55 protein-coding genes, 2 tRNA genes and 2 pseudogenes (1 of these 59 cut by a window edge) are annotated in these 47,029 nt (G+C 62.8%); 37 read left to right on the plus strand and 22 right to left on the minus strand.

What is annotated here, in order from left to right:
• A protein-coding gene (locus FJW08_RS23890) for a DNA polymerase III subunit chi (protein ID WP_140812548.1) crosses the window boundary here: on the plus strand, nucleotides 1-224 show its 3' end. 226 nt of this gene lie to the left of the window's left edge; only the last 224 of its 450 coding nucleotides appear in the window; the start codon falls outside the window, past its left edge; the stop codon is at nucleotides 222-224.
• 102 nt (nucleotides 225-326) lie between these two features.
• Here the strand turns inward: FJW08_RS23890 and FJW08_RS23895 are convergent, their stop codons facing one another.
• Nucleotides 327-797, minus strand: a complete 471-nt coding sequence (locus tag FJW08_RS23895; protein WP_140812549.1) for a carboxymuconolactone decarboxylase family protein — start codon at nucleotides 795-797, stop codon at nucleotides 327-329.
• Nucleotides 798-933: 136 nt separating this feature from the next.
• Between FJW08_RS23895 and FJW08_RS23900 the strand changes: the two genes are divergently transcribed.
• From FJW08_RS23900 to FJW08_RS23915, 4 genes are all read left to right on the plus strand, one after another.
• Nucleotides 934-1,575: a TetR/AcrR family transcriptional regulator gene (locus FJW08_RS23900; RefSeq protein ID WP_246682526.1), complete on the plus strand. Its 642-nt coding sequence runs from the start codon at nucleotides 934-936 to the stop codon at nucleotides 1,573-1,575.
• 18 nt (nucleotides 1,576-1,593) lie between these two features.
• Nucleotides 1,594-2,205, plus strand: coding sequence for a hypothetical protein (locus FJW08_RS23905; protein WP_140812550.1), 612 nt, complete (start codon nucleotides 1,594-1,596; stop codon nucleotides 2,203-2,205).
• Entirely contained in the window at nucleotides 2,202-3,068 is an 867-nt protein-coding gene (locus FJW08_RS23910; protein ID WP_140812551.1) for a 23S rRNA (adenine(2030)-N(6))-methyltransferase RlmJ, read from the plus strand. Before FJW08_RS23905 ends, FJW08_RS23910 begins: the two co-directional genes overlap by 4 nt.
• 184 nt (nucleotides 3,069-3,252) lie before the next feature.
• A complete protein-coding gene (locus FJW08_RS23915; protein WP_140812552.1) occupies nucleotides 3,253-3,705 on the plus strand; it encodes a hypothetical protein in 453 nt (150 codons plus the stop codon).
• Nucleotides 3,706-3,799: 94 nt separating this feature from the next.
• Here the strand turns inward: FJW08_RS23915 and FJW08_RS23920 are convergent, their stop codons facing one another.
• On the minus strand, nucleotides 3,800-4,111 hold the full coding sequence (locus FJW08_RS23920) for a transcriptional regulator (protein ID WP_140812553.1): 312 nt from the start codon (nucleotides 4,109-4,111) through the stop codon (nucleotides 3,800-3,802).
• Nucleotides 4,112-4,746: 635 nt separating this feature from the next.
• On the opposite strand from FJW08_RS23920, the gene FJW08_RS23925 reads away from it, so the two are divergent.
• Complete coding sequence (locus tag FJW08_RS23925) at nucleotides 4,747-5,145, plus strand: hypothetical protein (protein WP_181183030.1); 399 nt, start codon at nucleotides 4,747-4,749, stop codon at nucleotides 5,143-5,145.
• Nucleotides 5,146-5,581: 436 nt separating this feature from the next.
• On the plus strand, nucleotides 5,582-6,178 hold the full coding sequence (locus FJW08_RS23930; RefSeq protein WP_140812555.1) for a glutathione S-transferase family protein: 597 nt from the start codon (nucleotides 5,582-5,584) through the stop codon (nucleotides 6,176-6,178).
• Nucleotides 6,179-6,266: 88 nt separating this feature from the next.
• Here the strand turns inward: FJW08_RS23930 and FJW08_RS23935 are convergent, their stop codons facing one another.
• Complete coding sequence (locus FJW08_RS23935; RefSeq protein WP_140762004.1) at nucleotides 6,267-6,923, minus strand: outer membrane protein; 657 nt, start codon at nucleotides 6,921-6,923, stop codon at nucleotides 6,267-6,269.
• A gap of 413 nt (nucleotides 6,924-7,336) precedes the next feature.
• Between FJW08_RS23935 and FJW08_RS23940 the strand changes: the two genes are divergently transcribed.
• The 6 genes from FJW08_RS23940 to FJW08_RS23965 all read left to right on the plus strand — a co-directional run bounded on the left by FJW08_RS23940 (nucleotide 7,337) and on the right by FJW08_RS23965 (nucleotide 12,460).
• Nucleotides 7,337-8,101 carry an SDR family oxidoreductase gene (locus FJW08_RS23940; protein WP_140762001.1) on the plus strand — a complete coding sequence of 255 codons (765 nt, stop codon included), beginning with the start codon at nucleotides 7,337-7,339 and terminating at the stop codon, nucleotides 8,099-8,101.
• The gene (uvrC, locus tag FJW08_RS23945; protein ID WP_140812556.1) at nucleotides 8,098-10,176 is read left to right on the plus strand and encodes an excinuclease ABC subunit UvrC; all 2,079 of its coding nucleotides are present in this window, start codon (nucleotides 8,098-8,100) and stop codon (nucleotides 10,174-10,176) included. The genes FJW08_RS23940 and uvrC overlap by 4 nt, the downstream gene beginning before the upstream one ends.
• A gap of 97 nt (nucleotides 10,177-10,273) precedes the next feature.
• Entirely contained in the window at nucleotides 10,274-10,870 is a 597-nt protein-coding gene (pgsA, locus tag FJW08_RS23950) for a CDP-diacylglycerol--glycerol-3-phosphate 3-phosphatidyltransferase (RefSeq protein WP_140761997.1), read from the plus strand.
• Between the two features lies 1 nt (nucleotide 10,871).
• Complete coding sequence (gene moaD / locus FJW08_RS23955; RefSeq protein ID WP_027144520.1) at nucleotides 10,872-11,129, plus strand: molybdopterin converting factor subunit 1; 258 nt, start codon at nucleotides 10,872-10,874, stop codon at nucleotides 11,127-11,129.
• 5 nt (nucleotides 11,130-11,134) lie between these two features.
• Entirely contained in the window at nucleotides 11,135-11,617 is a 483-nt protein-coding gene (locus FJW08_RS23960) for a molybdenum cofactor biosynthesis protein MoaE (protein ID WP_140812557.1), read from the plus strand.
• Between the two features lie 78 nt (nucleotides 11,618-11,695).
• Nucleotides 11,696-12,460, plus strand: coding sequence for a YbaY family lipoprotein (locus FJW08_RS23965; protein ID WP_140812558.1), 765 nt, complete (start codon nucleotides 11,696-11,698; stop codon nucleotides 12,458-12,460).
• Nucleotides 12,461-12,505: 45 nt separating this feature from the next.
• On the opposite strand, the gene FJW08_RS23970 is transcribed toward FJW08_RS23965, so the two are convergent.
• Nucleotides 12,506-13,132 (minus strand): class I SAM-dependent methyltransferase, encoded by a 627-nt coding sequence (locus tag FJW08_RS23970; RefSeq protein WP_140812559.1) that lies wholly within the window; start codon nucleotides 13,130-13,132, stop codon nucleotides 12,506-12,508.
• A 175-nt stretch (nucleotides 13,133-13,307) separates the two neighbouring features.
• Entirely contained in the window at nucleotides 13,308-13,730 is a 423-nt protein-coding gene (gene ndk / locus FJW08_RS23975) for a nucleoside-diphosphate kinase (protein ID WP_140761984.1), read from the minus strand.
• 293 nt (nucleotides 13,731-14,023) lie between these two features.
• Between ndk and FJW08_RS23980 the strand changes: the two genes are divergently transcribed.
• Nucleotides 14,024-14,296, plus strand: a complete 273-nt coding sequence (locus FJW08_RS23980; RefSeq protein ID WP_140812560.1) for a DUF2934 domain-containing protein — start codon at nucleotides 14,024-14,026, stop codon at nucleotides 14,294-14,296.
• An 81-nt stretch (nucleotides 14,297-14,377) separates the two neighbouring features.
• Here FJW08_RS23980 and FJW08_RS23985 read toward each other — a convergent pair.
• A pseudogene (locus FJW08_RS23985) lies at nucleotides 14,378-15,063 on the minus strand (glutathione S-transferase family protein).
• 66 nt (nucleotides 15,064-15,129) lie between these two features.
• Between FJW08_RS23985 and FJW08_RS23990 the strand changes: the two are divergent.
• Nucleotides 15,130-15,642 carry a DinB family protein gene (locus FJW08_RS23990; RefSeq protein ID WP_140812561.1) on the plus strand — a complete coding sequence of 171 codons (513 nt, stop codon included), beginning with the start codon at nucleotides 15,130-15,132 and terminating at the stop codon, nucleotides 15,640-15,642.
• A 46-nt stretch (nucleotides 15,643-15,688) separates the two neighbouring features.
• On the opposite strand, the gene FJW08_RS23995 is transcribed toward FJW08_RS23990, so the two are convergent.
• Nucleotides 15,689-16,252: a GNAT family protein gene (locus FJW08_RS23995; protein WP_246682528.1), complete on the minus strand. Its 564-nt coding sequence runs from the start codon at nucleotides 16,250-16,252 to the stop codon at nucleotides 15,689-15,691.
• A 93-nt stretch (nucleotides 16,253-16,345) separates the two neighbouring features.
• Nucleotides 16,346-17,305: a LysR substrate-binding domain-containing protein gene (locus FJW08_RS24000; protein WP_140761969.1), complete on the minus strand. Its 960-nt coding sequence runs from the start codon at nucleotides 17,303-17,305 to the stop codon at nucleotides 16,346-16,348.
• Between the two features lie 111 nt (nucleotides 17,306-17,416).
• On the opposite strand from FJW08_RS24000, the gene FJW08_RS32505 reads away from it, so the two are divergent.
• The 5 genes from FJW08_RS32505 to FJW08_RS24030 all read left to right on the plus strand — a co-directional run bounded on the left by FJW08_RS32505 (nucleotide 17,417) and on the right by FJW08_RS24030 (nucleotide 22,046).
• The gene (locus tag FJW08_RS32505; protein ID WP_181178726.1) at nucleotides 17,417-18,250 is read left to right on the plus strand and encodes a hypothetical protein; all 834 of its coding nucleotides are present in this window, start codon (nucleotides 17,417-17,419) and stop codon (nucleotides 18,248-18,250) included.
• 45 nt (nucleotides 18,251-18,295) lie between these two features.
• A complete protein-coding gene (locus FJW08_RS24015; protein ID WP_140812563.1) occupies nucleotides 18,296-19,222 on the plus strand; it encodes a DMT family transporter in 927 nt (308 codons plus the stop codon).
• Complete coding sequence (locus FJW08_RS24020) at nucleotides 19,215-19,418, plus strand: hypothetical protein (RefSeq protein WP_140761962.1); 204 nt, start codon at nucleotides 19,215-19,217, stop codon at nucleotides 19,416-19,418. The genes FJW08_RS24015 and FJW08_RS24020 overlap by 8 nt, the downstream gene beginning before the upstream one ends.
• Before the next feature lie 161 nt (nucleotides 19,419-19,579).
• Nucleotides 19,580-20,032, plus strand: coding sequence for a MucR family transcriptional regulator (locus tag FJW08_RS24025; RefSeq protein WP_140812586.1), 453 nt, complete (start codon nucleotides 19,580-19,582; stop codon nucleotides 20,030-20,032).
• 136 nt (nucleotides 20,033-20,168) lie between these two features.
• Entirely contained in the window at nucleotides 20,169-22,046 is a 1,878-nt protein-coding gene (locus tag FJW08_RS24030) for an ABC-F family ATP-binding cassette domain-containing protein (RefSeq protein WP_140812564.1), read from the plus strand.
• Between the two features lie 45 nt (nucleotides 22,047-22,091).
• On the opposite strand, the gene FJW08_RS24035 is transcribed toward FJW08_RS24030, so the two are convergent.
• Nucleotides 22,092-22,379 (minus strand): addiction module antidote protein, encoded by a 288-nt coding sequence (locus FJW08_RS24035; protein WP_140812565.1) that lies wholly within the window; start codon nucleotides 22,377-22,379, stop codon nucleotides 22,092-22,094.
• A gap of 396 nt (nucleotides 22,380-22,775) precedes the next feature.
• On the opposite strand from FJW08_RS24035, the gene FJW08_RS24045 reads away from it, so the two are divergent.
• A complete protein-coding gene (locus FJW08_RS24045; protein WP_140812566.1) occupies nucleotides 22,776-24,896 on the plus strand; it encodes a molybdopterin oxidoreductase family protein in 2,121 nt (706 codons plus the stop codon).
• Between the two features lie 65 nt (nucleotides 24,897-24,961).
• On the opposite strand, the gene FJW08_RS24050 is transcribed toward FJW08_RS24045, so the two are convergent.
• Together FJW08_RS24050 and FJW08_RS24055 are read right to left on the minus strand one after the other, a co-directional pair.
• A complete protein-coding gene (locus FJW08_RS24050; RefSeq protein WP_140812587.1) occupies nucleotides 24,962-26,104 on the minus strand; it encodes an NAD(P)/FAD-dependent oxidoreductase in 1,143 nt (380 codons plus the stop codon).
• A 62-nt stretch (nucleotides 26,105-26,166) separates the two neighbouring features.
• Nucleotides 26,167-26,646, minus strand: a complete 480-nt coding sequence (locus FJW08_RS24055; protein ID WP_140812567.1) for an Lrp/AsnC family transcriptional regulator — start codon at nucleotides 26,644-26,646, stop codon at nucleotides 26,167-26,169.
• 108 nt (nucleotides 26,647-26,754) lie between these two features.
• Between FJW08_RS24055 and FJW08_RS24060 the strand changes: the two genes are divergently transcribed.
• The 3 genes and pseudogenes from FJW08_RS24060 (at nucleotide 26,755) to FJW08_RS24070 (ending at nucleotide 29,430) form a co-directional block, all read left to right on the plus strand.
• A complete protein-coding gene (locus FJW08_RS24060) occupies nucleotides 26,755-27,963 on the plus strand; it encodes a diaminopropionate ammonia-lyase (protein ID WP_140812568.1) in 1,209 nt (402 codons plus the stop codon).
• Nucleotides 27,964-28,103: 140 nt separating this feature from the next.
• Nucleotides 28,104-28,277, plus strand: a pseudogene (locus FJW08_RS33065) (Zn-dependent hydrolase); the annotation flags it as partial.
• On the plus strand, nucleotides 28,270-29,430 hold the full coding sequence (locus tag FJW08_RS24070) for a M20 aminoacylase family protein (RefSeq protein ID WP_140812570.1): 1,161 nt from the start codon (nucleotides 28,270-28,272) through the stop codon (nucleotides 29,428-29,430). The pseudogene FJW08_RS33065 and the gene FJW08_RS24070, both read left to right, overlap by 8 nt.
• Nucleotides 29,431-29,615: 185 nt before the next feature.
• Here the strand turns inward: FJW08_RS24070 and FJW08_RS32510 are convergent, their stop codons facing one another.
• Nucleotides 29,616-29,966 (minus strand): hypothetical protein, encoded by a 351-nt coding sequence (locus FJW08_RS32510; RefSeq protein ID WP_181183032.1) that lies wholly within the window; start codon nucleotides 29,964-29,966, stop codon nucleotides 29,616-29,618.
• Between the two features lie 111 nt (nucleotides 29,967-30,077).
• Here FJW08_RS32510 and FJW08_RS32515 point away from each other — a divergent pair, with 111 nt between their 5' ends.
• From FJW08_RS32515 to FJW08_RS24100, 6 genes are all read left to right on the plus strand, one after another.
• Nucleotides 30,078-30,251: a hypothetical protein gene (locus FJW08_RS32515; RefSeq protein ID WP_181183033.1), complete on the plus strand. Its 174-nt coding sequence runs from the start codon at nucleotides 30,078-30,080 to the stop codon at nucleotides 30,249-30,251.
• A gap of 72 nt (nucleotides 30,252-30,323) precedes the next feature.
• Nucleotides 30,324-32,417: an ATP-dependent helicase gene (locus FJW08_RS24080; RefSeq protein ID WP_140812571.1), complete on the plus strand. Its 2,094-nt coding sequence runs from the start codon at nucleotides 30,324-30,326 to the stop codon at nucleotides 32,415-32,417.
• 9 nt (nucleotides 32,418-32,426) lie between these two features.
• Nucleotides 32,427-33,209: a 4-hydroxy-tetrahydrodipicolinate reductase gene (gene dapB / locus FJW08_RS24085; RefSeq protein ID WP_140812572.1), complete on the plus strand. Its 783-nt coding sequence runs from the start codon at nucleotides 32,427-32,429 to the stop codon at nucleotides 33,207-33,209.
• Nucleotides 33,210-33,369: 160 nt separating this feature from the next.
• On the plus strand, nucleotides 33,370-34,395 hold the full coding sequence (locus tag FJW08_RS24090; protein ID WP_140761935.1) for an ABC transporter substrate-binding protein: 1,026 nt from the start codon (nucleotides 33,370-33,372) through the stop codon (nucleotides 34,393-34,395).
• A gap of 109 nt (nucleotides 34,396-34,504) precedes the next feature.
• On the plus strand, nucleotides 34,505-35,314 hold the full coding sequence (locus FJW08_RS24095; RefSeq protein ID WP_140812573.1) for an ABC transporter ATP-binding protein: 810 nt from the start codon (nucleotides 34,505-34,507) through the stop codon (nucleotides 35,312-35,314).
• 11 nt (nucleotides 35,315-35,325) lie between these two features.
• Nucleotides 35,326-36,204: an ABC transporter permease gene (locus FJW08_RS24100; protein WP_140812574.1), complete on the plus strand. Its 879-nt coding sequence runs from the start codon at nucleotides 35,326-35,328 to the stop codon at nucleotides 36,202-36,204.
• 23 nt (nucleotides 36,205-36,227) lie between these two features.
• Here the strand turns inward: FJW08_RS24100 and FJW08_RS24105 are convergent, their stop codons facing one another.
• Both FJW08_RS24105 and FJW08_RS24110 read right to left on the minus strand, forming a co-directional pair.
• Entirely contained in the window at nucleotides 36,228-37,586 is a 1,359-nt protein-coding gene (locus tag FJW08_RS24105) for a sensor histidine kinase (protein WP_140812575.1), read from the minus strand.
• Between the two features lie 12 nt (nucleotides 37,587-37,598).
• A complete protein-coding gene (locus FJW08_RS24110; protein ID WP_140761924.1) occupies nucleotides 37,599-38,276 on the minus strand; it encodes a response regulator in 678 nt (225 codons plus the stop codon).
• 485 nt (nucleotides 38,277-38,761) lie between these two features.
• On the opposite strand from FJW08_RS24110, the gene FJW08_RS24115 reads away from it, so the two are divergent.
• On the plus strand, nucleotides 38,762-38,989 hold the full coding sequence (locus tag FJW08_RS24115) for a DUF680 domain-containing protein (RefSeq protein ID WP_140761921.1): 228 nt from the start codon (nucleotides 38,762-38,764) through the stop codon (nucleotides 38,987-38,989).
• A 211-nt stretch (nucleotides 38,990-39,200) separates the two neighbouring features.
• Nucleotides 39,201-39,443: a DUF680 domain-containing protein gene (locus FJW08_RS24120; protein ID WP_140812576.1), complete on the plus strand. Its 243-nt coding sequence runs from the start codon at nucleotides 39,201-39,203 to the stop codon at nucleotides 39,441-39,443.
• A 45-nt stretch (nucleotides 39,444-39,488) separates the two neighbouring features.
• Here FJW08_RS24120 and FJW08_RS24125 read toward each other — a convergent pair whose 3' ends face one another.
• Genes FJW08_RS24125 through purM form a run of 6 tightly spaced genes read right to left on the minus strand, consistent with a single transcriptional unit; the run spans nucleotide 39,489 to nucleotide 42,796 of the window.
• On the minus strand, nucleotides 39,489-39,998 hold the full coding sequence (locus tag FJW08_RS24125; protein ID WP_140812589.1) for a histidine phosphatase family protein: 510 nt from the start codon (nucleotides 39,996-39,998) through the stop codon (nucleotides 39,489-39,491).
• Nucleotides 39,999-40,007: 9 nt separating this feature from the next.
• A complete protein-coding gene (locus FJW08_RS24130; protein ID WP_140812577.1) occupies nucleotides 40,008-40,340 on the minus strand; it encodes a hypothetical protein in 333 nt (110 codons plus the stop codon).
• An 11-nt stretch (nucleotides 40,341-40,351) separates the two neighbouring features.
• On the minus strand, nucleotides 40,352-40,636 hold the full coding sequence (locus FJW08_RS24135) for a type II toxin-antitoxin system RelE/ParE family toxin (protein ID WP_140812578.1): 285 nt from the start codon (nucleotides 40,634-40,636) through the stop codon (nucleotides 40,352-40,354).
• Between the two features lie 12 nt (nucleotides 40,637-40,648).
• Nucleotides 40,649-40,924, minus strand: coding sequence for a type II toxin-antitoxin system ParD family antitoxin (locus FJW08_RS24140; RefSeq protein WP_140812579.1), 276 nt, complete (start codon nucleotides 40,922-40,924; stop codon nucleotides 40,649-40,651).
• A gap of 52 nt (nucleotides 40,925-40,976) precedes the next feature.
• Nucleotides 40,977-41,690 carry a phosphoribosylglycinamide formyltransferase gene (gene purN / locus FJW08_RS24145; RefSeq protein ID WP_140812580.1) on the minus strand — a complete coding sequence of 238 codons (714 nt, stop codon included), beginning with the start codon at nucleotides 41,688-41,690 and terminating at the stop codon, nucleotides 40,977-40,979.
• Entirely contained in the window at nucleotides 41,687-42,796 is a 1,110-nt protein-coding gene (gene purM / locus FJW08_RS24150) for a phosphoribosylformylglycinamidine cyclo-ligase (protein ID WP_140812581.1), read from the minus strand. Before purM ends, purN begins: the two co-directional genes overlap by 4 nt.
• Nucleotides 42,797-43,005: 209 nt before the next feature.
• Here purM and FJW08_RS24155 point away from each other — a divergent pair, with 209 nt between their 5' ends.
• The 3 genes from FJW08_RS24155 (at nucleotide 43,006) to hdaA (ending at nucleotide 45,521) form a co-directional block, all read left to right on the plus strand.
• Nucleotides 43,006-43,560: a CDP-alcohol phosphatidyltransferase family protein gene (locus FJW08_RS24155; protein ID WP_140812582.1), complete on the plus strand. Its 555-nt coding sequence runs from the start codon at nucleotides 43,006-43,008 to the stop codon at nucleotides 43,558-43,560.
• 79 nt (nucleotides 43,561-43,639) lie between these two features.
• On the plus strand, nucleotides 43,640-44,815 hold the full coding sequence (locus FJW08_RS24160; protein ID WP_140812591.1) for an AI-2E family transporter: 1,176 nt from the start codon (nucleotides 43,640-43,642) through the stop codon (nucleotides 44,813-44,815).
• A 1-nt stretch (nucleotide 44,816) separates the two neighbouring features.
• Nucleotides 44,817-45,521 carry a DnaA regulatory inactivator HdaA gene (gene hdaA, locus FJW08_RS24165; RefSeq protein WP_140812590.1) on the plus strand — a complete coding sequence of 235 codons (705 nt, stop codon included), beginning with the start codon at nucleotides 44,817-44,819 and terminating at the stop codon, nucleotides 45,519-45,521.
• A 233-nt stretch (nucleotides 45,522-45,754) separates the two neighbouring features.
• Here the strand turns inward: hdaA and FJW08_RS24170 are convergent, their stop codons facing one another.
• Together FJW08_RS24170 and FJW08_RS24175 are read right to left on the minus strand one after the other, a co-directional pair.
• A complete protein-coding gene (locus tag FJW08_RS24170) occupies nucleotides 45,755-46,015 on the minus strand; it encodes a hypothetical protein (RefSeq protein ID WP_227791882.1) in 261 nt (86 codons plus the stop codon).
• Between the two features lie 143 nt (nucleotides 46,016-46,158).
• Nucleotides 46,159-46,235 (minus strand) — tRNA-Pro (locus FJW08_RS24175).
• Between the two features lie 124 nt (nucleotides 46,236-46,359).
• Here FJW08_RS24175 and FJW08_RS24180 point away from each other — a divergent pair.
• The gene (locus FJW08_RS24180) at nucleotides 46,360-46,665 is read left to right on the plus strand and encodes an ETC complex I subunit (protein WP_015318428.1); all 306 of its coding nucleotides are present in this window, start codon (nucleotides 46,360-46,362) and stop codon (nucleotides 46,663-46,665) included.
• 47 nt (nucleotides 46,666-46,712) lie between these two features.
• Nucleotides 46,713-46,789: transfer RNA gene (locus FJW08_RS24185), tRNA-Arg, on the plus strand.
• Nucleotides 46,790-47,029: the final 240 nt, after the last annotated feature.

A 47,029-nucleotide genomic window follows, 5' to 3' on the forward strand; every position in this document is an offset into this window, starting at 1 on the left:
CCACCGGCGACGGCAATCCCAACGGAGCCAAGATCAGGTTCCTGGTGGACGGTGCGGCGGCACCCGACCTTGGCGGCTACGAGCGTGCGGTGTTCCTGTTCGATGGTCATGACGCGGCCCAGGTCGAGATGGCCCGGGCGCATTGGAAGACGATGAAGGAGGCGGGCCACGCCGTGACCTACTGGCAGCAGACCGCGGACCGCCGCTGGGAGCGCAAGGCGTGAGAGCTGCACCCAAGGTCGAGGTGCAGACCAGAGATGGCCCGACCGAGTCATCTCTGTAATGCCATTGACGCCTACTGCCCGCCCATTTCCTTCTTGCCGGGCTTATTGCCCGCCCATTTCCTTCTTGAATGTATCGAAATCGACCTGCATGCCGTTGAAGACAGTGCTCCAGTGGCGCGTAAGCGCCGCCATCGCCACGGCTTCCTGGATCTCCTCGTCGGTTGCGCCGGCGCGCTTGGCGTCCTGCGTGTCCGACCAGATGCAGTAGGTGCAAGGGATCTGTGCCGCCACGGCCAGGGAGATCAGCGACTTGACCTTGGGCGGCAGCGCCGTCTTGTCGCTGAGTTCGATGGCCTTGACCTCGGCCCAGGCACCGGGCAGACCGGCTTTGGGAAACTGTTTCACAAAGCTTGGTACGCCGCCCATGGTGGACTGTATGTCCTTGAGGGTTGCGTCATAGTCGTCGGCATGGGCCGCCGCGGTTCCGAGCGACAGCACGCAGGCCGCGGCGGCGAACAGGAACGCACGTTGGGATGAAGACTGCACGGATTTGACGATGCGATGATACGACATGGTTTTCTCCTCTGGTCTTTGTTAGCCTTACGATGTAAGGTGACGGCGAAAATGAACCTTACACTGTAAGTTGTCAAGCGGCGCAATGGATCAATCAATCAAGAAAAAGGGAGCGCGCGGACGTCTGTCGCGCGAAATGATCGAGGATGCGGCTTTCGAGGTGATCGAGAGGGAGGGACTTTCCGGCTTTTCGATGCGCAAGCTGGCGGCAGCACTCGGCTGCGAGGCGATGAGCATCTACCATCACTTCCCCTCGCAGGCGCATCTCTTTGAGGCGCTGGTCGACAGGCTGATTGGTCCGTTGAAGATGCCGAATCCGGATCTGCCATGGCGCCAGAGGATGCGCATGGCGGTATTGGATTATCGGCGTATCGGTCGCGAGCATCCGGCCTTCGCGAGCTATTTTCTCAGCTACCGCATGAATTCGCCCATTTGCCTTGGCTATATCAACAACATCGTGGGCTTGTTCAATGACGGCGGCTTCGATCAGGAAATGGCCGCAAGGCTGTTCCGTGCGGTCGGGTACTATCTGGCGGGGGCGGTGCTCGACGAGACCGCCGGTTACTCAAAGGGTCCGTCGGCGGTCACAACGGTCGGCAGTGAGCAGCTTGAGCGCGATTTCCCCAACATCGCCACCGCGGGGCGCTACTTCGGCACCGCTGAATTCGACAAAACCTTCGATCTTGGCCTGGAGATGCTCCTGGACGAGATGGAGCGGATCCGCACTGCTACCCTGGACAGGTCCGCGCAGGGCGGCAGCCATAGCGAGCAGAAGTAGAAATAGCCAAGGGTTTCGATGCGCTTTCTCTCTATCCTGCTTCTGATCGCCGGCGCCGCCATCGGCATTTTCTATCCGTGGGCGATGACCAATTTTTCCGGCAGGGCGGTCGGCACATACCGCGTTTATGAGGGCGGCCAATTCCGACCGGTGACGGTTCAACTTGCCCCGGGCGATGCGCCGGTGCGGGTGCTGGTGGACCTGACCGCGAGGGCCGAGCGCATCGTTTCGCAGCAGCGTACGGTGCTGACGCTGACCGCGGCCACCAACGGCCGCACGGTGCTTGCCTCGACGCTGCAGTTCAACCATGTGGACAATCCACGCCAGGCCAGCCCGCAACTGCCCGACAAGATCTTTCGCGACGAAGCCGGCCTGATTGCCACCGTCAGCCCAGGCGCTTACGTCTTCACCGTCGGCCCGGGCGATGCCGACGACATACCGATGCGGGCGGTCGACCTTGTCTTGCGCTCCGGCGTCGGCGAAATCGACGGCCGCGCGCGGCCGATAGGCTTCTCGCTGATGGCGGTCGGCTTGATCGGATTCCTGCTGTCCTTGCGTTCTGGTGGCGGGCGACCGGAAAATCCGAACTCGCAGCCGCCGCCGCCACGATGGGGCAGGGGTCCCACTTGAACTATCGCCACGCCTATCATGCCGGAAATTTTGCCGATGTCGTCAAGCATGTCGTGCTGACGCGCCTGCTCGACTATCTCAAACAGAAGGACAAGGCGTTTCGTGTCGTGGACACCCATGCCGGCATTGGCCGATACGACCTGTCGTCACTCGAAGCGCAAAAGACCGGTGAGTGGCAGGGCGGCATCGGCAGGCTGATCGATGCCTCGTTCGACGCGAAGGCGGCGGCGCTGCTGGCGCCCTATCTGGCGGCGGTGCGCTCGCTCAATCCCGAGGGCGGTGTCAAGAAGTATCCGGGGTCGCCGCTGCTCACGCGCAATCTCCTGCGCAAGCAGGACCGGTTGTCGGCGATCGAACTGCACCCGAAAGACGCCGCGAAGCTGAAGACGGAGTTCGCCGGCGATTTCCAGACAAGGGTGATGGAACTTGACGGCTGGCTTGCGCTCGGGGCGCACCTGCCGCCCAAGGAAAAGCGCGGCCTGGTGCTCATCGACCCACCCTTCGAGGAAGAGGGTGAGTTCGGCCGCCTCGTCGAGGGGTTGGCGAAAGCGCACAGGCGCTGGCCCAGCGGCATCTACGCGCTGTGGTATCCGATCAAGAACCGCAAGGCGATCATCGCCTTCAGGAAAGCGCTGAAGCAATCCGGCATCCCGAAAATCCTCGACATAGAATTCGAGATCAGGCCGGCCTCTTCGGAACCCAGCCTCGATGGCACCGGCATGGTGGTGGTCAATCCGCCCTTCATGCTGGAAGGCGAACTGCGAACCCTATTGCCGGCACTGCACAAATTGCTCGCCGTGGAAAAGCCGGCGCATTGGTCGATGGAATGGCTGGCCGGCGAGCGGGCCCCGCCGCAGGTCTAGCCGCCTTCGACCGCCTGCTCCGTACGACCGCACGATCCGCCCGCAGGGAACTTCGCCGTTGTCTGCGGGTTGCTGCTTACAGCAACTGCCCGGCGCCGGCTTCTGGAAACCATTGTTTCGGCAACCGCTTGACCGCCGCCGAGCGAATCCGCACAGTGCGCGCAATCGACCTTGAGAGGCTGCCATGACTCGCTTCGCCAAATCCGCACTTGCTGCCCTGATTTCGCTCTGCACGCCCCTTGCCGCGCCTCTCGGTATCGCCCAGGCGGTCCATGCGGCCGACCTCGCCGTCTATTCCGAGAACGATGGCAGCGTCTGTGGCGAGACATGGGTGCTGAGCAAGATCACGCATCGGTTCTCCTACCAGGTGCATCACGTGCCGCATCTGCCCGATGTCGCCATCACCGATTTTCGCGACATTCGCCAGCACCGCTATGAGCAGGCGAGCGAGGAATGGCCGATCGGCCGTCACTATTGCCGGGCAACCGTCAGCCTGTCGGATGGCCGGGACCGGTCGATCTTCTATCTGATCGAGGAAGGCCAGGGTTTTGCCTCGATCGGCGACAATGTCGAGTTCTGCGTCTCGGGCTTCGATCGCTGGATGGTCTACAACGGCCGTTGCCGCGTCCTGCGCTGAACGCGTCTTTCCCGACCTTTTTTCGCGCCTGCTGCCCGAAGCGGTTGCAGGCGCTTTGGCGCCGGCGTTGCCTGGTGTTCGTCCAATTGCAGGGCTATTTTCCGCGCCGCGTTGCCTCTGCCTGATCGATGATCTTGCGAAGAAAGGCAATGTGGCCGCGAAAGGCCCGGCGCCCGGCCGTCGTGGCTCTGACCCGTGTCTGCGGCCGACGCCCGACAAAAAGCTTTTCAATGTCGACATAGCCAGCTCTGGCTAGCGTATCGAGATGTCCCCCGAGATTGCCGTCGGTGGCTTCGATCATGGCCTTCAACTGGGTGAACTCCAAGGCCTTGCGCCTTTCCAGCGTGTTCAGGACGGCCATGATCCTGAGCCGCGTACTCTGGTGGATAATGTCGTTGGCGCTCATCAATAGGCTCCAATGCGGCAAGCTCGCTGTCGCCGTGTGACTCGGCAATCTCTGCCACCTTGGCGTCACTGCCTTTATATGGCCGAAATCCAAGGCACGATCACTGACAGACAGAATACTCTGCTCTACAGAGTATTCTGTCAATCAGAAAGCTGGTGCTCGAGACATGCTTGACAAGGTGATCTTCAGATCGGGCGTCGCATCGCGCTCGTGATCCGCACGGACCGCTCGCTTGCAAAAGATGATCGTCTCGATGAGGCGGCGAGTCATGATATTCACGGCCGAATATCATGCGTGAAGTTGCCCGCTAACCTTGGGAGCTTGATAGCGAGTTCGCATCGGGAATGCCGGTGTCAAATTGCTGGCGACGTCGGAAGATCAATAGTGGATTTTTCCGATGATGAGTGTGATTGTGTGTCGATCGCAACCAAAATTTAAGTTGAGAAAATCATATCATTGCTTCGCTGGCTAGCGAGACGCGAGTCAGATATGCATTGCGCGCCGGGGTCATTCACGGCCATCGGCATAACGTGAAGGGGCATGACATGGCTAAGCAGTCATCTAAAGCGCCGGCATCCAAGACACCGGCAAAGAAAGCACCCGCAAAAGCAGTCGCGGCGAAGGCCGCAACGGCAGTGAAGAAAGCAGCGCCTGCCGCCAAGCCGAAGGCAGCCGCGGCCAAGGCACCGGCGAAGAAACCCGCGGTAGCGGCAAAGGCCGTCGCGAAGCCGGCAGCGAAGAAGGCAGCGCCCGCGAAGGCCGCGGCGAAGGCCGCAGCGAAAGCGGCACCGGCCAAGAAGCCGGCAGCCAAGGCGGCCGCCAAACCCGCGGCGAAGCCGGCAGCGAAGAAGGCAGCGCCCGCGAAAGCCGCGGTTAAGCCGGCAGCGAAAGCGGCACCGGCCAAGAAGCCGGCGGCCAAGCCAGCTATGAAAGCAGCCGCGGCCGCGACCAAGCCGGCGGTGAAGAAAGCCGCGGCGCCGAAGGCAAAGGCAGCGCCTGCGAAGGCGAAAGCGAAAGCTCCGGCCAAGAAGTAGACGGATCGTTGGAGCGTCACCTGTCCTTCGGGATCCGGCAAGGACGCTCAGACGCTCTGGATCGGAGCATGTTCGGCAGCGGGTTCAGCCCTCTGGGCTGAACGTCGGAAAGGGGCCGAGGGGCAAGCAAAGCGAGGCGCCGGTTGGCTGCCTCGCTCGCCCGCTCTTTCGCTCCTCGCCGTGGTTGGCGAAGATCTCGGCCCGATGCCTGGCGCCTGCGAAGTATGGGCGCCTGTGAAGTGTGAATGCAGGTTCGAATCCCCGCAGTTCGCTGTCGAGGCCTGCTGATACTTTTCCAGCATACCGGCTTCAGGCTGTGATGATGCCAGGATGGAAAACCGCGGCCGGTTTCTGGTCGTTGGTATTTTGCACTCTGGCGATTGATCGCAAGAGTGTGTCCGGTCAACACTGGACGGTCGCAAACAGGAAACCGATCATGCCGAAGCTGCTCTACGCGTCCGCCTCGCCCTACAGCTCCAAGGTAAGGATGGCCGCGGCCTATGCCGGGATCGCAATCGATGAGGTGCCGGTCAAGACCGAGGACAGGCCGGCCGAACTGATCGGCGCCAATCCGCTCGGCAAAATCCCGGTGCTGGTGCTCGACGATGGCCGTTCGATTCACGACAGCCGAGCCATCACCCAGCACCTCAACCGGATTTCGAAGAACGCGTTGTTTCCACGCAACCCCGACAAGCGTCTGGAAGCGGAAGTGCTGGAGGCGCTGGCTGACGGTATCTGCGATTGCGCGCTGTCGATGGTCTACGAGCGCCGCACCCGGCCCGAAGAGATGGTCTATCAGCCCTGGCTCGACCGCCAGTGGGCGAAGATCACGGCAGCACTCGATCTGCTCAACGCCAATCCGCCCAAGCTGCCGAAGAAGATCACGGCCGGTCAGTTGGCGTTGCGTGCCTGCCTCGGCTATCTCTCGCTGCGTTTTGCCGGTCAGTGGGAGAAAGGGCGTAGCCGGTTGACCCGCTGGGTGGCGCGCTTCGACGAAAAATTCCCGGAGTTGAAGTCCGTGGTTCCGGCCTGAGCGATCAAATCTGCTGTTCCGGCCTGAGCGACCGGATATAAAAAAGCCGGGCGCGAGGCCCGGCTTTTCGTGTCGTGGCTTGAACGTCTTAGAACTTCATGCCGAGGCCGAAGGTGACGCGGTTGTCCGTCGCCTTGACCTTGCCGATGCCATCGAAGCTCTTGCTGCCGAAGTCGGTGTAGCGATACTCGACGCGGCCGAACACATTGTCGGTCAGCTTGATGTCGGTGCCGACGCCGGCCGTCCAGCCGAGCATGGTGGCGGTGTCGCTGGCAGGAATGACGGAGTCTTCCACCTTCAGGCTTCTGCCGGCGAGACCGCCGGTGCCATAGAGCAGGATTTCCGGGGTCACGGCGTAACCGAGACGGGCGCGCAGCGAGCCTTCGAAGCCGCCCTTGGAGTTTATGCCGTTGTCGTCACCCTTCACGCCGTTGTAGCCGAGTTCGGCTTCACCGCCGTACACGAAGTTCTCCTGCTGCCACTGATAGCCGCCGAAGACACTGCCGACAAAACCCTTGGTATCGGTCGAAACGCCGAAATCCTTTTCCTTGGTCTTGCCGCTGAAGCCGTAGCCAACGTTGATACCGGCATAGGGGCCGGCCCACGAGGCGACCGGAAGTTCGGCAACCGGAGCGGGTGCCGGCGGCTCTTCCTGGACGACGTCCGCAGCATAAGCGGTACCGCCGAGGGCGAAGAGCCCGAGCGCGACAGCCAGCGGCCGTGCGAATTTGAGATTGGCTTGCATTGTTCTTTACTCCTTAAGCCACAGGACACAGGCTTGTTTCTCACGATCGCCATCGACCCGCCCGGGGGGTGAAACGGATCTGGCGTTCGTCGGTTCCGAATGTCGTGTCAAAATGCGGCTGAACCGAACCTGAACTTGGGTCATTACCCGGCACGAATGAGGCAGAACCTTGACGTTGCATCTTCGCAACAGCGAAATGTCAGCAGCAAGTTCATGCTGCGCTGCACGCGGCTTGGTGCAAGGACTCCAGCGACCTATATTGCGGTCCGGCGGTTCCGAGTCCAAGAGGGCTCGGCATGCCGAACCGGGCACTTCGCCACAATGTTGCCCCAGGTGCGAACGCCGTTTAACGCATGCCGGGCCATATTTCGTCGGCGTCGCGTTTTCGGGCCGAAATTGAGGATTGACAGCAGATGAGCAAAGCCACTGCCGTGGCGCTGGTGACCGGTGGGGCGAAACGGATCGGCAAGGCGATCGTCGAGGACCTCGCCAGCCATGGTTTTGCGGTCGCCATCCATTCCAATCGCTCGCACGATAAGGCGGATGCATTGGCCGCGGCGATCAACCGGTCGGGCGGCCGCGCCGCCGCGGTTGCGGCTGATCTGACCGATATGGACGTTGTCAGCGACCTCGTCGGTCAGGCGGAAGCCGCGTTGGGTCCAATCTCGCTGCTGGTCAACAATGCGTCGCTCTTCGTCGATGATTCCGTCGAGGATTTCGACTGGCATGCCTGGGACCGCCATTTTGCCATTCACGTGAAAACCCCGGCGCTTTTGGCGCAGAACTTCGCCCGTTCCTTGCCGGAAGGGCAGGAGGGGCTGATCGTCAACATCATCGACCAGCGTGTCTGGCGGCCGACACCGCGTTATTTTTCCTATGCGCTGTCGAAATCGGCACTCTGGACCCAGACGCAGATGTTGGCGCAGGCGCTCGGCCCCCGCATCCGCGTCAATGCGATCGGGCCAGGCCCGACGCTGAAGAACGCGCGCCAGGACGATTCGGATTTTGACGCGCAGGTCGCCGGCCTAATTCTGAGACGCGGCCCGGAATTGCCGGAATTTGGCGCCACCATCCGCTATCTCTGGCAGGCGCGCTCGGTCACCGGCCAGATGATCGCGCTCGATGGCGGCCAGCATCTTGCATGGCAGACGCCCGATGTGACAGGCATGGCGGAATGAGTCCTTTGGATCACAAGAACAAGGCGCGCGGCGGCGCTGATGATCTTCCTCCCGAAATCGACCTGGAGGACGAGGCGCTGGAGGAGATCGTCGAACCGGTTGGCCCGGATGTCGCGTTCACGGCAATCGACTGGACGCCGCATGCCGGGGACGCCGAAGGCATGGTCGGCGCCGAGGTGATCCAGACGCTGGTCAAGCGGCTGCCCAATGCGCCCGGCGTCTACCGGATGATGAACGCCGCTGGCGACGTGCTCTATGTCGGCAAGGCGCGCAGCCTGAAGAAGCGTGTCACCAACTATGCGCAAGGCAGATTCCACACCAACCGCATCGGCCGCATGGTGCGCGAGACGTCGACGATGGAGTTCGTCGTCACCCGCACCGAGATCGAGGCGCTGCTGCTCGAAGCAAATCTTATCAAGCGTTTGCGGCCGCGATTCAATGTGCTGATGCGGGACGACAAGTCGTTTCCGTATATCCTTTTGACCGGCGACCATGTCTCGCCCGGCATCTACAAGCACCGCGGGGCGCGCTCGCGTAAAGGCGACTATTTCGGCCCCTTTGCCTCGGCCGGCGCCGTCGGCCGCACCATCAATTCGCTGCAGCGCGCCTTCCTGCTCAGAAGCTGTACCAATTCCTTCTACGAGAACCGCACGCGGCCATGCCTGCTCTACCAGATCAAGCGCTGCGCCGGTCCGTGCACCGGCGAAATCTCGCATCAGAGTTATGCCGATCTGGTTGCCGAGGCGAAGGACTTTCTCTCGGGTCGCAGCCAGAAGGTGAAGACCGAGATTTCGGCTGCCATGCAGCAGGCTTCGCAAGACCTCGATTTCGAGCGCGCCGCCATCTATCGCGACCGGCTGGCCGCCTTGTCGCACGTACAGAGCCATCAGGGCATCAACCCGGCGACCGTCGACGAGGCCGATGTGTTCGCCATCCACCAGGAAGGCGGCCAGGTCTGCATCCAGGTGTTTTTCTTCCGCACCGGTCAGAACTGGGGCAACCGCGCCTATTTCCCGAAGGCCGACCCGGCACTGGAGGGATCGGAAGTACTGGGCTCGTTCCTGGCGCAGTTCTATGACGACAAGCCGACGCCGCGTGCCATTCTACTGTCGCAGACCGTCGAGGACCAGGAACTGCTGGCCGAGGCGCTCTCGACCCGCGCCGGCCGCAAGATGGCGATCTCGGTGCCGCAGCGCGGCGAGAAAAAGGACCTGACCGACAACGCCTTGCAGAATGCGCGTGAGGCGCTTGGCCGGCGGCTGGCCGAAACCTCGACGCAAGCGCGGTTGCTTGCCGGTTTCGCCGAGACCTTCGGCCTGGCCAAGCCGCCGGTGCGCATCGAGGTCTACGACAACTCCCACATCATGGGCACCAACGCCGTCGGCGCCATGGTCGTCGCGGGGCCGGAAGGCTTTGTGAAGAACCAGTACCGGAAATTCAACATCCGCTCGACCGAGATCACGCCGGGCGACGATTTCGGCATGATGCGCGAAGTGATGGAGCGGCGTTTTTCGCGATTGCTCAAGGAGCATGGCGATGTTGTCCTGGCCGACGACGCGGCAGCGGGCGAGGTGACGGCAGCCGAGGCGGGCGACGAAGAGGATCTCTCGGGCAGCTTCCCGGCCTGGCCCGACGTCATCCTGATCGACGGTGGCCAGGGCCAGATGACGGCGGTGCGCAAGATCCTGTCGGATCTCGGCATCGAAGACCGGGTCGTCGCCATCGGCATCGCCAAGGGGCAGGACCGCGATGCAGGCCGCGAACGCTTCTTCGTCAAGGGCAGGGACTCGTTTTCGCTGCCCGTTCGCGATCCAGTACTCTATTTCGTCCAGCGGCTGCGCGACGAGGTCCACCGCTTCGCCATCGGGTCGCATCGGGCCCGTCGCAAGAAGGAAATGGTCAAGAGCCCGCTCGACGAAATCGCCGGCATCGGCCCCGGCCGCAAGCGCGCGCTTCTCTTGCATTTCGGCACTGCCAAGGCGGTCAGCCGTGCCGCAATCGAGGATCTGAGGAAAGTCGACGGCATTTCCGAGCAGGTCGCGAAACTGGTCTACAATCACTTCCACGAGAGCTGAAAAAATCGCCACTTTCAGCTGGCCAGTCGAATCTGACCTGTTGACCCCCTACATCCGCTTCTGATTTGAGTACGCAGGCAGAAAGAGTCCACCAGACATGGCCCAGCGCGCGTTCAACTTGCCCAACATGCTGACCTACGCCCGCATCATCGCGGTGCCGCTGGTCGTGCTGTGCTTTTTTCTGGAGGGCCATCTGAAATCGAGCGACTTCGCCCGCTGGTCGGCGTTGGTCATTTTCCTGCTGGCATCGGTCACCGACTACTTCGACGGCTATTTTGCGCGCGCCTGGCAGCAGACCTCCAACATCGGCAAGATGCTCGATCCGATCGCCGACAAGCTGCTGGTCGCCACCTGCCTCTTGCTGCTGGCGGCCGACACCGATCGTCACGCCGGTATCGCCGGCTGGTCGCTGTGGGCGGCGATCATCATCCTGTGCCGCGAAATCCTGGTTTCGGGCCTGCGCGAATATCTGGCGGCGCTCAAGGTCTCGGTGCCGGTGACGCAGCTTGCCAAGTGGAAGACCACCATCCAGATGGTCGCCATCGCCTTCCTGCTGGCGGGACCTGCCGGTGACAAGATCTTTCCGCTGACCACCCAAACCGGCCTCGTGCTGCTGTGGGTCGCGGCCCTCGTGACGCTCTACACCGGCTACGACTATTTCCGCGCCGGCCTCAAGCACATCATGGACGAGTGAGATGACGACCCGTCTCATCTATTTCGCCTGGGTTCGCGAACGGATCGGCACATCGCAAGAAGATGTCGAACTGCCCGCCGGCATCGAGACGGTCGCTGACCTTTTGCGCTGGCTGCAGTCGCGCGGCGAAGGTTACCAACACGCGCTGCAATATCCCGATGTGATCCGCGTCGCCATCAACCAGGAACATGTCGATCACCGCGAGAAGATATCGGGCGCACGCGAGATCGCACTGTTCCCGCCGATGACCGGGGGCTGACACTCATGTCGGCCGTCCTGGTGCCGAATGTGCGCATCCAGCGCGAGGATTTCGACGTTGCCGCCGAGATCGCCGCGCTGACGCAGGGCCGTGCCGACATTGGCGCGGTGGTCACCTTCTCCGGCCTGTGCCGCGACGAGCAGGGCGCACTCTCGGCACTTGAGCTCGAGCACTATCCGGGCATGGCTGAAGCCGAGATCGGCTGCATCGCAACCGAAGCCACCGAGCGTTGGCCGCTGCAAGGCCTCACCGTCATACATCGCCATGGCAAGATCGCGCCGGGGGCGAACATCGTGCTGGTGGTGGCCGCTTCGGTGCACCGCCAGGCGGCGTTCGAGGCGGCGAACTTCCTCATGGACTACCTCAAGTCACGTGCACCCTTCTGGAAGAAGGAACATCGCACCGACGGCTCCGAGGGCGGCTGGGTCGATGCCAAGGAAACCGACGCTGAGGCAGCCCGGCGCTGGAAGCAGCCGCCGTCCGAATAATGCCGTGCAGGCGTCACGGAACGACCGCAATCCTTCTGCCCACTGGTCGCGTGACTGATTTGGGCAAGGGAGACGGTCATGCTGGACAGGATCGCCGAATTCTTCGTCTTCGGCTTGGTGCCCCTGGTCGTCGGCATCCTGGCGGTGCCGGAGCTGTCCGTTGCCGCGGAAAAGGCGGTGAAAGGGGAAGTGATCTATCGCGAGCGCATCGCATTGCCACCCAGCGCCGTGCTTTCCGTCGAGCTTGCCGACGTCTCGTTGGCCGACGCGCCGGCCAAGATCATCGGGCAACAGAAGATCGAGCCCGCCGGCCAGGTGCCGATCAGCTTCGAGATAAAATTCGACCCCTCAGTCATCCGGCCGCGGATGACCTACGCGCTGCAGGCCCGGATCACTGTGGACGGAAGGCTGATGTTCATCTCAGATGTGCGCCATCAGCTCGATCCACTGACCGACGCGCCGCAGACCATCGTGCTGAAGATGGTCGCACCCAGCAAGGAGCCAGCGGCTTCCGTCTTTGATCAGCTCTGGGTGGTCGACTATGTCGATGGCATTGGCGCCATCACCGCGCCGCAGGCGACGTTCAGGGTCAGCGAGGCCGGCAAGGCCGGTGGCAGCGGTCCCTGCAACACCTATTTTGCCACGACGAAGGTCGAGGGCCAGGCGATCGCGATCAGCGATATCGGTTCGACCTACAAGGCCTGCGCGCCCGATGTGATGGCCGAGGAAAAAGCCTTGTTCGATGCATTGGCCAAGGCGGCGTCGTACACTGTCGATGCCGGCAAGCTCGCCATATCAGATAAGGGCGGCCGCGAAATCCTGCGCTTCAGCGCCGCGAGCTGAGCAATTCCGGGGAAATTGCTACTCGCTTTCCCCGGGAAAACCGTTTCACACTTTTCCTGGAACTGCCGCGGACGATGGGACGAGGATGACGCCGTAGTGGTAAGGCGGCACGTCAACCATTTCAGCCAGCTTGAAACCGGCCGGCTCGACGGCGGCGATGGTCTGTTCCGGCGACAGTCTCAACTCGGTCTTCGGTCCGCGAGGCTCGCCCAGCACCACCGTTCGCTCGCGCGGCGTCCGATGCCAGTTCACTATGGCAAAACGGCCTGACGGGCCAAGCGTTGCATGGACCGCGCGGGCCAGGCGGAGCTGATCCGGAACACCATGAAAGGCGTTTGCCATGAAGACGAAATCGGCGGGTCGGGCTGCCAGGCTGGCAATCTCATAGGCGTCGCCCGCCACGAAGTCGCAATTCGACAGGCCATTTTCAGTCAGGCGCCGGCGCGCGACTTCGAGCAAGTCGGCGTCGATATCGATGGCGGTGACATGACGCGCGACCCTGGCAATCTGCAATGTGAACCAGCCATCGCCGGAGCAGAGATCGATCACGTCCATACCCGGTTTGATCCCGGTGGCCGCAAGCACTGCCGCCGGCTCGGGCCACAGCGCCTCCCACCATCCGCTGGTCGGCATATCGGTGCCCTGGAAGAACCCTGGAATGGCGCTGGTCATGATCGGGTCGACTCCATCGCGACGGAGCTCCAGTCTATTCACGCATCTCGTACTTTGCCGGACTTTGCGGCGGCTCGCTTCATGTGAGATGCCGCGGAGCCTGAGACCATGTCCTATACAAAAAAAGGCCGACATTTCGCCGGCCTTTCTTGCATGTGAGATATGGACTGTCGGCTCAGCCGACGATCTCGGTGTCCGAGAACCAGTACTTGATCTCCTGCGCGGCCGTTTCCGGCGCGTCGGAGCCGTGCACCGAGTTCTCGCCGATCGACAGCGCATGCACCTTGCGGATGGTGCCTTCGGCGGCGTTGGCCGGGTTGGTAGCGCCCATCACGTCGCGGTTCTTGATAATGGCGCTCTCGCCTTCCAGCACCTGCACGATGGTCGGGCCCGAGGACATGGATTCCACCAGCTCGCCGAAGAACGGCCGCTCCTTGTGGACGGCGTAGAAGCCTTCGGCCTCACGGCGGCTCATCCACACCCGGCGCGAGGCGATGACGCGCAGGCCGGCGTCTTCCAGCATCTTGGTGATGGCGCCGGTGAGGTTGCGCCGCGTTGCGTCCGGCTTGATCATGGAAAAAGTGCGTTCGAGCGCCATGGGTCGTCCTTGTCTGAATTCGAATTGAGAGTGGCGGGCTCTATACAAGCCGCCCGGCTGATTGCCAAGAGGGGTGAGGAGCGGGGTGAGGAACGGCCGCCAAGCGGGCAGAAAGCCGATTGCTTGGCTTTTCGAGCGATGAATGTCCGGAGCGATGGCGAGGGGTCGGAAGGTGCGTGCTTCCGTGGCTGATCGGCGCCGGGGAAGCGAGATCAGACGGCTGTAAAGCAACGGTTTGCTTGCTATAGTCGCTCGGTCGGCGCCGCGCTGAAGTCGGCCCGAATGGAGACAAAATGACCATGGCAGACGATCGTCAGGAGCGCATTCGCAACCGTGCACATCAGATCTGGCAGGAGGAAGGGCAACCGGCCGGTCACCACGAACGCCACTGGCACCAGGCGGCGGCCGACGTCGATCGGGAGGACGCGGGGAAGCCGTCGGCGGACAAGAAGCCAGCCAAGAAGGCATCTGGCGCCGGCAAAGCAAAGGCCGCGCCCAAGGAAGAAAAGACCGCCTCGAAAGCCAGCAAGCCGAAGGCCGGCAAGCCAAAGAAGGCCGCCAAATAGGCCCAACTGTTCCACCGCTGATTTTCGCAACAGGTTGACGGCGCTCGAACTGCCTTGCCGGCAGGCAGGTCGCCGCGCCGGTCAGGCTGCCGCGGAAACCTTTCGTCCCAGCCCGCCATGCAGGTCGAGGCAGCGGGTGAACCACTGCGCCACAGCGTCGTTGTCTTCGAGCAACTTGTATGGCGATGCGATGCGTGCCCATTGCAGTGCGCCGAAAACGATATAGTCGGTAAACAGCGGCGAGGCGCCGCCGATGAACGGCTGGTAGCTCAACATGGAGCGCAGCGGCTCCAGCGCTGCCCGGAAGGTTGCCAGGCCGGCGTCGCGTGCGGCGACGACGTCCTCCAGCCGCTTGCCGAAGCGCTGCTCCCGGCTCTGGCGGAAATAGGAGGCGTTCTCCTCGTCTTGCATGGCATGAAGGTCAACGAGCGCCGCGGTGGTGACATAGGGGTGGATGGTCAATTGCGACCAGCGCTCGATGAAGCGCGCCATCGCCTTGCCGCCTTCGCCGCCAAACAGCGTCGGGCGATCCGGATAGGCCTCATCGAGATAGAGCGCGATGGCGAAGGAATCGGTGATGACCTTGTCGCCATCGCGGATGACCGGAACGGTTTTTGAGACGCCGCCTTCAATGGCAGGCACTTCGAGAAAACGCGTCGGCGCGGTCGAGATATCAAGTCCCTTATGGGCCAGCGCCATCGTTGCCTTCCAGCAATGAACGGACGGCCCTCGTCACGCCCGACGAGATCATAAAGCAGAATGGTCATTGGCGTTGGGTCCCTTTGCGGTCTAGGTATCGCTCCCGAACCGAAACGGGCGCGGCCGGAGAAAAGATGAAACAGCACTTCATGATGTTTGCGGCTTACAATCAATGGGCCAATGGCCGCATCTACGATGCCGCCGACGATCTCAACGATGAGGAATTCAACCGCGACGTCGGCGCCTTCTTCGGCTCGCTGATGGGCACGCTCAACCACCTGCTCGTCGCCGATCGCATCTGGATGAAGCGTTTCACCGGCGAAGGCGCCGCGCCGACGACATTGGACGCCATATTGTACCGGGCTTTGCCTGTCCTGAGGACAGCGCGCGAGGCCGAGGACCGGCGCATCATCGACTGGCTCGGCGGCTTGAACGACAAGGCGCTATCGGGTCGTTTCACTTATATGACCGTATCGGACATGCGCACCGTCTCGCAACGCCTGGCGCCCGCGCTGGCTCATGTCTTCAACCACCAGACCCATCACCGCGGCCAGGCGCATATGATCCTGACGGTTCTGGGCCGCCCTTCCGTGCCGCTCGATCTGGCGCATTTTCAGCGGACCGAGGAGGGCAGGGCCTTCGCCTGATCCATATGGTTTAGTTCTAAATTCGAAGGCGAACAGCTCGCGCCGACTATCGCCGCATTTTTTGCCGCAGCATCGCCTTCACGTCCGGCCACTCGGAATCGATGATGCTGAACCGGACGGAATTGCGTTTCCGGCCGTCCGGCATGATCCGTTCGTTGCGAATGATTCCTTCCTGTTTCGCCCCTATTCTTAAAATGGCCGCTCTCGACGCGTCGTTGAGTTCGTCGGTGGTGAATTGCACGCGAACACAGTCCATGACCTCAAATGCATGGAACAGGAGAAGGTATTTAGCCTCGGTGTTGACCGCCGATCGCTGGACCGAACTGCTGAGCCACGTGTGCCCAATCTCCAACTTTCTGTTCGCGCGATCGATTTTCCAGAACCGCGTACTACCGCAAATCAAGCCCGTGGCGCGCAGAACGATTGCGTATGGCATGGCGGTCCCAGCCTGTCGTCCAGCCAGGGCGTTGGCAATATAGCCATTGATCGCGCCTGGCCCAGGAACCACGGTGGCCTTCAGGTTCCATAGCTCGCCATCCGCGGCCGCGCTCAAAAGCGCTGCGGAATGCTCCGGCTGAAGGGGCCTGAGTTCAACGATATCCCCGACCAAGGCGGGTTGCCTGGATTGGACGCCCATTAGTCGATGATTCCCAATTTCTCTCGCCTGCGGTCATCGAGCGGCAAATGAGGACCAGTCCGAATTTCAGACAGCCTCGGAAGCCAAGTCGGTGATTTCGCTGTCCAACTGGCGTTGCGTCATGGCCGCTTCCGCCATCACCCATTGCTTGAACAGCAGCACCTTGCGTGCGGCAAAGCTCTTGTGGGGCGAGACAAAGTACCAACCGGCCGTGTTCGGATGATGAACGGCAAAGGGAGCGACCAGCTTTTCGGCGCGGATATCGCTGGCCATATAGGCGCGGTTGGCAACGGCAAAACCCATTCCGGAGTTGGCCGCCTCGTAGGACATCATGCACGAGTCGAAATAGATGCTTTTGGTCTCGCTGAGCACGAAGCTGGCGCCAGCGAAACCAAGCCAGGATTGCCAGTTCTGGGTGCAGGTGTCGGAATGCAGCAGCGTGAAGTGCTTGAGGTCGTCCGGTGTGACCTTTGATAGCGGCTTGTCGCCGAGAACTTCATGGAACAGCTTGCGGCTGCACACCGGCGTCAGGTCTTCCCGAAACAGCAGGTCGGATGGCAGCCCGTTGAAGTGGCCGTCGCCATAGCGGATTTCGAGATCGAATTCCGAAGTCGTGAATTCATGCGTCGCGTACGAGGTCGAAACCCGCATCACGATATCGGGATGTTGCTGCTGAAAGAGTGGCAGGCGCGGAAACAGCCAGCGCGCGGCAAATGTCGGCAGTACGGATATCTTCAGCACATGTTCCTGTGATTGCCCGGTCGCTTCCATGCTGGCGGCGACGATCCGCTCCAGTGCCTCGCGAACGCGCGAGACATAGGTCTCGCCCTCCGGTGTCAGCGACACCGCATTGCCGCCGCGCTGGAAAATCTTGAAGCGCAGCTGGTCCTCCAGGCTCTTGACGCGCTGGCTGACCGCCGAAGCGGTGATGAACTGTTCTTCGCCGGCTCGCGTGAAATTGCCGTGCCTCGCAGCACTCTCCACGATTTTCAGCGAATTGAGGTTGACCTGACTGAGCAGACGCACGGTTTCGACCTTAAGCTTGGCTTACGGTAGCACTAGCATTCCTAATTTTACAGGGGGTGCTAATTTAATCGACTGTTAACCAAGTGTTTGCCCCCCACTTGGAGAAGTACAATGAACGCACATACCGTACCCGAATTGCGCTATGCGATGAGCCGCGAGGCCATTATCGGCCACGAAACCGCCTGGAAAGTGTCGAGCTTCGGCGTTGCGCAGTATCTGCATGGCTATGATCCGGCACTGCTTGCCGCGATCGAGGAGGCCGCCCTGAAGCTCAAGGCCAGCCATGCCGTGCATAAGCACCTCGATCTGACCTTCATCACCGGCGCCGACCGTTTCATTCCGGAAATCAAGGAGTTGCTGAACGACAAGTTGCGCCTGGAGCGGCTGTCCGACATGATGGGCACGCAGCTGGAGCCCTATCCGCTGTCGATCGTCGGTTCGACCGTTACCTTCATGAATCCCAGGGATGGCGCCGTCGAATGGCATTGCGACGGCGTTCCGGTCACCGAGCTTATTCCGCTGTCGATCAGCGATCCGCTGGTCGGCGGCCATCTCGAAATTTATTGCGACGATTCCGAGACCGGCCGCGCCATTCTCGAATCCGGCCGCGAGATTCCGCGCAACCGCATCATGCGCATCGATCACAAGATGAACTACGCGACGCTCGGGCAGTTCCTCGGCGTCCTGCATCGCACGGCGCCGATCCAGTTCGGCGAGCGCGTCACGCTGGTGCTCAACCAGCGCTCCGTGGCCAAGCCCTATGTCGACGACAACAGGATGTTCTATCTTGCCGCCGACAACGATCACGACCGCGAGTGGGTTAACGAACTGGCCGAAGATGTGTGGACCAACCAGCTGCCGGCCTATCGCCGGTTCGAGGCGGAACATCCGACGCCGGCCCCCGCCGAAGCGGCGGTTCCGGGCGGAGCCAGGGAATCATGGTAGCGACCCATGATCCCGAAAAGTGGGAACCGGTTTTCGGACGGGATCATGGTCGAACGCAGACATAGAGCCCAATGCCAATTCTTTCGGCATGGATCAGGCTCGATATCCGCGCTGGTCTTCGCCACCGGCGCGGTGGCGTTGTGGTCGACAAATGCGCTGGTCGGCAAATCCCTGCTGGCCGGTCACCCGGTGTCGCAGGTGCAGTTCCTGCAATTTGTAGGGGCTGCCCTGGTTTTCGCGGTGATCCGGTTAAGAAGCGGCGAGAAAGCCGCGGCAGTCACGGCGAATACCGCGCTGGTGCCGCTCGCGGTCGGTCTTATCGGTCTGGTCGGCACCATGGTGCTGCAATATGTCGCCTTTGCCTCGATGCCGGTGATCGAAGCCAATCTCGTGGCCTACACCTGGCCTTTGATGGTTGCCGCGGCAGTGATTGCCTTCGACAATCCCCGGCGTCCGGTTTTGCTGGGCCTTGCCGCGGCCCTTGGGTTCGTCGGCGTCGCGCTGGTGATTTCGGGAGGACGTGACCGCACCTGGTTCCAGGGTGACCTCGCCGGTTATTTGGCCGCATTCGGGTCTGCGCTGTGCATGGCGTTCTATTCGGTGATGGTGGGACGGCTCACCACTTCGCCGGACCGCCTGTTGCTGCCCTCGTCGCTGGTTGGCGTCGCCTTGACGCTCATATGGTCCGCTCGCGAAGGCGTCGCATGGCCTACCGGGGTGGATCTCGCCCTCGGGCTCTATCTCGGCGCCGGCCCGATGGGGCTGGGTTACTACTTCTGGTCGCGCGCCTTGAAGCTCGGAGGCAGCGGCAAGGTCGCTGTCGTCGCCTATCTCACGCCGATTGCCTCGACGCTGCTGCTGACCTTGTCCGGTGAACGGCTTACGACGACCGCCATTGCCGGCGCCATCCTCGTGATCGGCAGTTGTGTCGCGGTCGGCCTGGAGCGTTCGGAGGCGCAAGACTATGTTTGACGACAATGAACGTCTCGCCAGGCAGGAAGCGCATTGGCTCATCAAGGAATTCGGCGCCGAGGCACCGCTTTACGCCGCGATGAAGGCCGAAAAGGCGATTGAGCAGAAGGATTTCGGGCGTTGTGCCCGCTGGAAGCGTATTCTTGAGATATTGGCGGATGGTCGGACAACCAAGTCTGCCACTTCCAAGTATTAGATTTTCTAATTTGCGCGACGTCGATTTCCCATAAAGATAGTTGACGTCAAGTCTTGATTCGTTTTGGGACTTGGCGGCCCGTTGGGGGACGCGGTTAAAAAGATACATAGACAAAAGTCTTCACTGGGGTAGATGACTTTGTCGGAAATAGGGTGAAAGAATTGTCAAATATCGAGGATAAGATCGTTATCGAGCTAACCGCCGATATTGTCTCGGCCTATGTAGGCAACAATCCGCTTCCGGCTTCCGGCCTGCCTGACCTGATTGCCAGCGTCAGCGCCTCGGTCCGAAAGCTGGCTGGCGCGGCCGTCGTAGAAAGCCCGAGCCTGGTTCCGGCTGTAAATCCGAAAAAGTCGGTATTTCCCGACTACATCATCTGCCTGGAGGACGGAAAGAAGTTCAAGTCGCTCAAGCGACACCTCAGGACAGACTACGGTTTGAGCCCGGACGACTATCGGGCCAAATGGGGCTTGCCACCGGACTATCCGATGGTCGCCCCGAATTACTCGGCGACCCGGTCGGCGTTGGCGAAATCGACTGGACTTGGCCGCAAGCCGGCCGCCGCGCCGGCAGTCGCGGCCAAGGCGACAAAGCGTGGCAAGGCCATTGCCTGAGGCCTTGCTGGCCGGTATGGCAGGCCGCTGATCGGCTGCTCTGGCGGCGCATTATGTGCGCCGTTTCCAGGCCTTGTGCGGTCAACTGGCCCGCAAGGTCTTGCGAAGCGTTGATGTCCAGTGCAAAAGCGCGGCCATGCTTATCATCAATGACCTCTCGCTCCGCATGGCGGGGCGCTTGCTCCTCGACCATGCCTCGCTCACCTTGCCGGCCGGCACCAAGGCCGGCCTCGTCGGCCGCAACGGCACCGGCAAGACGACGCTGTTCAAGGCCATAACAGGCGATTTTCCCTCCGAGACCGGCTCGATCAGCCTGCCGAAGAATACGCGCATCGGCCAGGTGGCGCAGGAAGCGCCTGGAACCGAGGACCCGCTGATCGAGATCGTGCTCAAGGCGGACCTCGAGCGCACCGCGCTGCTCGAAGAAGAAAAGACCGCCACCGATCCACACCGCATCGCCGACATCCATATGCGGCTGGCCGACATCGACGCCCATTCGGCCGAGTCCCGCGCGGCCACCATCCTAGCCGGTCTTGGGTTCGACGACGCCGCGCAGCGGCGTCCGGCCTCGTCCTTCTCCGGCGGCTGGCGCATGCGCGTGGCGTTGGCCGCCGTGCTGTTTTCCGAGCCGGATCTCCTGCTGCTGGACGAGCCGACCAACTATCTCGACCTCGAAGGCACGCTGTGGCTGGAAAACTATGTGTCGAAGTATCCGCACACGGTGCTTCTGATCTCGCACGACCGCGATCTGCTCAACCGCGCCGTCAATTCGATCGTTCACCTCGACCAGAAGAAGCTGACGTTCTGGCGCGGCGGCTACGACCAGTTCGAGCGCCAGTACACCGAGCAGAAGGAATTGCAGGAAAAGGGCCGGGTCAAGCAGGAGGCCGCCCGCAAGCACATGGAATCCTTCGTCGAGCGTTTTCGCGCAAAGGCCTCCAAGGCAAGACAGGCTCAGTCGCGCATCAAGGCGCTGGAAAAGATGAAGCCGATCTCGGCCATCGTCAACGACACCGTACGGCCGTTCTCTTTCCCCGAACCGGTGAAGACGGTGGCCTCGCCGATCGTTGCGCTGAACAACGTCAATGTCGGCTATACCGAGGGTCAGCCGATCCTGAAGAAGATGACGCTGCGCATCGACGCCGACGACCGCATCGCGCTGCTTGGCGCCAATGGCAACGGCAAGTCGACGTTCGCCAAACTCCTTTCGGGTCGTCTGAAGCAGGAGACCGGCATCATGACGGTGGCGCCCGGGTTGAAGGTGGCGATCTTTGCCCAGCACCAGCTCGACGATCTGCGTCCCGAGGAAAATGCCTATGAGCATGTCCGCCGGATGATGCCCGAGGCGCCGGAATCGAAAGTGCGTGGCCGCGTCGCCCAGTTCGGTCTCACGACCGAGAAAATGAATACGCCCGCCAAGGACCTGTCCGGTGGCGAGAAGGCGCGGCTGTTGATGGGTCTGTCCGCTTTCGAGGGGCCGAACCTGTTCATCCTCGACGAGCCGACCAACCATCTCGACATCGACAGCCGTGAATCGCTGATCCACGCACTCAATGAATTCCCCGGCGCCGTCATCCTGATCTCGCACGACCGCCATCTGCTCGAGGCGACCGCGGACCGGCTATGGCTGGTCAAGGATGGCGCGGTCAATCCCTATGACGGGGATCTCGAAGACTACAAGACGCTGGTCACCGGCGTCTCCGGCGACCGCCGCGGCAAGCGCGAGGCCGACAAGGCGTCAAAGGCCGACCGCCGCCGCGATGCAGCCGCGCGCCGTGCCGCCTTCGAACCGCTGGCCAAGGAAATCCGCGCCACCGAGGCGCTGATGGACCGCATCCGCAAGCGCATCGATGGCATCGAGGACGAACTGTCCAACCCGGCGGTCTATGAGAAGGATCCGTCGACGGCGACCAGGCTCGCCAAGGAACGCTCGCAGCTTGCCCAGACGCTGGCCGGCCACGAGGAAAAATGGCTGACCATGTCGGCGGAGTACGAGGAAGGCACGGCGGAGTAGGGTGCTCGTCACTCCTCCTGCGGTGAGATTGCGCCGCGCTTGGCGTCAGGGATGTGGCCTTGTGGTCAACTGCATTCCCAGGGCATTCATCACGGCGATCGTGGTCTTCAATGTCGGGTTGCCATCGCTGCTGAAGGATCGATAGAGCTGTTCGCGCGATAATCCCGTCTGCTTGGCAATCTGCGTCATGCCTTTGGCGCGAGCCACCACGCCGAGCGCATGCGCGATATACCCGCTGTCTTCGGTCTCGAACGCTTCTGTCATGAAGATGGCAATGGCCTCATCGGAATTGAGGTCCTCGGCGGGGTCGTACGCACTCAATTTTTCAGGCATGTCATTCACTCCAATCGCCCGAAAGGCGTTTTGCTGTTTTTATGTCCTTCGTTTGACTGCCTTTGTCTCCACCGCACAGCAATATCAGCACCGTATATTGCCGTGCTTGCGGTAGTAGATGCGGTAGCCTGGACCGTAGTGGATGCGCAATTTCACTGGTTCCGTCCCCGACGGGTTCGGCATCCCGCATGACCGAAAGCAACGCGGTCCAGGCGCGAGGCGATCAATGCGCGTGCACGTTCATCTTTGAGCTTCATTCGCCATTTGCGAAAAGTCTCCGTCTGTTTCAGCTCGAACATCAGTGTGATGTAGTTTTTAAACTACGGTCCGTCAAGGCTCTTTGCTCGCATTCATCTGGCCCTACACCTCAGCCTCCAAAGCCGCTAAACAGGATCCATGAACCAGCACGCGAACCTCCGCATCGGCCATTCGGCCTGTCCGCATGATTGCCCGTCGACCTGCGCGCTCGAGGTCGAACTGCTCGATGGCAACCGCATTGGCCGCGTCCATGGTGCCAAGGCCAACAGCTATACATCGGGTGTCGTCTGCGCCAAGGTCGCCCGCTATGCCGACCGCGTCCATCATCCCGACCGGTTGCTGAAGCCGCTGGTGCGCAAGGGCGCCAAGGGCGAGGGCGTTTGGCAGGAATCAAGCTGGGAGGCCGCACTCGACCTCGTCGCCGAAAAGTTCATCTCGGCCGAGGAAAAGTATGGCTCGGAGACGGTCTGGCCTTACTACTATGCCGGCACGATGGGGCTGGTGCAGCGCGACGGCATCGACCGGCTGCGCCACGCCAAGAAATACTCAGGCTTCTTCGGCTCGATCTGCACCAACCTCGCCTGGACCGGGTGGATGATGGGGGCAGGCGCGCTACGCGGACCGGATCCGCGCGAGATGGGCAAATCCGACTGCGTCGTGATCTGGGGCACCAATGCAGTGGTCACGCAAGTCAATGTCATGACCCACGCCATCAAGGCGCGCAAGGAGCGCGGCGCGAAAATAGTCGTCATCGACGTCTACGAAAACGCGACCATGAAACAGGCCGACATGGGCCTGGTGCTGAGGCCAGGCACCGACGGCGCGCTGGCCTGCGCGGTGATGCATGTGCTGTTTCGCGAGGGCATGGCCGATCGCGATTATCTCGCAAAATATACCGACGACCCGCACGGGCTGGAAGCGCATTTGCTGACGCGCACGCCGGAATGGGCCTCTGCTATCACTGGCCTTGGCGTTGCCGAGATCGAAGCCTTCGCGCGATTGGTCGGCACGACCAAGAAAACCTATTTCCGCCTCGGCTATGGCTTTGCGCGGCAGCGCAACGGCGCCGTCAACATGCATGCGGCGTCCTGCATCGCCACCGTCACCGGCGCCTGGCAGTATGAGGGCGGCGGCGCCTTCCATTCCAATTCCGGCATCTTCAAGCTCAATCAGGATGTGCTGGAAGGCACGGGGATGCGTGATCCCTCGATCCGCTATCTCGACCATTCGCGCATCGGCCCGGTGCTGACCGGCGCCAGCGACGCACTTTATGGCGGACCGCCGGTGACGGCGATGCTGATCCAGAACACCAATCCAGTGAACGTCGCGCCCGAGCAGCGGCTGGTGAAGCAGGGTTTCCTGCGTGACGATTTGTTTACCTGCGTGCACGAGCAGTTCATGACCGACACGGCCAAGCTTGCCGATGTCGTGCTGCCGGCGACGATGTTCGTCGAGCATGACGACATCTACAAGGGCGGCGGCAACCAGCACATCACGCTTGGCCCCAAGCTGATCGAGCCGCCGCAAGGGCCGCGCACCAACCATTTCGTCATCGAGCAACTGGCCGAGCGACTTGGCGTCGCCGACAGGCCGGGCTTCGGCCTCACCGAGCAGCAGCATATCGACATCATTCTAGGCAAGCGCGGGCTGGGCAGCTTCGACTCCTTGAAGGAAGCGAAATGGGTTGACCTGCAGCCGGATTTCGAGACGGCGCATTTCATCCGGGGCTTTGGCCATGCGGACGGCAAATTCCGCTTCCGCGCCGACTGGACCGGGCAAGCGGCTCCCAACCGGCCGCCGAAGAGCATGGGTCTGTTCGGCCCGGTGGCGCGATTGCCCGAATTTCCCGATCATGTCGACCTGATCGAGGTGGCTGACGAGGCGCATCCGTTCCGGCTGACGACCTCGCCGGCGCGCAACTTCCTCAACTCGACTTTTTCCGAGACACCGGTGTCGAAGGCCAAGGAGGGCCGCCCGGAACTCCTGCTGCATCCCGATGACGCGGCGGCTCTCGAGCTTGCCGACGGCGACCGTATCGAGATCGGCAACATGCGCGGCGAGGTGGTGCTGCACGCCAGATTGTTCGACGGCATCAAGCGCGGCGTCGTGATCGCCGAAGGCATCTGGCCGAACAGCGCGCATGAGCGCGGCGAAGGCATCAATGTGCTCACGGGAGCCGATGCGCCCGCACCCTATGGCGGCGCTGCCTTCCACGACAACAAGGTCTGGCTGCGCAAGGCGGGTGAGCTGGCGGCCTAGCGTCGTCGATCGTCGGCATGATCCTCAGGACATCGTCCGCGGCGGATCGAGAGCGCGGCCTGGTTTCACACCGGCAGGGTTTCGGCCGCCTTCTTCCTGTTTTGCCGCTGGCGGATATCGTCGGCGACCGCCTGGGCTTCGATGCCGATTTCACGCAGCAGCCCGGTGACCGCGTTGTGAAAGCCGACCAGATAGAGGCCGAGATCCGAAGCGCGGGCATTGACGCCGCTGGGTCCCGGCTCGATGCCGGGTTCGAGGAACCTGGCATAGCCCGGCCGGTAACCGGTGGCGAAGAGGATGGCGTCGAATTCGCTGTCCCTGCCGTCCGTAAAACGGGCGCCGCGTTCCGAGATTTCGGCGATGTCGGGCGCCACCTTGATCGCGCCTTCGCGGATCTTGCCGATGGTGCCGACATCGATCACCGGAATGCGCGATGCAAGCGCGATCTGCTGCAGCAGTCCTTGCTTCGGCCGTCTGAGCCCAAATTTCTCCAGCCTTCCCAGCACCAGATCGAGGATGACGGGGAACAGGGCGTCATTGATGCGCTGCGGCCCGAGCCGCGTCGCCATGCCGACCACCTGGATCGGCACGCCGAACAGTTCGCGCGGCACGATGTGGACGCCGCCGCGCACCGAGATCGTCGGCCGGGCGCCGCCTTCCGCAAGATCGAGTGCAATCTCCGCACCGGTGTTGCCCATGCCGACGACCAGCACCGATTGGCCGGCAAAAGGCGTGGCGTTGCGATAGTCGGCGCTGTGCAGCGTCTTGCCCTTGAAGGCGTCCATGCCTGCGAATTTGGGCTGCAAGGGCTCGGCATTGTAGTCGGACGCAATCACCACATGCGAAGCGCGTAAGGCGCCGGACGTCGATTCCACCCACCAGCCGCGGCCCTCCCGGGCGACCGCCCGCACCGTTTCGCCGAAGCGGGGCTCGAGGTCGAAACGCTTTGCATACGCTTCGAGATACTCGACCACGAGATGGCGCGGCACATAGCGCGGATAAGCCCCGGGGAAGGGAACGAAGGGCAGCGAGGAGTAACGCTTGGTCGTATGCAGATGCACGCGGTCGTAGTAACGTCGCCAGGCTGGCGCGGCCTGCTGCTCCTTTTCGAGTATGGCGAAATCCAGCCCGACTTGCCGCAGGCACGCGCCAACCGCCAGGCCCGCCGGCCCGGCACCGATGATCGCGACTTTCGTGGTTTCGTCTATGCGCGCCTCCACCGCCAATTCGAGATCCAGAATGTCAGAGACGTGCCAAGGGTGCCACCGGCTCATCCAGGCAACGGCACCGTCAACCCGACCTTGACGCGGTCCATGGCGACGAAGGTGCGGAACTTCCGCACATTGTTGCTGCCGAAGAACAGTCTTCGCGTCAGCGCCTCGTAGGCACCCATGTCGGCTACGGTGATGATGAGGATGAAGTCGCTTTCGCCGGTGACATAATAGCATTGCTGCACTTGCGGCTCCGCCGAGAATTGCCGCTTGGCCGTATCGATCAGTTCGGTGCGTTCGCTTTCCAGCTCGACCTCGACGAAGATGGTGATGGGCTGACCGACGGCCGCCGGCTCGACAATGGCGACATTGCCGGCGATGACGCCGGTCTGCTCCATGCGCTTGATGCGGCGCTGCACGGCAGGCGCCGACAGGTTCACCGCCTCGCCGATCAGCCGCTGCGGCGTCGTGCTGTCCCGCTGCAAAATGGCAAGGATGGCGAGATCGAAGCTGTCGAGTGAGGCTGACGGCTGAGGCACTGGCGTATCCCTAGTGAAACAAACTTGCATTCCAGGCGCCGAATTACAGCGCCTTTTGCGTGTATCCTGCAATATCTTCTCTCGGATAATGCCGAGGAGAGACCGTCAATGTTCCTGACCAATCGCAATGCCTTGCATCGCCGGCCGCTGGACGCGGCCGATGCCGAAACCCTCGGCATTGCCGGGGCGGACACGGTCGAGCGTTTCCTTGCCCGCCGTGACAATCATATGACGACGCCGCTGCACGCGCTGCCGGCGCTGGCGGGCGAACTCGGTCTCGCTGCCTTGCACGTCAAGGATGAGGGCTTTCGGCTCGGCCTCGGCAGCTTCAAGGCGTTGGGCGGCGCCTATGCGGTTTTCCGCCTGGTCCTGGAGGAGGCCGGCAAGCGGCTCGGCCGCCGCGTCGACGTCGGCGATCTCGATCGGCCCGAAGTCCGGTCGGTTGCGGCTACCATGACGGTTGCTTGCGCCACCGACGGCAATCACGGGCGATCCGTCGCGCAAGGCGCCGGGCTCGTAGGCGCCAAGGCGGTGATCTTTGTCCATGCCGGCGTCAGCGACGAACGCGTCGCGGCCATCGCTCGCTATGGGGCAGAGATGATCCGCGTCGACGGCAATTACGACGATTCGGTCAGGCAGGCCGCGCAGACCGCTGCCGAGAAAGGCTGGACGGTGGTTTCCGATACCTCATGGCCGGGCTACGAACGCATTCCGGGCCTCGTCATGCAGGGCTACACGGCGATCGTGCGCGAGGCGTTGCGCCAGCTCCGGGAACCACCGACCCATGTCTTCGTGCAGGCAGGCGTCGGCGGCATCGCGGCCGCGATCGCCGGCCATCTCGCCATCGTGCTTGGTGAAACCCGGCCGGTTTTCACGGTGGTGGAACCCGCCCGTGCCGCCTGCGTCTTCGGCGCCGCCAAGGCCGGGCATCCGGTCAAGATCGAGCATGGCGAGGCGACGGTCATGGCGATGCTCGAATGCTACGAGGCCTCGCCGGTCGCCTGGCGGGTGCTGGCACGCGCCGCCGATGCCTTCATGACCGTCGACGAGGACGACGCCGTCGCCGTGATGCGTCGGTTGGCCCGCCCCACCGGCAACGATCCGGCCATCGTCGCCGGTGAAAGCGGCGGGGTCGGTCTTGCCGGCCTGATCCGGGCGATGGCCGGTCACAGGGCCGAGCTTGGCCTCGACGCCGCTTCGCGCGTGCTGGTCGTCAACACCGAAGGCGCGACCGATCCCCGCCGCTATGCCGAACTCGTCGGCATGAATCCGGCGGATGTGCTTGCCGGCAAGGTGCTCTCTGGAGCAAAGCCATGACCTCGATCGACGCACAAAGGTTGCTTGGCCGCATCCGCGAGCTCGGCGGCATCGGTCGTGACGGCGAGGGCAGGCTGGTGCGGCTGGCCGCCTCCCACGCCGACAGGCTGGGTCGCGACCGCTTTGTCGGCTGGCTGCGCGAGGCCATTATGGCGCGCCTCGCGCCCGCGGCGATCATTTTCGTGCCGAGCGCCGGCGGCATCAGCCACAATCCGCGCGAACATACCGCCGATGCCGAGCTTGTCGCCGGCGCCAACATCCTGCTTGATGTCGTCGCCCGCCTTGCGGATCAGGAGATGTCAGGCAATGGCTGAAATCGATCGCGATGCGCTGAAGCTGGAGATGACCGGATGGCGGCGCGATCTGCACGCGCACCCCGAATTCGGCTTCGAGGAGAAGCGCACCGCGGCCTTCGTCGCGGCCAAGCTGCGCGAGTTCGGCCTGGATGATGTCGCCGAGGGTGTCGGCGGCACCGGCGTCGTCGGCACTTTGAAGCGCGGCAGCGGCAACCGCGCCATCGCACTGCGGGCCGACATGGATGCACTGCGCATATCGGAGCAATCGACCGCACCATACCGCTCCGGCAATCCCGGTCTCATGCATGCCTGCGGCCATGACGGCCATACGGCGATGCTGCTGGGTGCCGCCAGGCTCCTGGCCGGGGAGGGCGGTTTCGACGGCACCGTGCGTTTCATCTTCCAGCCGGCGGAGGAATGGGGAAAAGGCGCGTTGGCGATGCTCGACGATGGCCTGATGCAGCGCTTTCCCTTCGACGAGATATTTGGCCTGCACAACATGCCGGGCCCGCCCGTCGGGCATTTCGAAACCCGCGCCGGCCCGGTCATGTCGGCCGAAGATATCTTCGAGATCGTGCTCAGGGGGGTGGGCGGCCACGCTGCGCGGCCGCATTCGGGTCAGGAAACGCTGGTTGCCGCCTGTGCGCTGGTCACCAGCCTGCAGACCATCGTCTCGCGCCGGCTGAGCCCGGCTGACATTTCCGTGGTTTCGGTGACCGAACTGGTCACCGACGGCACCCGCAACGCACTGCCGGGCCTTGCCCGAATCCTTGGCGACGCGCGCAGTTTCCGCCCCGAGGTCAGCGCCGAAATCGAACGCCAGATGCGCATTATCGCCGAAGGCATCGCTGCCGCCTACAATGTTGCCGCCGAAGTCAACTACACCAGGGAATTCGTGCCTTTGCGCAACGATGCCGAACTGGTCGAAGCAGCCTTCGCGGCCGCCGGGACCGTGTTCGAGCCCGGCAATATCGCGGTCGCCCGCGAGCCGATGACGGCGTCGGAGGATTTCGCCCGCTTCCTCGACCACGTGCCGGGCTGCTTCGTCTTCCTCGGCAATGGCGAGGCCTCGGCACCGCTTCACAATTCCAGCTACGACTTCAACGATGACGGGCTGTTATTCGGCGTCAATTTCCATGTCGCCATCGCCAGGCAGCGGCTTGGGACCTGAACCCTCGGGCCCTTTTCGCGGCATTTTACGGGGGGAAAACGCCCGGGAAAGGCTGAAATCCTTGATCTCGCATGACGCAGCGGCAAGACTCAGCTAGCCTCCCTCGCGCGGCGGACCTGATATCCGCCTGGCCGGCGCTATCAGACTACCTCCCAAGCGGCGCCGGCCTTCTTCTTTGCGCTAAATTAGCTTTCGTTAAATTTAGAATGCTCGCGCTTGGCGGAGGTTAGGGTTTTGCTGCCATGACTGCGGCAGGCTTTTGGTGTGCTGCGGGTGCGTGGATGCGCGGGCGGAGCTGGATAAAGGCGTTGCGTCAGGATGAAGCGCAACAGGTGCGCGCGCGGATCACTGAACTCGAACAAAACTTGACCGCTGCCTCGGCCCAGACACGACAGTTGCGCCAGGACGCAGGCCACGAATTGCGCAATGCCAAGTTCCGCCTCGAGCGCCTCGAGGAATGCATCGCGGAAATGCGTTGAAGGCGCTATCGTCTTGCGCTGGACACCAGCGCGAGGATCGTTCCCAGCTTTTTTCATCGCCACCTCCTTCAACCTCGGAACGAAGCGGTGCCGGTTTGATTGCGGCGATTGCGCCGAGGGAACAAAACGACCAGCCTCAGGTTGACCCAGCGAAGGAGGACCGCCCAAATGATCCGCTTGCTTCTGGTTGGCACGCTGGCCTTTGTCGCTTACCGTCTCGCCCGCAAGATGATCGACGAGGTACCCGACAGTGTCGATCCGCTCTTGCTGCCGGCGCCCGCAAACGATCGCGAGGCGCTGCGCCGGCAGTCCGCGTCGATGGGCGTTGACCCTAAGCGCTGACCTTCCTGTCTCGCCGAACTGGCGGCGTTGCTTCTCTGTTGCGAACAAAGCGGAAACGATGCTTGATGGGCGATGAACCTCGCCGCCCATGATTCGACCTTTTTGGAACAGACCGTCCAGCCAGCCTATCTCGCCCGGCTGAACGACGCCCAGCGCCAGGCCGTCGAACATGGCGACGGCAAGATCGCGGGGCCGCTGCTGGTCATTGCCGGCGCCGGCTCGGGCAAGACCAACACGCTGGCGCACCGCGTCGCGCATCTGATCGTCAAGGGAGCCGACCCGCGCCGCATCCTGCTGATGACGTTTTCGCGGCGCGCCGCATCCGAAATGGCCAGGCGCGTCGAGCGCATCGCCGGCGAGGTGCTCGGTCGCGATGCCGCGGTGATCACGGATGCGCTGACCTGGGCCGGCACTTTTCATGGTATCGGTGCGCGGCTGTTGCGCGATTATGCACTGGAGATCGGTCTCGATCCGGCCTTCACCATCCATGATCGCGAGGATTCCGCCGATCTGATGAATCTCGTGCGCCACGAACTCGGTTTCTCCAGGACGGAAGCGCGCTTTCCAACCAAAGGCACCTGCCTTGCCATCTATTCTCGCGCCGTCAACGCGCAGGCGCCGCTCGGTGAGGTGCTGGGGTCTGCCTTCCCCTGGTGCGCCGGCTGGGCAGAACAGCTCAAGCAGCTGTTTGCGGGCTATGTCGAGGCCAAGCAGGCGCAGAACGTGCTCGATTACGACGATCTGCTGCTCTACTGGGCGCAGATGACGGCCGAGCCTGAAATCGCCACGCATCTGGGCGGGCGTTTCGACCATGTGCTGGTCGACGAATACCAGGACACCAACCGGCTGCAGGCGTCGATCCTGCTTGCGCTGAAACCCGACGGCGCCGGGCTGACCGTGGTCGGCGACGACGCGCAGTCGATCTATTCGTTCCGCGCCGCTGAGGTGCGCAACATCCTCGATTTTCCAAAGCAGTTCGCCCGGACCGCCGATGTGGTGATGCTGGAGCGTAATTACCGCTCGACCGAGACCATTCTGGCGGCCGCCAATGCGGTCATCGGCGAAGCCTCGGAGCGCTTCACCAAGAACCTGTGGTCGGAACGCAAATCCGCCGACAAGCCAAGACTTGTGACCGTTCGTGACGAGGTCGAGCAAGCCAACTTCGTCTGCGACACCATCCTGGCGGAGCGCGAGGCCGGTACCGCGCTGAAGTCACAGGCGGTGCTGTTTCGCGCCTCGCACCACAGCGGGCCGCTGGAGATAGAGCTGACGCGGCGCAACATTCCCTTCGTCAAGTTCGGTGGCCTGAAATTCCTTGATGCGGCCCATGTCAAGGACGTGCTGGCAGTGCTGCGCTTTGCCGAAAATCCGCGCGACCGTGTCGCCGGTTTTCGCGTGCTGCAGCTTTTGCCGGGCATCGGCCCTTCGGCCGCCGCGCAGATCGTCGAAGCCATGACGTCGGCGCTGGACGAGGCGATGGGCCTGGCCGGCTGGCGTCCGCCGCAGCGCGCCGCGGACGACTGGCCGGGTTTTGTCTCGCTCTATTCCGGCTTGCGGGCCGGCGCCAAATGGCCAGCCGATCTCGAACAGGTCAGGCTGTGGTACGAACCGCATCTGGAGCGCATCCACGAGGATGCGATCACGCGCCGGGCGGATCTGCTGCAACTCGAGCAGATCGGGTCGGGCTATGCCTCGCGCGAACGCTTCCTGACCGAGCTGACGCTCGACCCGCCGGACGCAACCAGCGACCAGGCCGGGCCGCCGCATCGCGACGAGGACTATCTGATCCTGTCCACCATCCACTCGGCCAAGGGGCAAGAGTGGAAGAACGTCTTCGTGCTCAACACGGTCGACGGGTGCATCCCGGCAGATCTCGGCGTCGGCACCAAGGAGGATATCGAGGAGGAGCGCCGGCTGCTCTACGTGGCGATGACACGAGCCAAGGACAGCCTCAACCTGGTCATGCCGCAGCGCTTCTTTCCGCACGGCCAGGCGGCGCGCGGCGACCGTCATCTCTATGCCTCGCGCACCCGTTTCATCCCGCCCTCCATCCTTGCCGCGTTCCAGCAGCTTTCGTGGCCGGCCGCGCAAGCGGCGCAGGGCAGGGCACAACGGCCGGAGGTGCGCGTCGACATCGGCGCGCGCATGCGCGGCATGTGGAAATAGCGGGAGCCGATGTCGCAGCCCCCGATCAGGATCGCCATCGCTGGCGCGCTCGGCCGCATGGGCCGCCAGATGGCGGACGCCGTGCGGGCCGATGCGCGTCTGGCGCTTGCCGCCCGCTTTCACCGGCTAGGCAGTGTCGGCGATGGGCTGGTGAGCCGCGACGAGGCACTTGCCGTGGCCGACGTGGTCATCGACTTCACCACGCCGGCCGCCTCCGTCGATCTGGCCGGCTTCTGTGGCGAGCGCGGCGGTCCAGCGCTGGTGATTGGCTCGACGGGTTTCGATGCCGCCGAGTTGGCCACCATCGCGGCCGCCGCTGAGACCGTCGCCATCGTGCGGTCCGGCAGCTTCTCGCTTGGGCTCAACATGCTGGTCGGATTGGTCGGGCGGGCAGCGCGGGCACTCGGCCCGCAAGACTGGGATGCCGAGATTTTCGAGGCGCATCATCGCCACAAGGTCGATGCGCCGTCGGGCACGGCGCTGATGCTGGGGCAAGCCGTTGCCGGTGGACGCGGCGTCGAACTGGACACGGTTGCCAGGCGCGTCCGTGACGGCGTCACCGGCGCGCGGCCGGCTGGCGAGATCGGCTTCGCGGTGGCGCGCGGCGGCAGCATCGTCGGCGAGCACAGCGTCAGCTTCTGCGCCGAGGGCGAGACCGTCACCGTGTCGCATGCGGCTGGCGACCGCATCATGTTCGCGCGTGGCGCCATCGCCGCAGCACTCTGGGTGGCAGGCCGTGCCCCCGGCGAATACGACATGGGCGATGTGCTGGGGCAGAGCGCTCGGTCGTGACGCTGCGAACCGATTTTTTTGCCTCGCGGCTGAAAGCCAGCTGAAAGCTTGGGCATGTCATGACAGTTTTGCGGTGTCACCGCATGTCCGGCCCACGACGGTCGGCGAGGGAGGAATGCGGCGCGGCTTCACAGCGCGTCGCCTAAATGGAGGAAGTTTTGTGACCGGTTTCATCTCGAAGCGTGCCTTGCGCACCGCCGCCTTGACGCTTGCCATCACCGCCACGGGCGCCACAGGCGCTACGGTGGCATCGGCGGCCGACGAAAAGATTTCCATCATGGTGGGTGGCTATGAAAAGCAGATCTATCTGCCCGCCAAGCTCACCGAAGCCCTGGGCTATTTCAAGGACGAGGGCCTCGACGTCGAGTTGCTGAACGAACCGGCCGGCGTCGACGCCGAAAACGAAATGCTGGCCGGCGCCGTGCAAGGCGTTGTCGGCTTCTACGATCATTGCATCGACCTGCAGGCCAAAGGCAAATTCGTCGAGTCCATTGTCCAGTTCAGCCAGGCGCCCGGCGAGGTCGAACTGGTTTCGACGAAGCATCCCGAAATCAAGTCGCCGGCCGATTTCAAGGGCATGAACCTTGGTGTCACCGGTCTCGGCTCCTCGACAAACTTCCTGACGGAATACCTTGCCGTGAAGAACGGCTTGAAGCTGGGTGAATTCACCTCGATCCCCGTCGGCGCCGGCGATACGTTCATCGCCGCGATGCAACAGGACAAGATCCAGGCGGGTATGACGACCGAACCGACCATCACCCGGCTGCTCAAGACGGGTGAAGCCAAAGTCCTTATCGACATGCGTACGATAGAAGGCACCAAAGCCGCGCTCGGCGGCACGTACCCGGCCGCCTCTCTCTACATGCAGACAGATTGGGTCGAGGCCCACAAGGATGTGGTGCAGAAGCTGGCCAATGCTTTCGTCAAGACGCAGAAATTCATCAATACCCATAGCGGCGCTGAAATCGCCGACAAGATGCCGAAGGACTACTACGTCGGCGACAAGGAAGGTTATGTGAAGGCCCTCGATGCCGGCAAGGCGATGTTCACCGCCGACGGCACAATGCCCGAGGGCGGCCCCGAGACGGTGCTGACTGTGCTGTCGGCCTTCAAGAAGGAACTGCAAGGCAAGCAGATCGATCTGTCGAAAACCTACACGACGGAATTCGTCAAGAACGCGAAGTAACCCGTCTGCCGGCGCGATGCACCGCATCGTGCCGGCAATCGTCTGGTTTTCCATGTCCAGCGGCCCTGGCCGATGGCGGTTCTTCGTTCGAACCCGGAGTTAGCCCAGCATGGCACAAGAAAAAAGCGCACCGGCAATCGAGCTGATCAATGTCAGCCGCCGCTTCCTGTCACCAACCGGCAAGTCGCTGACCGCGATCCGTGAATTCACCATGACCGTAGAGCGGGGCGAATTCGTCGCCGTCGTCGGCCCGACCGGCTGCGGAAAGTCCACCACCCTCAACCTCGTCACCGGATTGGCGAGCCCAAGCGCGGGCGAGGTCCGGGTCATGGGCGCGCCCGTCAAGGGCATCGATTCCCGCATCGGCTTCGTCTTTCAAAGCGACGCGCTGTTTCCATGGCGCACGGTGATCGAGAACGTCATGGCCGGGCCGCTCTTCCGTGGCAGGGCCAAGGCAGACGCGATGGCGGCGGCGCGCGACTGGCTTGCGCGCGTCGGCCTGGCGCGCTTCGAACATCACTATCCGCACCAGCTCTCCGGCGGCATGCGCAAGCGCGTGGCACTGGCGCAGACCTTCATCAATGGCCCCGAGATTCTGCTGATGGACGAGCCGTTTTCCGCGCTCGACGTGCAGACGCGTGTTCTCATGCACGAGGAACTGCTGCGTCTTTGGTCCGAAGCCAAGGCCTCGGTCGTTTTCGTTACCCACGACCTTGAGGAAGCAATAGCGCTGGCCGACAAAGTCTACGTGCTGACCGCCGGGCCGGCGACTGTGAAGTCGGTCTACACGATCGACCTGCCGCGCCCGCGCGTCGTCGCCGACATCCGCTACGAGCAAAGCTTCATCGACTATTCGCGCACCATCTGGGCCGATCTCAAGGAAGAGGTCGAGACCAGCTATGCCCGCGCTGCCGCGTGAGGGAGGATACAATGACCGATGCCGCCATCGACATCAGGGCAGGAGGCTTCAGGCCAGGAACCTCAGACGCCGAAATAGAAGCCGCAGCCGCCAAGGCCGCGCAGCATCGCCGCCGCACGGTGATCTTCTGGCGGTATGCCATCCTCATCGTCTTCCTCGCCGCCTGGGAAATCGCCGGGCGCAAGGCCTGGATCGATCCGTTCTTCTACGCCACGCCAAGCGCGATCGCGCAAAGGCTCTATGAGTGGATGACGGAAGGCACGTCCGAAGGGCCGCTCTGGTACCATCTCTATGTCACGATGGAGGAGTCCGTCCTCGGCTTCGTCACAGGCTCGGTTGCCGGCATCCTCATCGGCGTCGCGCTTGGCCGCAACCGCATGGCCGCCGACATCTTTTCCATCTACATCAAGGTGATCAACTCCATCCCTCGCGTGGTGCTGGCGCCGATCTTCATCATGATCCTTGGCCTTGGCCTCGCTTCGAAAGTGGCGCTGGCCTTCGTCATGGTGTTCTTCGTCGTCTTCCACAACGCCTTCCAGGGCGTGCGCGAGGCAGATCGTGCGATGATCGCCAATGCCCGTATCCTCGGCGCCTCCGACTGGCAGCTGACCCGTTCGGTGATCGTGCCGTCGGCGATGAGCTGGATCTTCGCCAGCCTGCACGTCAGCTTCGGCTTCGCCATCATCGGCGCCATCGTCGGCGAGTTCGTCGGCTCACGCTACGGCATCGGGCTCTTGATCAACATCGCCAAGGGTTCCTTCGATGCCGCAGGCATGTATGCCGCGATCGTCATCATCATGGTGGTGGCGCTGGGCGCGGAATATCTGATGACCATGGTCGAGAACCGGCTGGCGAAATGGCGTCCGCAGCCTTTGCACGAGACGCAGTAAGCAGATCCGACCGGGCAAGGCCCTTAGCCGCCGGCCAATGGCAGACGCACCTCGACCACCAGGCCGCCGGCCGCGCCATCCGCAAGGGTGACGCGGCCGCTGGCATTTTCCACCACCTCGCGCACGATGGCGAGTCCGAGGCCGCTGCCTTCGTCGGTCGCGCCGGCCAGCCGGTAGAAGCGCTCGAAGACATGGTCGCGCTCGTCGGCGGGTATGCCTGGCCCGTCGTCGGTGACCGTCAGCACGGCCTCGCCATCGGCGGCGGCGATCTTGACGGTGACGGTGCCGCCTGCCGGTGTGTAGCGCAGCGCGTTGTCGACGAGGTTGACGATCATCTCCCGCAGCATCGTACCGTCGCCGATGACCGGTACGGCGCCAGTCTCATCGAGACCGAGATCGATGTTGCGATCGATGGCCCTCGGCGCATGGGTTTCCAGCACTTGGCGTGCGGCTTGCGTCAGGTCGATGCGGTCGGCGCGCGGTCGCCGGCTGCCTGGTTCAGCGCGCGACAAGGTCAGGAGCTGCTCGGCCAGCCGCGCCAACCGGGCGGAGCTTGCCTGCAGGGCGACAAGCGCTTCGCGGCGTGCATCGACAGCGGTTTCGCGTAGCGCGTAGCTCGCTTGCGTCGACAACAGCGCCAGCGGCGTGCGCAGTTGATGCGCGGCATTGGCGATGAAACGGCGCTGCGCCGCCATCTGCGCCCGCACCCGTTCCATATAGGCGTTGAGTGCATCGACCAGCGGTCGGATTTCGCTCTGCGCACCGGCGACTTCGATGGGATCGAGTTCGCTGCGTTTCGGGGAACGCACCGCGTCGCGCAGCCTGATGAGTGGCGCCAGCCCTCGCCGCAGGCCGAGCAGCACGAAGACGCCGGCAATCGCCACCAGCGCCAGTTGCTGGGTGAAGGCGCTGAACCAGAGACGCCGCACCATCGCGTCGTGACCGAAAAGCGTGACGCCGACGGTGACGGATATCGGCGAGTCTTCGCCGGCGCCGACCACCGCGTGCGTAAAGGTCAGCAGCCGCAGCGCCTGGTCGCGATAGGTCGCTTCCATACTGGGGTGTCCGGGCGTGTTGGGCAGCCCGGGATAGCCGGTCAACAGCCGTCCCCCCGCGGCTTCGACACCGTAGTAGACCCTGTCGCGGTCGCCGGTGTCGAACATCTCGAGCGCTGCCGGCGGCACCGTGGCGTTGATCACTCCGTCGGTCATTGTGACCTGCTCGGCGATCATCCGTGCCGATCCGACCAGCATGCGGTCGGTGACCAAATCGGCGGTCGCCAGAGCGTTGCGCTGGCTGGTCCACAGATTGATGGTCGCAAGCCCGGCGAGGGGGAGCACGACCCAGGCCAGCAATTGCAGGCGCAGGCTGTTAGTCCTCATGGCGCCAAATCCTCATGACGCCAGATCATCGTGGCGCAAGAGATAGCCGAGACCACGCAAAGTTGTGATCTGGACGCGCGAGCCTTCAAGCTTCTTGCGCACACGATGCACATAGATCTCGATGGCGCTTGGATCGGCATCGGTCTCGAAATCATAGATCGCCGCGGACAAGGCGGCCTTGCTCACCGTGCGTCCCGCCTTGATCATCAATTGCTCGAGCACGGCATGTTCGCGCGGCGTCAATGCGAGTGTCTCGCCGCTCAGCGAGAACAGCCTGGTGTTGGTGTCGAAGACGAGGTCGCCGCAGGCAACTACGGGGGCCTTCCGGTCATTGGCGCGGCGCAGTTGGACGCGGATGCGTGCTTCGAGCTCTTCGATCTGGAAGGGCTTCGCCAGATAGTCGTCGGCGCCTTCGTTGAGGCCTTTAACCCGGCCATCGAGGCTGGCATTGGCGGTCAGTACGATCACCGGCACCCGGTTGCCACGCGTTCGCAGCATGCGCAGCACTTCCAGTCCGCCCATGCGAGGCAGCGCAAGATCGAGAATGACAAGCGCGTGGTCGCCGGCGGCAAGCGCATGCTCGACATCCTCGCCGTCATGGACGATGTCGACGACGTAGTTCGCCTGGCGCAAGGTCTTGCCCAGCCAGTCCGCCAGTTCGCGATTGTCCTCCACAAGCAGCAATCGCATGTCTATTGCCGTTCCAGCATCCGCCCGCTTTCGGTCTCAACGGGCCGTCTCGGGCTCGATCGTCGATCCCGTTCGCCAATGGGATCCGAAATGATCGATAGTATCGATCGCAACACAAGGCAAATGCGGCTTGGCCACGGCCGGCGACGGTTTTTCGCCGGCTCAGATGCCCTTCAGGACACTAATCGAACCGAACGGTTCGGTTCTAGTTGACGGATTGTACCGCAAATGGTGAACAATAGTCCCCGATCTGCCGACGTTTGCATCCGAGGGCTCAACGCTAATGGGTTGAAAACGTTTGATAAATCAGATCTTAAATGCTGCAATGCAATATGCATTGTCCATAATATGACGAAATACTGCAAAGCCGGTGCGACTGGTAATCCCAGAAGGCCTTCCCCATCTGGGAGTGGTCCGAGCGACACGAAATCCTCCCAAGGGCACGCCACTAGACGGACAGAACAAAGAAATTCTGGAGTAAATAAATGACCAAGATCGCTCTTACCGCTGCTGCTATCCTCGTTGCCACGGGCACGGCTTTTGCCGGCAGCGACAACTACGGCTCCAACAACGCCAACCAGCCGGTTGCCACCCAGTCGACCTCCAACGTCGACACCCTCCGCACCGGTTCGATCCTGAAGACGGACAAGGCGCAGGCTGACGCCAATGCCAAGGTTCCGGCTCAGTCGGGCCAGGGCATCTGGGGCCGCTAATCCTTCAAGCATCGCGTGATGACAAAGAGCGATGGGCCTGGCCCGCCGCTCTTGTTTTTTGGATGAGCCCAGGGCGTTGGTCTTATCAGCCGATCTTCGCAGTCGGCAAAAAAATCTCACGTTCAGGAATAAACCCAGGCTGCTTCTGGTCCTCTCCTCAGCGGAACCGTCCTCCCAAGACGCCGCCCAACGGATGAACCAGGAGATTGAAATGAACAGACTTGCTCTCGCCACCGCCGCTATCCTCATCGCAACCGGAGGTGCGTTCGCCGGCAGCGACCACTATGGCTCCGACAATGCCAACCAGCCGGTCGCCCCGGTCGCCGGCGTGGATCACACCGTCACCGGCGCCGTCGACAGCAACACGAATATGACCGCGCACAAGGCTGCCGACACCAAGATGAAGCCCGCAACCGACTGGCCGGAGCCCGGCCAGGGCATCTGGGGCAACTGATGTCAGGGAGGCGGCAGGTCTGGTCTGTCGCACCCGCCAGGATTTCTAGCTCAGCTCCTTCGGCCGCAGGCAATGTGTCAGCCGCGCGGACGTCAGGCCGGACCAGTCATCTTCAAGGACGAAGCGCGCGAGAGCCGCTGTCGGAAACTTTTCCTCGAGCCTCTTGCGCGCCTTCGCCTCCGATCCCGGTCCGGCAAGTTGTTTTGCCAGGTCCTCAAGCCCTGGATTGTGGCCGAGAACCACCAGGCAGCCGCTCGACGGGTCTGCTTTGCGTATCTCGCTCAGAATATCCGCCGCTGAAGCATCGTAGAGCGCCTCGGCGAACGCGACCCGGGGATGCACGGGCAGTTCCGCGGCGACCAGCCGCCACGTATCGCGGGCGCGCATCGCCGGCGACACCAATGCCAGGTCCGCAAGCCACCCGCGCGCGGCAAGCTCGCGGCCGATCAATCGGGCTGCCGTCAACCCACGTTCATCGAGCGGCCGGTCAAAATCATCGAGGTCAGGATCGTCCCAGCTCGATTTGGCGTGGCGTAAGAGGAGCAGCTGTTTCATCGGCATTGCTCAGGACCAGGAAATGTCGGCATTGAAATCCTTGCCATGTCCCCCACCATACCTCGCGCCCGTGGTAGCATCAAAGGCCGCCGCCAAGGTGCCGAAGATGAACAGGCCTACAAATTGCTCGTTCCGATCCCACCTAACGGCGACATCTGCCTCGGTGATCGCCCACGCGCCTGATTGAATATGAATGCTGGCGACGATCGGTCCAAACGCCTGGCCCTTGATCTCGCTCAGATAGAAATAGGCCGTAGCGTTTTGTGGTCCATCGGTCTCATCGTATTCGAAGACACCGGCAAGATCACCTTTTGTTCGAATTGCGCTGTCAAAGATATCCAAGGGGTTCGATCCTAAAGCAGCGTCGAGACATCGCGCGCACCATGCACGATGCGCACGATTTCGATCTGTCCTCCGGATGGGCGATAGAGGATTAGATAGTTGCCAATGGTCAATGCTCTGGCGTCGACGCTGATTCCGGGTCTGCGAGGTCCAGATTCGGGAAAGGCAGCAAGCTGCTGGATGCGCTCGGCGATAGCATCCAGAAAATGGTCTGCGGCACGCGGGCTGCCCTCGGCGATGGCAAGCCAGATATCGACAAGATCATTTTCCGCCGCCGGGCTGCGGATGATCGGCATTCTTGCCACAGGCTATTTCTTGGCGGCGTCAACGAGCCGGCCGCGGGCCTTCCGCTTGATGTCCTCGACATCAAAAGCAGAAAATGGACCGCTCTCCAGCCCCTCCGTCCAAGCCTTGCGCAATCGCTCCACTTCGGCTTCGCGAAGCGGCTGGCGCAGGCGCCACTCGCGCAGCGCCTCGCGGATCACTTCGCTTGCCGATCCATAGCGACCGCTGCCGACGGCGTCTTTGACCATCTCCAGCAATTCAGGGGAAAGCGCTACGCTGACTTTCTCGACTGTCGTCATTGAACTTGTCTCCTTGATTGGAAAGTAGCAATATTTGCTACCATCCTCAAGGTTAGGGCGTGATCCGCGCCAGATGCTCGAGATCGGCTTCCTCGCGCAGCGGGTCGGGCGCCATCACCATCGAGGTGCCGTTGTCGGCATCGTCGGCGAAGTGGGCAAGCACGGCGCGGCCCGCCTCCATGCGCGCCTTGCCTTCGGCCACCAGCCCCAGCGCCAGCGGATAGAGCCGATGCTCGGCCTTCAGCACCCGGGCAGCCAGCGTATCGGCATTGTCGCCGACCATCACCGGCACCGCCGCCTGGGCGATGATCGGGCCGTCATCCATCTCGGATGTCACGAAATGAACCGTGCAGCCATGGATGCGGATGCCGGCGGCCAGCGCGCGGGTATGGGTATCGAGCCCTTTGAAGGCCGGCAGCAGGGCAGGGTGGATGTTGATCATGCGGCCCTGCCATTTCTGGACAAAGCCGGGGGTCAGGATGCGCATATAGCCGGCCAGCGCCACGATCTCGGCGTTGAAGGCCGCGAGTGCCGCGTCGATCGCTGCGTCATGCGCCTGCTTGCTGCCGTGGTCGGCGCGGGAAATGACCTGTGTGGCGATGCCGCGTGCCCTGGCGATGACGAGGCCGGCGGCGTCCGCCTTGTCGGAGATGACGCCGACGATCTCGGCCGGGAAGGCCGGGTCGCTGGCCGCCGCGATCAGCGCGGTCATGTTGGAGCCGCGCCCCGAAATCAGAACGACTGTGCGTTTCCTCCGCGCGCTCATAGGCCGATCGAGCCACGATAGATGACGCCGGCGTCGCGGCGCGGCACGATGCGGCCGATTGGCGTCACCGTCTCGCCAGCCTCCTGCAGCACTGCTGCGACCTGCGCCGCCTGGCCCGAAGCGACAGCCAAAATCATGCCGATACCGCAGTTGAAAGTGCGCATCATCTCCTCCGGCGCCACGCCGCCGGTCTTGGCCAGCCAGGAGAACACGGGCGGCACGTCGATGGCTTCGAGATCGAGCTCGGCCGAGAAATCCTTGGGCAGCACGCGCGGGATGTTTTCCGGGAAGCCGCCGCCAGTGATGTGCGCCAGCGCCTTGATGCCATGCGTGTTGCGGATCGCCTTGAGGAGCGATTTCACATAGATGCGGGTCGGCTCGAGCAGCGCCTCGGCCAGCGTTGCCTCGTCGTTGAACGGCGCCGGATCGCTCCACGCCAGGCCGCTGGCGGCAACGATGCGGCGCACCAGGGAAAAACCGTTGGAATGAACGCCGGAGGAGGCAAGGCCGAGCAGCACGTCGCCCTCGACGATGTCGTCGGTCGGCAAAAGCTGCCCGCGTTCGGCCGCGCCCACCGCAAAGCCGGCAAGGTCATAGTCCTTGCCGTGATACATGCCGGGCATTTCGGCGGTCTCGCCGCCGATCAGCGCGCAGCCGGCCTGCCGGCAACCCTGCGCGATGCCGCCGACGATCGCGGCGCCCTGGTCGGGATCGAGTTTGCCGGTGGCGAAATAGTCGAGGAAGAACAACGGCTCCGCGCCCTGCACGACGATGTCGTTGACGCACATGGCGACGAGGTCGATGCCGATGGTGTCGTGTTTTCCCGCATCGATGGCGATCTTGAGTTTGGTGCCGACACCGTCATTGGCGGCGACCAGCACCGGATCGGTGAAACCGGCCGCCTTGAGATCGAACAGGCCGCCGAAGCCGCCGATCTCGCCATCCGCGCCTGGCCGGCGCGTCGCGCGCACCAGCGGCTTGATCTTCTCCACCATGAGATTGCCGGCATCGATGTCGACGCCGGCCTCGGCATAGGTGAGCCCGTTTCTGCGCTTGGCCGTTTTGTTCTGGCCCGTTTTATGCTGGCCGGTTTCGCGCTTGCTCATCGCAATGTTCCTGCTCGTTTGCGGGCTCTTCGCATGAACGGTTTCGGTCCGCAAGGATAACGGCCGAACCGGGCGCCGTTTGGTTGACAAAAGCGTGGATAGCCGGCGCATCGCACGCTGCGTCTGCTGCTGGCCCATCCTGCTTCTCCCTTGCCTCGGCCTTCCATCTCCCTCATCTATCTCGAGGCATAATACGGCGGGACAATGCGTTGACCATCCCCAACCTGATCACCATCCTGCGCTTTGTGCTGGTGCCTGCCGTGGTGCTGGCCATGTTGCAGGCGCGTTGGGAATGGGCTTTTGCCGGCTTCGTCGTTGCCGGCGTTTCCGACGGCGTCGACGGCTTCATCGCCCGCCGCTTCAACCAGCAGTCCAGATTCGGCGCCTATCTCGATCCGATCGCCGACAAGCTGCTTTTGGTTTCAGTGTTCATCGTCATGGGCTTCATCGGGCAATTGCCGCTGTGGCTGGTCGTCACCATGGTGTCGCGCGACGCGCTGATCGTGTGCGCGGTCCTGTTGTCCACGGTGATCGGCCATCCGGTCGAGATAAAACCGTTTCTGGTGTCGAAGGCCAATACCGCCATACAGATCGTGCTGGCGGCGGTTGTGCTGGGCGAACTCGCCTTTGCCGTCCATCTCGACCCTCTGCGGCCCAACCTCATATTGCTGTCCGGGGTCTTGACCGTGGCTTCGGCCGCGGCCTATCTCGTGGCTTGGCTGAGGCATATGAGCGGCTATGGCGAAGGCGGTAAACCGGGCTGACAAGCCCAACGACAGCAAGGCTGCCCGCAAGCCGGCCGCCCGCAAAACGGTGGCGCGGGACAAGACCGTCGACGACCAGATGGTCGTCGTCGTGCCGGCCGGCGAGACGGCGGCGGAGGCCGAGGCGTCGGCCACGTTCCGCCGGCAGATCTTCTTCTGGCTGGCGGGTGCCGCGATCCTGGCGCTTTTTCTTTATGTCTTCAGCGCCATCCTGCTGCCCTTCGTCGCCGGCATGGTGCTTGCCTATTTTCTCGATCCGGTCGCCGACCGGCTGCAGCGGCTCGGCCTCAGCCGCTTCATGGCGACGGTGGTCATCCTCGTCGCCTTCCTGATCGTGCTGGTGCTGGCCTTCGTCATCCTCATTCCGGTGCTGGCGACGCAGATGGCTGATTTCGCCGGCAAGCTGCCGGAATACCTGACCCGGCTGCAAGGCCTGATCACCTCCTTTGATCCGAAATGGCTGGAACAGAAATTCGGCGTCAACGCCAATGGTCTGCGCGACGGGTTGAACTCGTTGCTGACCTCGGGCTTCGGCCTGCTCACCACGGTTTTCACCTCGATCTGGAGTTCGGGCGTGGCGCTGGTCTCGGTGGTCAGCCTGTTCGTGGTGACGCCCGTGGTTGCCTTCTACATGCTGCTCGACTGGGATCGCATGGTGGCGGTCATCGACAGCTGGGTGCCGCGCGACAACGTGGCGACGGTGCGCGCCATCGCGCGCGATATCAACACCGCGACCGCCGGCTTCGTGCGCGGGCAGGGCACGCTCTGCCTTGTGCTGGCCGCCATGTATGCCACCGGCCTGACGCTGACGGGGCTGAACTTCGCCATCCTCATCGGACTGTTCGCCGGGCTGATCTCCTTCATCCCCTATGTCGGCTCATTGACCGGGCTGGTGCTGGCCGTCGGCGTTGCCTTCGTCCAGTTCTGGCCGGACTGGACGATGATCGTCGCCGTTGCCGTGGTCTTCTTTATCGGCCAGTTCATCGAAGGCAACATCCTGCAGCCCAGGCTGGTCGGCAAAAGCGTCGGTCTGCATCCGGTGTGGCTCATGTTCGCGCTGTTCGCCTTCGGCGCGCTGTTCGGTTTTGTCGGGCTTTTGATTGCCGTTCCGGCGTCCGCGGCGGTAGCCGTCCTGGTGCGGTTTGCCATCGCCCGCTATCTGGAATCGCCACTCTACAAGGGCCATGCAACAGAATCAGCGCCGCCATTGCCGGCCGATCGCGGTGGCGGCCATCGCACGCAACCGCGTCGCTGAAGTGACCGCCCAGCGAACAGATCCGCCGCGCCAGCTGCCGCTCGATCTCGGCCACGGCACCGGTTACTCGCGCGACGAGTTGGTCGTCTCCGGCACCAACAACCAGGCGGCCGCGCTGGTCGACCGCTGGCCGGATTGGCCAGCACCAGTGGTGGTGCTGGCGGGCCCGGCTGGTTCGGGCAAAACGCATCTGGCCTCGATCTGGCGTGCCCGCGCCAATGCGCTGGCCCTCGACGTCGGGCGCATGGGTGACAGCATCGCCAATCTCGGCGCGCGGCCGGCGCTGATCGACGATATCGATAACGGCGTGGTCGATGAGCAAGGCCTGTTTCATTTGATCAATGCCGTGCGCGGCGCCGGCTCGACGCTGCTTTTGACGGCGCGGCGCTTTCCGTCGGCCTGGGGCGTCAAGCTACCCGATCTCGCCTCGCGGCTGAAGGCGGCGGCAACCGTCGAGATCCACGAGCCCGACGATCTCTTGCTCGCCGGCGTCATCACCAAGCTGTTCGCCGACCGGCAGGTCGAGGTCGAGCCGCATGTCGTGCAGTATCTGGTGCGGCGCATCGAACGTTCGCTGGCAACCGCGATGCGTGTGGTGGAGCGCCTGGATCGCACCGCGCTGGAGCGCAAGATGCCGATCACAAGGGCGCTGGCCGCCGAGGTCGTGAGCGCCATGGACGAGGGGCAGGGCGAATTCGAGATTTGATGGCTTCAGTGTTCCAGCGCTTCTCCGTCTCGACCCGAGTCCCGTTTTGGGAAACAAGACTGGCACAGGTCTTGCTGCGTGAGCTTGCCGGCTGACCCCGGTCCTGATTGCGTTCCAAATCAGGTTGTAGGCTCGCCGGGATGAGGCGGTTGGGGTTCTCGCCCGGCGAGCTTGCCTTCCTTGAATACCGCTCGCCGGGAAATGGCACTGTCAGCCAATGAGCTTGCGGCCAATCACAGCCACATTCTGACGAAATGCCGGACCAACAGGTAGACGGCGGAATGCGCCGCGATATAACAGGCCGCGACCAGCACGAACATCCCGATGCTGGCAGGCCAGGAACGGGAAGCGGCCATGCCCGGAACCAGCTTGGCTTGCCTGCGGCTCTCTCGATTGTTCCACATCGCCAGCGCCGCACAGGCGATTGCCCACGCCGCCATGAACGGAATCGCCACGCCCGCATAGGCAAAATAGGCCGGCCCGAACAGCGACACCCATGCATCGATCCCAAACACCGCAAATCCCCCGTTTGCCGGAGTTTAAGCCGGCAATGGCGAGGGAAGCGAGCCGGAAATGGTGAAACCCCGGTGCGGGCCTAAGCCCTTCGGTGCCATCGGTATCGCACTTTGAAGAGAAATGGTCGGAGTGGAGAGATTCGAACTCCCGACCCTCTGGTCCCAAACCAGATGCGCTACCAGCCTGCGCTACACTCCGAACGGTCTGTTGCCTATTCATTTCGGTGTTACATGGCAAGTGCAAAAACCTTGCCGCCGGTGCCAATGCGCAGTAATGACGGCCTAGAGGCGGCGATGCCGCCTTGCACAACAAAGAGGTGGCCATGTCCGCGCGCATTTTCAGCCCAGCCAAAACCGCGATGCAGTCCGGCAAGGCCAAGACCGGCCATTGGGTGCTGGAATTCGATCCTGAGATGCGCAAGAAGATCGACCCGCTGATGGGCTACACCACGTCGGGAGACATGAGAAGCCAGATCAGGCTTACCTTCGACACGCGCGAAGAGGCGGTCGCCTACGCCGAAAAGGAAGGGCTTGCCTTCCGTGTCGAAGAACCGAAAGAGACCAAGCGCCGCCAGATTTCCTATGCGGAGAATTTCCGCTATGACCGCAGGACACCCTGGACGCATTGACCGGCGGCCAGTGCCAAGTATTTCAGCCGGCCCGTTGGCCGGCCAGCGGTCCCGTAGCTCAGCTGGATAGAGCACCGGCCTTCTAAGCCGATGGTCACAGGTTCGAATCCTGTCGGGATCGCCAGCATTTCAATGGCTTACGCCGCATGACCTCACGGGTCAGCCATTCCTCACCCTCGGCTGCCAGTGTCGCAACGCCGTGCGGCGAAAGCCTGGAACGGGAGCCTCAGGTCCGTTCGCGCGGCGGCCCTGGAATTATTTCGTGATCTGCCCGGTTGGAACTTCGGCCAAAACCATGCGTTCGGGGGCTTGTATTCGCGGGTCCTCATATAATGCGATGGGGACCGGCGGGGTGGGGCAACAC

The sequence above is a fragment of the Mesorhizobium sp. B3-2-1 genome, from assembly GCF_006439515.1.
Taxonomy (GTDB): domain Bacteria; phylum Pseudomonadota; class Alphaproteobacteria; order Rhizobiales; family Rhizobiaceae; genus Mesorhizobium.

What these genes read in the sequence shown, in the direction of transcription:
- FJW08_RS23895 (WP_140812549.1), bottom strand. Translation starts at nt 797, where the DNA reads ATGTCGTATCATCGCATCGTCAAATCCGTGCAGTCTTCATCCCAACGT.
- FJW08_RS23900 (WP_246682526.1), top strand. Translation starts at nt 934, where the DNA reads ATGATCGAGGATGCGGCTTTCGAGGTGATCGAGAGGGAGGGACTTTCC.
- FJW08_RS23905 (WP_140812550.1), top strand. Translation starts at nt 1,594, where the DNA reads ATGCGCTTTCTCTCTATCCTGCTTCTGATCGCCGGCGCCGCCATCGGC.
- FJW08_RS23915 (WP_140812552.1), top strand. Translation starts at nt 3,253, where the DNA reads ATGACTCGCTTCGCCAAATCCGCACTTGCTGCCCTGATTTCGCTCTGC.
- FJW08_RS23920 (WP_140812553.1), bottom strand. Translation starts at nt 4,111, where the DNA reads ATGAGCGCCAACGACATTATCCACCAGAGTACGCGGCTCAGGATCATG.
- FJW08_RS23930 (WP_140812555.1), top strand. Translation starts at nt 5,582, where the DNA reads ATGCCGAAGCTGCTCTACGCGTCCGCCTCGCCCTACAGCTCCAAGGTA.
- FJW08_RS23935 (WP_140762004.1), bottom strand. Translation starts at nt 6,923, where the DNA reads ATGCAAGCCAATCTCAAATTCGCACGGCCGCTGGCTGTCGCGCTCGGG.
- FJW08_RS23940 (WP_140762001.1), top strand. Translation starts at nt 7,337, where the DNA reads ATGAGCAAAGCCACTGCCGTGGCGCTGGTGACCGGTGGGGCGAAACGG.
- uvrC (WP_140812556.1), top strand. Translation starts at nt 8,098, where the DNA reads ATGAGTCCTTTGGATCACAAGAACAAGGCGCGCGGCGGCGCTGATGAT.
- pgsA (WP_140761997.1), top strand. Translation starts at nt 10,274, where the DNA reads ATGGCCCAGCGCGCGTTCAACTTGCCCAACATGCTGACCTACGCCCGC.
- moaD (WP_027144520.1), top strand. Translation starts at nt 10,872, where the DNA reads ATGACGACCCGTCTCATCTATTTCGCCTGGGTTCGCGAACGGATCGGC.
- FJW08_RS23960 (WP_140812557.1), top strand. Translation starts at nt 11,135, where the DNA reads ATGTCGGCCGTCCTGGTGCCGAATGTGCGCATCCAGCGCGAGGATTTC.
- FJW08_RS23965 (WP_140812558.1), top strand. Translation starts at nt 11,696, where the DNA reads ATGCTGGACAGGATCGCCGAATTCTTCGTCTTCGGCTTGGTGCCCCTG.
- FJW08_RS23970 (WP_140812559.1), bottom strand. Translation starts at nt 13,132, where the DNA reads ATGACCAGCGCCATTCCAGGGTTCTTCCAGGGCACCGATATGCCGACC.
- ndk (WP_140761984.1), bottom strand. Translation starts at nt 13,730, where the DNA reads ATGGCGCTCGAACGCACTTTTTCCATGATCAAGCCGGACGCAACGCGG.
- FJW08_RS23980 (WP_140812560.1), top strand. Translation starts at nt 14,024, where the DNA reads ATGACCATGGCAGACGATCGTCAGGAGCGCATTCGCAACCGTGCACAT.
- FJW08_RS23990 (WP_140812561.1), top strand. Translation starts at nt 15,130, where the DNA reads ATGAAACAGCACTTCATGATGTTTGCGGCTTACAATCAATGGGCCAAT.
- FJW08_RS32505 (WP_181178726.1), top strand. Translation starts at nt 17,417, where the DNA reads ATGAACGCACATACCGTACCCGAATTGCGCTATGCGATGAGCCGCGAG.
- FJW08_RS24015 (WP_140812563.1), top strand. Translation starts at nt 18,296, where the DNA reads ATGGTCGAACGCAGACATAGAGCCCAATGCCAATTCTTTCGGCATGGA.
- FJW08_RS24020 (WP_140761962.1), top strand. Translation starts at nt 19,215, where the DNA reads ATGTTTGACGACAATGAACGTCTCGCCAGGCAGGAAGCGCATTGGCTC.
- FJW08_RS24030 (WP_140812564.1), top strand. Translation starts at nt 20,169, where the DNA reads ATGCTTATCATCAATGACCTCTCGCTCCGCATGGCGGGGCGCTTGCTC.
- FJW08_RS24035 (WP_140812565.1), bottom strand. Translation starts at nt 22,379, where the DNA reads ATGCCTGAAAAATTGAGTGCGTACGACCCCGCCGAGGACCTCAATTCC.
- FJW08_RS24045 (WP_140812566.1), top strand. Translation starts at nt 22,776, where the DNA reads ATGAACCAGCACGCGAACCTCCGCATCGGCCATTCGGCCTGTCCGCAT.
- FJW08_RS24060 (WP_140812568.1), top strand. Translation starts at nt 26,755, where the DNA reads ATGTTCCTGACCAATCGCAATGCCTTGCATCGCCGGCCGCTGGACGCG.
- FJW08_RS24070 (WP_140812570.1), top strand. Translation starts at nt 28,270, where the DNA reads ATGGCTGAAATCGATCGCGATGCGCTGAAGCTGGAGATGACCGGATGG.
- FJW08_RS32510 (WP_181183032.1), bottom strand. Translation starts at nt 29,966, where the DNA reads ATGAAAAAAGCTGGGAACGATCCTCGCGCTGGTGTCCAGCGCAAGACG.
- FJW08_RS32515 (WP_181183033.1), top strand. Translation starts at nt 30,078, where the DNA reads ATGATCCGCTTGCTTCTGGTTGGCACGCTGGCCTTTGTCGCTTACCGT.
- FJW08_RS24080 (WP_140812571.1), top strand. Translation starts at nt 30,324, where the DNA reads ATGAACCTCGCCGCCCATGATTCGACCTTTTTGGAACAGACCGTCCAG.
- dapB (WP_140812572.1), top strand. Translation starts at nt 32,427, where the DNA reads ATGTCGCAGCCCCCGATCAGGATCGCCATCGCTGGCGCGCTCGGCCGC.
- FJW08_RS24095 (WP_140812573.1), top strand. Translation starts at nt 34,505, where the DNA reads ATGGCACAAGAAAAAAGCGCACCGGCAATCGAGCTGATCAATGTCAGC.
- FJW08_RS24100 (WP_140812574.1), top strand. Translation starts at nt 35,326, where the DNA reads ATGACCGATGCCGCCATCGACATCAGGGCAGGAGGCTTCAGGCCAGGA.
- FJW08_RS24105 (WP_140812575.1), bottom strand. Translation starts at nt 37,586, where the DNA reads ATGAGGACTAACAGCCTGCGCCTGCAATTGCTGGCCTGGGTCGTGCTC.
- FJW08_RS24110 (WP_140761924.1), bottom strand. Translation starts at nt 38,276, where the DNA reads ATGCGATTGCTGCTTGTGGAGGACAATCGCGAACTGGCGGACTGGCTG.
- FJW08_RS24115 (WP_140761921.1), top strand. Translation starts at nt 38,762, where the DNA reads ATGACCAAGATCGCTCTTACCGCTGCTGCTATCCTCGTTGCCACGGGC.
- FJW08_RS24120 (WP_140812576.1), top strand. Translation starts at nt 39,201, where the DNA reads ATGAACAGACTTGCTCTCGCCACCGCCGCTATCCTCATCGCAACCGGA.
- FJW08_RS24125 (WP_140812589.1), bottom strand. Translation starts at nt 39,998, where the DNA reads ATGAAACAGCTGCTCCTCTTACGCCACGCCAAATCGAGCTGGGACGAT.
- FJW08_RS24135 (WP_140812578.1), bottom strand. Translation starts at nt 40,636, where the DNA reads ATGCCGATCATCCGCAGCCCGGCGGCGGAAAATGATCTTGTCGATATC.
- FJW08_RS24140 (WP_140812579.1), bottom strand. Translation starts at nt 40,924, where the DNA reads ATGACGACAGTCGAGAAAGTCAGCGTAGCGCTTTCCCCTGAATTGCTG.
- purN (WP_140812580.1), bottom strand. Translation starts at nt 41,690, where the DNA reads ATGAGCGCGCGGAGGAAACGCACAGTCGTTCTGATTTCGGGGCGCGGC.
- purM (WP_140812581.1), bottom strand. Translation starts at nt 42,796, where the DNA reads ATGAGCAAGCGCGAAACCGGCCAGCATAAAACGGGCCAGAACAAAACG.
- FJW08_RS24160 (WP_140812591.1), top strand. Translation starts at nt 43,640, where the DNA reads ATGGTCGTCGTCGTGCCGGCCGGCGAGACGGCGGCGGAGGCCGAGGCG.
- FJW08_RS24180 (WP_015318428.1), top strand. Translation starts at nt 46,360, where the DNA reads ATGTCCGCGCGCATTTTCAGCCCAGCCAAAACCGCGATGCAGTCCGGC.